Source organism: Enterobacter sp. PL_is379, from assembly GCF_055817355.1.
Genome location: NZ_JBVPGT010000027.1, coordinates 169,266 through 226,936 on the forward strand (window position 1 = coordinate 169,266; position 57,671 = coordinate 226,936).

At 55.6% G+C, this 57,671-nt stretch carries 55 protein-coding genes, 1 pseudogene and 1 riboswitch (1 of these 57 only partly in view); of the genes and pseudogenes, 29 read left to right on the plus strand and 27 right to left on the minus strand.

Translation table 11 applies throughout. From position 1 onward, the window contains the following. Window positions 1–152: 152 nt before the first annotated feature. On the minus strand, window positions 153–1,094 hold the full coding sequence (locus AC0TOY_RS10260) for a VirK/YbjX family protein (RefSeq protein ID WP_061714879.1): 942 nt from the start codon (window positions 1,092–1,094) through the stop codon (window positions 153–155). Window positions 1,095–1,270: 176 nt separating this feature from the next. Between AC0TOY_RS10260 and pphA the strand changes: the two genes are divergently transcribed. Continuing rightward, window positions 1,271–1,915 carry a protein-serine/threonine phosphatase gene (gene pphA / locus AC0TOY_RS10265; RefSeq protein ID WP_208763017.1) on the plus strand — a complete coding sequence of 215 codons (645 nt, stop codon included), beginning with the start codon at window positions 1,271–1,273 and terminating at the stop codon, window positions 1,913–1,915. Window positions 1,916–1,949: 34 nt separating this feature from the next. Here pphA and AC0TOY_RS10270 read toward each other — a convergent pair whose 3' ends face one another. From AC0TOY_RS10270 to yebS, 4 genes are all read right to left on the minus strand, one after another. Then, complete coding sequence (locus tag AC0TOY_RS10270; protein ID WP_008500472.1) at window positions 1,950–2,189, minus strand: YebV family protein; 240 nt, start codon at window positions 2,187–2,189, stop codon at window positions 1,950–1,952. A gap of 106 nt (window positions 2,190–2,295) precedes the next feature. Continuing rightward, entirely contained in the window at window positions 2,296–3,738 is a 1,443-nt protein-coding gene (rsmF, locus tag AC0TOY_RS10275; protein ID WP_473721791.1) for a 16S rRNA (cytosine(1407)-C(5))-methyltransferase RsmF, read from the minus strand. Window positions 3,739–3,815: 77 nt separating this feature from the next. Beyond that, window positions 3,816–6,449, minus strand: coding sequence for a PqiB family protein (locus AC0TOY_RS10280; RefSeq protein WP_473721792.1), 2,634 nt, complete (start codon window positions 6,447–6,449; stop codon window positions 3,816–3,818). Next, complete coding sequence (yebS, locus tag AC0TOY_RS10285; protein WP_032647758.1) at window positions 6,418–7,701, minus strand: membrane integrity lipid transport subunit YebS; 1,284 nt, start codon at window positions 7,699–7,701, stop codon at window positions 6,418–6,420. Before yebS ends, AC0TOY_RS10280 begins: the two co-directional genes overlap by 32 nt. A 132-nt stretch (window positions 7,702–7,833) precedes the next feature. Here yebS and AC0TOY_RS10290 point away from each other — a divergent pair, with 132 nt between their 5' ends. The 4 genes from AC0TOY_RS10290 (at window position 7,834) to htpX (ending at window position 12,257) form a co-directional block, all read left to right on the plus strand. After that, entirely contained in the window at window positions 7,834–8,331 is a 498-nt protein-coding gene (locus AC0TOY_RS10290) for a GAF domain-containing protein (protein ID WP_032647756.1), read from the plus strand. 96 nt (window positions 8,332–8,427) lie between these two features. Further along, window positions 8,428–9,114: an RNA chaperone ProQ gene (gene proQ, locus AC0TOY_RS10295; protein WP_024909719.1), complete on the plus strand. Its 687-nt coding sequence runs from the start codon at window positions 8,428–8,430 to the stop codon at window positions 9,112–9,114. Between the two features lie 19 nt (window positions 9,115–9,133). After that, on the plus strand, window positions 9,134–11,182 hold the full coding sequence (gene prc, locus AC0TOY_RS10300; protein ID WP_473721793.1) for a carboxy terminal-processing peptidase: 2,049 nt from the start codon (window positions 9,134–9,136) through the stop codon (window positions 11,180–11,182). A 193-nt stretch (window positions 11,183–11,375) separates the two neighbouring features. After that, entirely contained in the window at window positions 11,376–12,257 is an 882-nt protein-coding gene (gene htpX / locus AC0TOY_RS10305) for a protease HtpX (RefSeq protein WP_014884290.1), read from the plus strand. A 50-nt stretch (window positions 12,258–12,307) separates the two neighbouring features. On the opposite strand, the gene AC0TOY_RS10310 is transcribed toward htpX, so the two are convergent. After that, entirely contained in the window at window positions 12,308–13,681 is a 1,374-nt protein-coding gene (locus tag AC0TOY_RS10310; protein WP_473721794.1) for an MFS transporter, read from the minus strand. A 179-nt stretch (window positions 13,682–13,860) separates the two neighbouring features. On the opposite strand from AC0TOY_RS10310, the gene kdgR reads away from it, so the two are divergent. Next, a complete protein-coding gene (gene kdgR, locus AC0TOY_RS10315) occupies window positions 13,861–14,652 on the plus strand; it encodes a DNA-binding transcriptional regulator KdgR (RefSeq protein ID WP_023312208.1) in 792 nt (263 codons plus the stop codon). A 66-nt stretch (window positions 14,653–14,718) separates the two neighbouring features. Here the strand turns inward: kdgR and AC0TOY_RS10320 are convergent, their stop codons facing one another. Beyond that, window positions 14,719–14,958 carry a YobH family protein gene (locus tag AC0TOY_RS10320; RefSeq protein ID WP_090419798.1) on the minus strand — a complete coding sequence of 80 codons (240 nt, stop codon included), beginning with the start codon at window positions 14,956–14,958 and terminating at the stop codon, window positions 14,719–14,721. A gap of 160 nt (window positions 14,959–15,118) precedes the next feature. Between AC0TOY_RS10320 and mgrB the strand changes: the two genes are divergently transcribed. The 7 genes and pseudogenes from mgrB to rlmA all read left to right on the plus strand — a co-directional run bounded on the left by mgrB (window position 15,119) and on the right by rlmA (window position 20,352). Further along, the gene (gene mgrB / locus AC0TOY_RS10325) at window positions 15,119–15,262 is read left to right on the plus strand and encodes a PhoP/PhoQ regulatory lipoprotein MgrB (RefSeq protein ID WP_006175995.1); all 144 of its coding nucleotides are present in this window, start codon (window positions 15,119–15,121) and stop codon (window positions 15,260–15,262) included. A 74-nt stretch (window positions 15,263–15,336) separates the two neighbouring features. After that, window positions 15,337–15,627, plus strand: a complete 291-nt coding sequence (locus AC0TOY_RS10330) for a YebO family protein (RefSeq protein ID WP_024909723.1) — start codon at window positions 15,337–15,339, stop codon at window positions 15,625–15,627. 23 nt (window positions 15,628–15,650) lie between these two features. Beyond that, window positions 15,651–16,640 carry an MBL fold metallo-hydrolase gene (locus AC0TOY_RS10335; RefSeq protein ID WP_248165029.1) on the plus strand — a complete coding sequence of 330 codons (990 nt, stop codon included), beginning with the start codon at window positions 15,651–15,653 and terminating at the stop codon, window positions 16,638–16,640. Between the two features lie 525 nt (window positions 16,641–17,165). After that, a pseudogene (locus AC0TOY_RS10340) lies at window positions 17,166–17,310 on the plus strand (DUF2627 domain-containing protein). A gap of 13 nt (window positions 17,311–17,323) precedes the next feature. Further along, window positions 17,324–17,533, plus strand: a complete 210-nt coding sequence (gene cspE, locus AC0TOY_RS10345) for a transcription antiterminator/RNA stability regulator CspE (protein ID WP_001062678.1) — start codon at window positions 17,324–17,326, stop codon at window positions 17,531–17,533. A 237-nt stretch (window positions 17,534–17,770) separates the two neighbouring features. Continuing rightward, window positions 17,771–19,471 carry a peptidoglycan glycosyltransferase FtsI gene (gene ftsI / locus AC0TOY_RS10350; RefSeq protein WP_090419808.1) on the plus strand — a complete coding sequence of 567 codons (1,701 nt, stop codon included), beginning with the start codon at window positions 17,771–17,773 and terminating at the stop codon, window positions 19,469–19,471. Window positions 19,472–19,536: 65 nt separating this feature from the next. Next, complete coding sequence (gene rlmA / locus AC0TOY_RS10355) at window positions 19,537–20,352, plus strand: 23S rRNA (guanine(745)-N(1))-methyltransferase (RefSeq protein ID WP_473721795.1); 816 nt, start codon at window positions 19,537–19,539, stop codon at window positions 20,350–20,352. Here the strand turns inward: rlmA and mntP are convergent. From mntP to manX, 5 genes are all read right to left on the minus strand, one after another. Beyond that, window positions 20,349–20,915, minus strand: coding sequence for a manganese efflux pump MntP (gene mntP, locus AC0TOY_RS10360; protein WP_045908281.1), 567 nt, complete (start codon window positions 20,913–20,915; stop codon window positions 20,349–20,351). The genes rlmA and mntP overlap by 4 nt on opposite strands. Before the next feature lie 9 nt (window positions 20,916–20,924). Then, window positions 20,925–21,115: riboswitch (yybP-ykoY riboswitch) on the minus strand. A 198-nt stretch (window positions 21,116–21,313) separates the two neighbouring features. Further along, window positions 21,314–21,772, minus strand: coding sequence for a DUF986 family protein (locus AC0TOY_RS10365; protein ID WP_048029444.1), 459 nt, complete (start codon window positions 21,770–21,772; stop codon window positions 21,314–21,316). Window positions 21,773–21,827: 55 nt separating this feature from the next. Then, window positions 21,828–22,679, minus strand: coding sequence for a PTS mannose transporter subunit IID (locus AC0TOY_RS10370; protein ID WP_006810994.1), 852 nt, complete (start codon window positions 22,677–22,679; stop codon window positions 21,828–21,830). A 12-nt stretch (window positions 22,680–22,691) separates the two neighbouring features. After that, complete coding sequence (gene manY / locus AC0TOY_RS10375) at window positions 22,692–23,492, minus strand: PTS mannose transporter subunit IIC (RefSeq protein WP_024909729.1); 801 nt, start codon at window positions 23,490–23,492, stop codon at window positions 22,692–22,694. Window positions 23,493–23,539: 47 nt separating this feature from the next. Beyond that, entirely contained in the window at window positions 23,540–24,505 is a 966-nt protein-coding gene (gene manX, locus AC0TOY_RS10380; protein ID WP_407820718.1) for a PTS mannose transporter subunit IIAB, read from the minus strand. Between the two features lie 462 nt (window positions 24,506–24,967). On the opposite strand from manX, the gene yoaE reads away from it, so the two are divergent. Continuing rightward, the gene (yoaE, locus tag AC0TOY_RS10385) at window positions 24,968–26,527 is read left to right on the plus strand and encodes a CNNM family cation transport protein YoaE (protein ID WP_008500492.1); all 1,560 of its coding nucleotides are present in this window, start codon (window positions 24,968–24,970) and stop codon (window positions 26,525–26,527) included. Between the two features lie 6 nt (window positions 26,528–26,533). Here the strand turns inward: yoaE and AC0TOY_RS10390 are convergent, their stop codons facing one another. The 4 genes from AC0TOY_RS10390 to pabB form a co-directional block, all read right to left on the minus strand. After that, entirely contained in the window at window positions 26,534–28,132 is a 1,599-nt protein-coding gene (locus tag AC0TOY_RS10390) for an EAL domain-containing protein (RefSeq protein WP_216357645.1), read from the minus strand. Window positions 28,133–28,262: 130 nt separating this feature from the next. Further along, complete coding sequence (sdaA, locus tag AC0TOY_RS10395) at window positions 28,263–29,627, minus strand: L-serine ammonia-lyase (protein WP_045908237.1); 1,365 nt, start codon at window positions 29,625–29,627, stop codon at window positions 28,263–28,265. Window positions 29,628–29,812: 185 nt separating this feature from the next. Beyond that, window positions 29,813–30,391, minus strand: coding sequence for a CoA pyrophosphatase (locus tag AC0TOY_RS10400; RefSeq protein WP_045908238.1), 579 nt, complete (start codon window positions 30,389–30,391; stop codon window positions 29,813–29,815). Window positions 30,392–30,397: 6 nt separating this feature from the next. Beyond that, window positions 30,398–31,723, minus strand: a complete 1,326-nt coding sequence (pabB, locus tag AC0TOY_RS10405; RefSeq protein ID WP_229226259.1) for an aminodeoxychorismate synthase component 1 — start codon at window positions 31,721–31,723, stop codon at window positions 30,398–30,400. Window positions 31,724–31,784: 61 nt separating this feature from the next. Between pabB and AC0TOY_RS10410 the strand changes: the two genes are divergently transcribed. Beyond that, window positions 31,785–31,967 (plus strand): YoaH family protein, encoded by a 183-nt coding sequence (locus tag AC0TOY_RS10410; RefSeq protein WP_008500497.1) that lies wholly within the window; start codon window positions 31,785–31,787, stop codon window positions 31,965–31,967. A gap of 6 nt (window positions 31,968–31,973) precedes the next feature. On the opposite strand, the gene AC0TOY_RS10415 is transcribed toward AC0TOY_RS10410, so the two are convergent. Next, a complete protein-coding gene (locus tag AC0TOY_RS10415) occupies window positions 31,974–32,318 on the minus strand; it encodes a RidA family protein (RefSeq protein ID WP_008500498.1) in 345 nt (114 codons plus the stop codon). A gap of 133 nt (window positions 32,319–32,451) precedes the next feature. On the opposite strand from AC0TOY_RS10415, the gene AC0TOY_RS10420 reads away from it, so the two are divergent. The 5 genes from AC0TOY_RS10420 (at window position 32,452) to rnd (ending at window position 38,831) form a co-directional block, all read left to right on the plus strand. Next, the gene (locus AC0TOY_RS10420; protein WP_473721796.1) at window positions 32,452–34,362 is read left to right on the plus strand and encodes an ATP-dependent DNA helicase; all 1,911 of its coding nucleotides are present in this window, start codon (window positions 32,452–32,454) and stop codon (window positions 34,360–34,362) included. 66 nt (window positions 34,363–34,428) lie between these two features. Beyond that, window positions 34,429–35,124: a tRNA (adenosine(37)-N6)-threonylcarbamoyltransferase complex dimerization subunit type 1 TsaB gene (gene tsaB, locus AC0TOY_RS10425; RefSeq protein ID WP_473721797.1), complete on the plus strand. Its 696-nt coding sequence runs from the start codon at window positions 34,429–34,431 to the stop codon at window positions 35,122–35,124. Between the two features lie 37 nt (window positions 35,125–35,161). Next, window positions 35,162–35,743 carry a Slp family lipoprotein gene (locus tag AC0TOY_RS10430; protein WP_028018678.1) on the plus strand — a complete coding sequence of 194 codons (582 nt, stop codon included), beginning with the start codon at window positions 35,162–35,164 and terminating at the stop codon, window positions 35,741–35,743. A 203-nt stretch (window positions 35,744–35,946) separates the two neighbouring features. Next, complete coding sequence (gene fadD / locus AC0TOY_RS10435) at window positions 35,947–37,632, plus strand: long-chain-fatty-acid--CoA ligase FadD (protein WP_074180385.1); 1,686 nt, start codon at window positions 35,947–35,949, stop codon at window positions 37,630–37,632. Window positions 37,633–37,703: 71 nt separating this feature from the next. Continuing rightward, entirely contained in the window at window positions 37,704–38,831 is a 1,128-nt protein-coding gene (gene rnd, locus AC0TOY_RS10440) for a ribonuclease D (protein ID WP_473721811.1), read from the plus strand. Window positions 38,832–38,904: 73 nt separating this feature from the next. Here the strand turns inward: rnd and minE are convergent, their stop codons facing one another. From minE to minC, 3 genes are read right to left on the minus strand one after another with little or no spacing between them, the layout of a single operon-like run. Continuing rightward, a complete protein-coding gene (gene minE / locus AC0TOY_RS10445) occupies window positions 38,905–39,174 on the minus strand; it encodes a cell division topological specificity factor MinE (protein WP_008500504.1) in 270 nt (89 codons plus the stop codon). A gap of 3 nt (window positions 39,175–39,177) precedes the next feature. Further along, on the minus strand, window positions 39,178–39,990 hold the full coding sequence (gene minD, locus AC0TOY_RS10450; protein ID WP_008500505.1) for a septum site-determining protein MinD: 813 nt from the start codon (window positions 39,988–39,990) through the stop codon (window positions 39,178–39,180). Window positions 39,991–40,013: 23 nt separating this feature from the next. Beyond that, window positions 40,014–40,721, minus strand: a complete 708-nt coding sequence (gene minC / locus AC0TOY_RS10455; protein WP_343666382.1) for a septum site-determining protein MinC — start codon at window positions 40,719–40,721, stop codon at window positions 40,014–40,016. 123 nt (window positions 40,722–40,844) lie between these two features. Between minC and AC0TOY_RS10460 the strand changes: the two genes are divergently transcribed. The 3 genes from AC0TOY_RS10460 to AC0TOY_RS10470 all read left to right on the plus strand — a co-directional run bounded on the left by AC0TOY_RS10460 (window position 40,845) and on the right by AC0TOY_RS10470 (window position 42,361). Next, entirely contained in the window at window positions 40,845–41,120 is a 276-nt protein-coding gene (locus AC0TOY_RS10460; protein WP_008500507.1) for a YcgL domain-containing protein, read from the plus strand. A 47-nt stretch (window positions 41,121–41,167) separates the two neighbouring features. Next, the gene (locus tag AC0TOY_RS10465) at window positions 41,168–41,827 is read left to right on the plus strand and encodes a fumarylacetoacetate hydrolase family protein (RefSeq protein WP_024909871.1); all 660 of its coding nucleotides are present in this window, start codon (window positions 41,168–41,170) and stop codon (window positions 41,825–41,827) included. 93 nt (window positions 41,828–41,920) lie between these two features. Further along, entirely contained in the window at window positions 41,921–42,361 is a 441-nt protein-coding gene (locus tag AC0TOY_RS10470; RefSeq protein WP_024909872.1) for a YcgN family cysteine cluster protein, read from the plus strand. Window positions 42,362–42,486: 125 nt separating this feature from the next. Here AC0TOY_RS10470 and dsbB read toward each other — a convergent pair whose 3' ends face one another. Then, window positions 42,487–43,017 (minus strand): disulfide bond formation protein DsbB, encoded by a 531-nt coding sequence (gene dsbB, locus AC0TOY_RS10475; RefSeq protein WP_024909807.1) that lies wholly within the window; start codon window positions 43,015–43,017, stop codon window positions 42,487–42,489. A gap of 143 nt (window positions 43,018–43,160) precedes the next feature. Continuing rightward, entirely contained in the window at window positions 43,161–44,699 is a 1,539-nt protein-coding gene (nhaB, locus tag AC0TOY_RS10480; protein ID WP_048992176.1) for a Na(+)/H(+) antiporter NhaB, read from the minus strand. A 201-nt stretch (window positions 44,700–44,900) separates the two neighbouring features. Between nhaB and fadR the strand changes: the two genes are divergently transcribed. Continuing rightward, complete coding sequence (gene fadR, locus AC0TOY_RS10485; RefSeq protein ID WP_024909809.1) at window positions 44,901–45,620, plus strand: fatty acid metabolism transcriptional regulator FadR; 720 nt, start codon at window positions 44,901–44,903, stop codon at window positions 45,618–45,620. A 117-nt stretch (window positions 45,621–45,737) separates the two neighbouring features. Here fadR and AC0TOY_RS10490 read toward each other — a convergent pair whose 3' ends face one another. Further along, on the minus strand, window positions 45,738–47,270 hold the full coding sequence (locus AC0TOY_RS10490) for a SpoVR family protein (protein ID WP_024909810.1): 1,533 nt from the start codon (window positions 47,268–47,270) through the stop codon (window positions 45,738–45,740). A gap of 321 nt (window positions 47,271–47,591) precedes the next feature. Here AC0TOY_RS10490 and AC0TOY_RS10495 point away from each other — a divergent pair, with 321 nt between their 5' ends. Continuing rightward, window positions 47,592–48,890, plus strand: a complete 1,299-nt coding sequence (locus AC0TOY_RS10495) for a D-amino acid dehydrogenase (RefSeq protein ID WP_032647721.1) — start codon at window positions 47,592–47,594, stop codon at window positions 48,888–48,890. 9 nt (window positions 48,891–48,899) lie between these two features. Beyond that, window positions 48,900–49,970 (plus strand): catabolic alanine racemase DadX, encoded by a 1,071-nt coding sequence (dadX, locus tag AC0TOY_RS10500; RefSeq protein WP_420278409.1) that lies wholly within the window; start codon window positions 48,900–48,902, stop codon window positions 49,968–49,970. A gap of 46 nt (window positions 49,971–50,016) precedes the next feature. On the opposite strand, the gene AC0TOY_RS10505 is transcribed toward dadX, so the two are convergent. Both AC0TOY_RS10505 and ldcA read right to left on the minus strand, forming a co-directional pair. Next, the gene (locus tag AC0TOY_RS10505; protein WP_032647718.1) at window positions 50,017–51,750 is read right to left on the minus strand and encodes a potassium/proton antiporter; all 1,734 of its coding nucleotides are present in this window, start codon (window positions 51,748–51,750) and stop codon (window positions 50,017–50,019) included. Between the two features lie 97 nt (window positions 51,751–51,847). Next, window positions 51,848–52,762, minus strand: a complete 915-nt coding sequence (gene ldcA / locus AC0TOY_RS10510) for a muramoyltetrapeptide carboxypeptidase (protein WP_473721798.1) — start codon at window positions 52,760–52,762, stop codon at window positions 51,848–51,850. Window positions 52,763–52,869: 107 nt separating this feature from the next. Between ldcA and emtA the strand changes: the two genes are divergently transcribed. Beyond that, window positions 52,870–53,481: a membrane-bound lytic murein transglycosylase EmtA gene (emtA, locus tag AC0TOY_RS10515; protein WP_024909815.1), complete on the plus strand. Its 612-nt coding sequence runs from the start codon at window positions 52,870–52,872 to the stop codon at window positions 53,479–53,481. A 37-nt stretch (window positions 53,482–53,518) separates the two neighbouring features. Here emtA and ycgR read toward each other — a convergent pair whose 3' ends face one another. Next, complete coding sequence (gene ycgR, locus AC0TOY_RS10520) at window positions 53,519–54,250, minus strand: flagellar brake protein YcgR (RefSeq protein WP_024909816.1); 732 nt, start codon at window positions 54,248–54,250, stop codon at window positions 53,519–53,521. A gap of 208 nt (window positions 54,251–54,458) precedes the next feature. Here ycgR and AC0TOY_RS10525 point away from each other — a divergent pair, with 208 nt between their 5' ends. Continuing rightward, the gene (locus AC0TOY_RS10525) at window positions 54,459–54,713 is read left to right on the plus strand and encodes a GlsB/YeaQ/YmgE family stress response membrane protein (RefSeq protein WP_008502662.1); all 255 of its coding nucleotides are present in this window, start codon (window positions 54,459–54,461) and stop codon (window positions 54,711–54,713) included. Between the two features lie 112 nt (window positions 54,714–54,825). Beyond that, window positions 54,826–56,928, plus strand: coding sequence for a TonB-dependent siderophore receptor (locus tag AC0TOY_RS10530; RefSeq protein ID WP_473721799.1), 2,103 nt, complete (start codon window positions 54,826–54,828; stop codon window positions 56,926–56,928). A 64-nt stretch (window positions 56,929–56,992) separates the two neighbouring features. On the opposite strand, the gene AC0TOY_RS10535 is transcribed toward AC0TOY_RS10530, so the two are convergent. Continuing rightward, window positions 56,993–57,671: the end of an alpha,alpha-trehalase gene (locus AC0TOY_RS10535; protein WP_148770141.1), read on the minus strand. 1,007 nt of this gene lie beyond the right edge of the window; only the last 679 of its 1,686 coding nucleotides appear in the window; the start codon falls outside the window, past its right edge — the gene reads right to left on this strand; it ends in the stop codon at window positions 56,993–56,995.

The window sequence follows — 57,671 nt, forward strand, 5'->3', positions numbered from 1 at the left end:
GTAAACGAGTAATCCCAATAGTTCTTTCTCATACAGCGCGCTCGTCCTGTTCGACTGCTTAAAACATAACGCAACACAGCATGCGGAAGCCCAGCCCTTTTTGCCTGTTTTGTTAAATTTTCGTGTGCAATCAGTAAAAGCCAGAACCGTGTTTAAAAGCGGGATTTAACGGATGCCTCAATTTCATCAAGCAGTTCAAAGCGACGGCGGTATTCGGCACGCTTTTTACTGGCTATCTCCTCAAGGGATTTGCGCTCCATCTGCAATGGCAACTGCCAACTGAAGGTTGAACGTTTTTGACCGTCGATAGAGGCCCAAAACTCATCGTAGCTGGCGTGGAAATGGCGACCTTTACTCAGACGATAACGCAGTGCACGGAAGATATGACCTTCATCGCTGACCGCATAAATGGCTTTGATGCCGGAAAGTGTGGCCAATTGGAAAAGCACTTCCATCAACACGCGTTTCGGGAAGAGACCATGGCAGGCTCGGGTTGCCTGTTTGATCACATCACGGGATACGCTGCGTCGCGGGCCCTGAAGACCGCCAATCACCAGAACATATTCTCCGTTTTCGCGAGCAACGCAAAATGTCACACTGGCAAGCAGGGTATTTTCGTTATCACGCAGCCACAGCGTACATTCGCCCTCACGCTCTGCTTTACTGGCATTCATGGCGTTGACGTTATAGCTCACGCCATCTTTGGCATGAAACTCAACAATGGATTGCTCTTGTGGTCCGGTTAAGGCCTTGACCAGGCCGACGTCTTTCAGAGAGTCAATCCACTGATAATGGCTGACGATGGCATCAGCACGCGCATTGGCGTTCATGCCACGCATCAGATACTGGCGATGTGTTTTGCTCGGCAGGGTGATCTGCGAAGCCAGTAACTGATCAAAATCGTCGCGGCGAGCCAGCGCATCGAGCATGCGATGCGTAGAAGACCAGAACAGCAATGAACGTAACAGAAATTTAAGACGGTACTCGCGTTTTTGCCAGATAGGGCCTGGAACGAGTTTGCCTTTCACCAGTTCGGAAATGATATGGGTACGATGCGATTGTGGCGCATCGTTTTGCAGGCGCGTATTTGACACGGGAAAACCTCAAAGTTTATGCAATGCATATTTTAGGGGGCATGCAAAAGAGTATTAATACTGGTGAAACATTTATTTATCCTTAGTTTACTGTTTGTTTAGCTTCATGAAAAGCGCTCCTGTGCAGCGTCCCTACACATAAGTCAACTGTAACTATACTTCCTATGGGAGGGCTTATGTATCAGCGAATTGAAGGTGGGATGTGGCGTCACGTCTGGGTTGTCAGCGATATACACGGCTGTTATCAGTGGCTTATGGATGAGCTTAAACGCCGTCATTTTAACCCGTATGAGGATTTGCTTATTTCTGTCGGGGATATCATCGATCGTGGCCCTGATAGCGTGAAATGCCTGCAGTTAATACATGAAAAATGGTTTCGTGCCGTGCGGGGCAACCACGAGCAAATGGCGCTCGACAGTCTGGATAATAACGATTTTTCGCTCTGGACGATGAATGGCGGAATGTGGTTTGCGCATCTTGAACGCGACCAGCAACAGCTTGCGCTGTCGTTGCTTGAGGCCTGTCGCGATTTACCGCATATCATCGAGATAACCTGTGCGAATGGTCTGAATGTGATAGCCCATGCGGATTATCCGGCTGCGGAATACCAATGGCAAAAACCGGTCAGCGCCCAGCGCGTCTTATGGAACCGCGACAGGTTGATGGGATTTATGGTGGGCAAAGGGCAGGGCATCAGCGGCGCGGATCATTTCTGGTTCGGACATACGCCCCTCGACAGAAGGTATGATTTTAATAATCTCCACTACATTGATACGGGCGCCGTATTTGACGGTTACTTTACGCTGGCGCAGCTGCAGTAATAAATAACCCGCCTTCGGGCGGGTTCTCTTTAGGTCAGGCAAGACGCATGACCCAGGCATCGGTTTTACTATCGTAATGCTCACGGTAAAGGACAGAGTGTTCGCCATCAAGTATTGCCGGGACGCTGGTATCTGCATCCCATGCATCGAGCTGCATGCACAAATCCGGGTCGGATTTGCAGGGAATACTTAACGTTCGATCGCCTTGTGCTTCGCCGCGCAGCTCTGCGTCGTCGATCTCAAAAGCGCCAATACGCACGCTGGTTTTCGTCATAGTGCTCTCCGGTTCGGTTGTCAAAATCTGGTATGACCAGTGCAGTCACCCATTTTTGATCGTAGACAAGGAGAGCAAAATCGCCAGTAAAAAAATGCGCTTTTTTTCAGCCCGTGCGATCGTTACCGGTAAACAGCCGACCATCCCGAACCAACTCGCGCGGATAGCTGTTTTTCAGCCTTGAGCCGACCTTTTTTGCCAGCCCCAGCGGGTATCCCTGATACGTCACTATCACTTCATCGCCTGATGGCGCGCTGTCCGGATAGACATCGCGACCACGATACCACTCTTCGGCTTCCTGATGCGTCAGGGCAAAGGTATTCTCGCGTCCGGCAAGCGCGATAACGGCCTCATGCTGCCAGCGATACCCTTTGTTATGCACTTCCGCCAGGCGGATCCCGATTCGCGAAAAACGGACCTTTCCGATGAGCGGCTCGATCTCAGCCGGGAACAGCCATATCTCTTTATCACGCATCCAGAGATGCAGGCTCTCATCCCAGACCAGCCCAACCTTTTTGGCGGCGGCTTCAAGCTGTGCTGCATCGCGACCTTTAAGAGGGGCAAACGGGAAGTTGCCGACCTTGAATTTAGGTGCGGGCAGGGGAGCAACCGCCTGCGTTTTACGCAGACGCGCCACAAAGAACCCTTCACAGTCGTAAATCTGCGGGAACACGTGAAGGAAACCCTCGGGGGTGACCGCCTCTTGTGCCGAGGCAAACAGATCGTTAAGCGGCAGAAACTCGACTGCATCCTGATAGTTCGCTTTCAACCACAGACAGACGTCTTCGTTTTCATCGCGGTTAAGGGTGCACGTTGAATAGACCAGCGTGCCGCCAGGCCGCAAAGCGTGAAATGCGCTCTCGATCAGCTCTCGCTGCGTGGCGGCGATCTCCAGGTTGCTTTCCACGGACCAGTTCTTTAACGCATCGGGATCTTTGCGCACCACCCCTTCGCCGGAGCAGGGGGCGTCCAGCAGAATGGCATCGAAGGCTTCCGGTAGGGCGGCGCCAAACACGCGTCCGTCGAAGTGCGTCAGTGCAACATTATGAATACCGCAACGGCTGATGTTGGCATGCAGCACCTTCACGCGGCTGGCGGAAAACTCGTTAGCAAGGATCGCCCCCTGGTTACCCATCCGGGCGGCAATTTGCGTGGTTTTTGAGCCGGGCGCCGCGGCAACATCCATCACGCGCTCAGGCGAATTGCCATCGGTAAACAGGGCGGCAACAGGCAGCATCGAGCTGGCTTCCTGAATATAGAACAGGCCGCTCAGATGTTCAGCGGTGCTGCCCAGCGGGAGTGAGGCTTCGTCATCGCGCTCGATCCAGAACCCCTCAGCACACCACGGTACCGGCGTAAGCTGCCAGCCGTACGGCGAGACCAGTGCCAGAAAATCATCGACGCTGATTTTCAACGTGTTGACGCGAATACTTCGGCGTAACGGACGCTGGCAGGCGGCGATAAAATCGTCTAACGACAGGTGAGAAGGAAGCGCCTCGCGCATCTGCGCCAGGAATTGTTCAGGAAGAAATACGGAGTTTTGAGCCACGGGCACACCACAGGGAAAAGTTCAGGTGCGCAGTGTAACATAAAGGCTCCGGTGCGTTGACACCGGAGCCTTGCTGTTTAACGTGGCAGGGCGGTTCCCCATTCGCGCCACTCTTTCGGTTCGCTTTCGAGCAGCAGGAAGTGTTTACCTGGCTGCGCTTTCGGCGCCAGCGGCGTTCCCGGCGGCGTGGCAAACGCGATACCGCCGCGAATGAACTGGTTGAAGGTGCCGGTTTTCACCACGCCACCCGTCAGGCCGAAGTCCAGCGAGTAGCCGGATGCCAGCCAGAATACCGAGTTATTTCGAACCAGGTGCTGGTAGCGTTCGCTGATGCGTAACGCCACCATCACGCGATCGGAGAGTGTACCGAGCGTCAGGCCCGTGACCGTACCCACCTCAATGCCGCGGAACAGTACCGGCGTGCCGATGTTCAGCGAGCCTGCTTCCGGCACTTCCACCACGATGCTCAGGCCGCCAAGGTAGCGTGAGTCGGTGATCGTGGCTTCCTGCAGCTCGAAATCGCGACGGGCATTGCCCTGGCCGGGCTCAACGTTGATGTACGGCTGCAAAATGGTGTCGAGATGCTCAACGCCCGCGGCCGAGATCTGCGGCGTGACCACCGAGAAGCGCGAGCCCGTGCGGGCGAAGGTCTGCACATATTCCGGGTAAAGCACGGCGGTGGCCTGCACCTCGTTACGTGAGGTAATCAGCGTCAGCTTCTGGATCTGCCCGATATCAATACCCAGATAGCGAATTGGCATGCCTTCCGCCAGCTTACCGGCATCAAACGCGTGCAGGGTAATCTGCCCGCCTACTGCACGTGCGGCGGTTTCGGACGGGAAGAGAATACGCTTATCACCTTTGCGCAGATTCGCACCTGCGCCGCTGAGATTATCGAAGCTAATCGCCCCGCGCAGCGCGCGTGAGAGCGGGGAGGCCTGCACGGTCAGCCCGTTACCGTTAAGCTGAACTTTCGCGCCGCCTTCGGCCCAGAAGACGCTGTTTGGCGTCAGCAGCTTGCGGTACTCCGGCTTGATGTGCAGTTCGATATCAAAGGCGTCCGCACGCGGGCGAACGGTGATCACTTCCCCGACTTCAAACTTGCGATACAGCACCACGGATCCCGCCTGTACGTCCGGCAGCGTTTCGGCGCTTAGCGTCAGCGTGGTGGTAGGAAGATCGCTCAGACTGTTTTCAATCGCTTTCTCGAGGTTGGCATACAGCGGATAGCTGTCGCGCACGGGGCCTTTATCGCCAGGCAAAATACGGATGCCGCCGTTAACCCATTCGCTGGCGCTGGCGCCGAGGAACTCCACGCCGTCCAGACCCACCTTCACATCGACGCGACTGTTCACCACGAATTTGCTGTCACCGTGCACCAGGTCGCTGTATTGCGGATCGATGGCGACCGAGAACGTCACGCCATCCGCGGAGAGCTTACGCTCCAGCACCTGACCGACCTGCACGCCGTGTAAAATTAGCGGCTGCCCGGCTTCGATACCGTAACTTTCTGGCGCATTCAGCGTGACGGTTACCACACCCGGTTTTTGCAGCAGGGCTTTATCCGCCGGGGCAATCACGAAGCTATTGCTGGGTTCACCTTCACCGGGGATGAGCTCAAACGTATTGCCGGTCAACAGCGTGCTGAGGCTGGCATCGTTCAGAGAGAGCTTTGGACTGCGCATTTCGATGCGCGTTTTCTCGCGCAGGAGATCGACCACGCTCGGGTCGACCGTCATTTCGCCGGTGACTGAGCCGCCCGGGTTGAGCGTCATTTTGGTGAGCTGACCAACCTGCAATCCCTGATACATCAGCGGCGTTGAGCCCGCTTTTAACCCCTTAGCATCGGGCAGGGCAAGTTTGACGATCACGCCGCGCTGGCTGTGCGCCAGGTCGGCGTACAATCCAAATGAGTCATCAGCGGTGGCAGGGCTTGAGTTTTCCGGGGAGTCAAAGGCAATAGCGCCATTCACCAGCGCGGCCAGACTCTCCAGCTTCACTTTCGCACCGCTCAGGCTGAGGTCCGCATCCACGCCGGAGACGTTCCAGAAGCGGCTGCCTTTTTTCACCAGATTGGTGAAGCGACGCTCGATAAGCACGTCGATGGTGACGCCCTGTTTATTCGAGTTAATCGCGTAGTCGTACACGCGGCCAACCGGGATTTTGCGGAAATAGACCAGTGAGCCACTGTTCAGAGAACCGAGATCCGGCGCCTGCAGATGGATCATCAAATCGCCGTTATTGAGGCGGTACTTGGGCTGCGTATCCAGAGCAACAAAGTGATCCTGCGGCTCGCCTTTACCTGGCATCATGCCAATATAGTTACCGCCCACGAGCGCATCCAGCCCGGACACGCCGGCCAGAGAGGCTTTAGGCGTCACCAGCCAGAACTGCGTTTCGCTGCGCAGGGCATCCTGCATGTCAGATTTAATACTGACCCGCACCTGAATCTTGTTCAGCCCTTTTCCAAGGGAGATGTCCTGAACCGTACCCACTTCAACCCCCTGGAAGCGAACGGGCGTTCGCCCGGCGACGATGCCGTCGGCGGTCTGGAAATCAATGGTGACCGTACTCCCGCGATCTTCATAGCTCGTCCAGATAAGCCAGCCTGCAATCATCAGGGCGATGACGGGCAGCAACCAGAATGGCGAAATGCGGCGTTTTGTTTTAATTCTCGCTTCAGTCGGCGAAGCGGGGGTTTCCTGACTCATGTGCATCCCAAAGTAAGCGGCTATCCAGCCATTCCACAGCAAGAATAGTCAATATCACCGCAGAGCCGAAATAAAAAGCCGCGGGTCCCATTGTAAAAGCAAGTAGCTGGTCGCGATTGATGAGCGACATCATCAGCGAAATCACGAACAGATCTAACATTGACCAGCGGCCAATCCAGGTAACGAACCGCAGAAGCAGAATGCGTGTTCGTAAGCCTTGTTCACATTTAAAGTGAATGCTGATGAGCAGGGTAAACATCACCACCACTTTGGTAAAGGGAACCAGGATACTGGCAATAAAGACGATCGCCGCCACCCCGACGTTACTGTGTGCAAGGGAGATAATCCCGGAGAGGATAGTATCCTCCTGACGCCCGCCATTCACGTAAATGATAGAAATCGGCAGCATATTGGCTGGGATCAGAAACACCAGGGAGGCGATCAGCGCGGCCCAGCATTTTTGCAGGCTATTGTTGCGGCGCAGTCTCAGCGGAATGTGGCACCGCGGGCAGCGTCCACGCGCGTCGGGTAAGCCGGTATAGTGGCATCCCAGACAGACGCGCAGATTTTCATCGGGGCGTGTAGCGGGGCGCTGAGGGTAAAACCGTTCCCAGAGCTGCTCAACGTTCAGGTGGATCAGCGTCAGGATGCTTAGCAATACCAGGCAGATGAAAGCAAAGAGCCCGATACCGGGCTGCAAAAAGGCGTAGTCCTGTACCTTTATTGACGCAACGCCCACGCCCACCAGATAAATATCCAGCATCACCCACTCTTTGAGCTTATCCAGCATCAGCAGCACCGGGCGAAGGTTCATGCCGAGGATATTGCCAAACCAAAGATAGGCAATGGCGGCAACCAGCACCAGCGGCGCGCCAACGGTGCAGAACAGCACCATGGCGGCGGTGATGGGATCGCCCTGACGGGTCATCTGCCAGATACCCTGCAGCACGTTGGCGTCAATGCGCACGCCAAGCAGGTAGAGTTTCAGCAGCGGTTCGCTCCAGGCGAAGGGCATCAGCAGCAGCATGGTGACGGCCATGGCGGCGAGACGGGTTAACGACCAGTCTCGGCCGTCGCGAATTTTGGCGTCGCAGCGGGGACAGAAGGCACTTTGGTGCGATTTCATCTTCGGCAACATAAAAAGCGTATCGCACTGGGGGCAACGCTGATAATGTGCACGTGGCAAAGCTTCGCTTACCGTATGGACAGTTATCTTTCTTGTCGGCGTAATTTTGGTTGTTTTTAAGGCCATCAGCTGCGCACAAATAAGTATTGTTGAAAGTTATAATAACTCATGAACGGATTCATCTTGAGCATGAGCGCATTTAATGCTTATTTTAATAGGCTATGCGGTAAATTTGTAAGACAACTAAGTGATTGAATAATGAACAAAACAGAATTCTACGCGGATCTGAACCGCGATTTTAAGGCATTGATGGCGGGTGAGACCAGCTTCTTAGCCACTCTGGCAAATACTAGCGCATTGCTGTTTGAACGTCTCTCTGAGGTGAACTGGGCCGGCTTTTACCTTCTGGAAGGTGAAACGCTGGTGCTCGGTCCGTTCCAGGGCAAACTGGCCTGCGTGCGTATTCCGGTAGGGCGCGGCGTATGCGGCACGGCGGTGGCCGAGAATCAGGTCCAGCGTGTGGAAGATGTTCATGCATTTGACGGGCACATTGCCTGCGATGCCGCCAGTAATTCTGAAATCGTTCTGCCTCTGGTGGTCAAAAATCAGATTATTGGCGTTCTGGATATCGACAGTACGGTCTTCAGTCGCTTTACAACCGAGGACGAACAGGGGCTGCGCGAGCTGGTGGCTAATCTGGAAAACGTACTCGCGGCAACCGATTATCAAAAATTCTTTGCGAGCGTCGCAGGATAATCAACGGATAACGTAGCATTTACTGATAGCGTCATTATAATGACGCCTGTTCATGCCTGCGCTTGTTGGCAACGTCCGTTGTAATCAGGAAATTTCATGGAAAATCAACCTAAGTTGAATAGCAGTAAAGAAGTTATCGCATTTCTGGCCGAGCGTTTCCCGCAGTGCTTCAGCGCGGAAGGTGAAGCGCGTCCCCTGAAAGTCGGTATTTTTCAGGATCTGGTGGCACGTGTTGAAGGGGAAATGAACCTCAGCAAAACTCAGCTGCGTTCCGCCTTACGTCTTTATACTTCGAGCTGGCGTTACCTGTACGGTATCAAAGCTGGCGCGACCCGTGTGGATCTCGACGGCAACCCGTGTGGTGAGCTGGACGAGCAGCACGTTGAGCACGCGCGCAAGCAGCTTGAAGAAGCCAAAGCACGCGTTCAGGCACAACGTGCAGAACAGCAGGCGAAAAAACGCGAAGCCGCCGCGGCAAACGGCCAGGAAGATGCGCCTCGTCGTGAGCGTAAACCACGCCCTGCGCCGCGCCGTCACGATAATAACGATCGCAAACCGCGTGCAGACAAACCAGCAGCAAAAGCCCCGCGTGCCCCTCGTGAAGAGCCGCGCCATACGCCGGTTTCTGACATTAACGCCCTGAGCGTAGGTCAGGCGCTGAAGGTAAAAGCGGGTAACAATGCTATGGACGCCACCGTACTGGAAATCACCAAAGATGGCGTTCGTGTACAGCTGACTTCTGGTATGTCAATGATTGTACGCGCAGAACACTTGTTGTTCTGAAACGGAGGCCAAGCCTGGCATGAACACTTTTTTTAAGCTCACCGCGCTGGCGGGCCTGTTTGCCATAACAGGTCACGCTTTTGCAGTGGACGATATCACGCGTGTTGATCAAATTCCGGTTCTCAAGGAAGAGACGCAGCACGCGACGGTGAGCGAGCGCGTGACCTCACGTTTTACCCGCTCGCACTATCGTCAGTTCGATCTCGATCAGGCCTTTTCGGCCAAAATCTTTGACCGCTATCTGAACTTGCTGGATTACAGCCATAACGTTTTGCTCGCCAGCGATGTCGAGCAGTTCGCTAAGCGCAAATCCGAGGTGGGTGACGAGTTGCGCTCAGGCAAGCTGGATCTGTTCTACGATCTCTACAACCTGTCGCAAAAGCGCCGCTTCGAACGCTATCAGTACGCGCTGAAAGTGCTGGAACGTCCGATGGACTTCACCGGCAACGACACCTTTAATCTGGATCGCAGTAAAGCACCCTGGCCGAAAGATGAAGCCGAGTTGAATGCGCTGTGGGACGGTAAAGTTAAATACGATGAACTGAGCCTCAAGCTTACCGGCAAAGACGAAAAAGAGATCCGTGACACGCTGACGCGTCGTTACAAATTCGCCATTCGTCGTCTGGCGCAGACCAACAGTGAGGATGTCTTCTCGCTGGCCATGACGGCCTTTGCTCACGAAATCGATCCGCACACCAACTATCTCTCTCCACGCAACACCGAACAGTTCAATACCGAGATGAGCCTGTCTCTTGAAGGTATCGGCGCGGTGCTGCAGATGGACGATGATTACACGGTGATCAATTCGATGGTTGCGGGTGGCCCGGCATCCAAAAGCAAAGCGATTAGCGTAGGCGATCGTATTGTGGGTGTAGGACAAACCGGACAGAACATGGTCGACGTGATCGGCTGGCGTCTTGATGACGTGGTTGCGCTGATCAAAGGTCCGAAAGGCAGCAAGGTTCGTCTGGAAGTCCTGCCAGCCGGAAAAGGCACCAAAACCCGTATCGTTACCCTGACCCGCGAGCGTATCCGTCTGGAAGACCGCGCGGTGAAAATGTCGGTGAAAACCGTGGGTAAAGAGAAGGTGGGTGTCCTGGATATTCCTGGCTTCTACGTAGGGCTGACTGACGATGTGAAAGTTCAGCTGCAGAAGCTTGAAAAGCAGAACGTCAGCAGCATTATCATCGACCTGCGCAGTAACGGCGGCGGAGCGCTGACGGAAGCGGTTTCACTCTCTGGTCTGTTCATTCCATCGGGTCCCGTGGTGCAGGTGCGCGATAACAACGGTAAAGTGCGCGAAGATGCGGACAATGACGGTGTGGTCTACTACAAAGGCCCGCTGGTTGTTCTCGTTGACCGCTTCAGCGCTTCCGCGTCTGAGATCTTTGCCGCAGCCATGCAGGATTATGGCCGTGCGCTGATCGTCGGTGAGCCAACCTTCGGGAAAGGCACTGTTCAGCAGTACCGCTCTCTGAATCGTATTTACGATCAGATGCTGCGTCCGGAATGGCCTGCGCTGGGCTCGGTTCAGTACACCATTCAGAAATTCTACCGCGTAAACGGCGGCAGTACGCAGCGTAAGGGCGTCACGCCGGACATCATCATGCCGACTGGCACCCAGGAGACGGAAACCGGCGAGAAGTTTGAAGATAACGCGTTGCCGTGGGACAGCATCAATGCCGCGACCTACGTGAAAGCGGGTGATATGACGCAATTTGGTCCTGAACTGCTGAAAGCGCATAACGACCGCATCGCGAAAGATCCGGAATTCCAGTACATCATGAAGGACATCGCACGCTTCAATGCCCTGAAAGATAAGCGGAATATTGTTTCTCTGAACTACGCACAGCGTGAGAAAGAGAACAACGAAGACGATGCAACCCGCCTGGCGCGTATCAACGATCGCTTCAAGCGTGAAGGCAAGCCTCTGCTCAAAAAACTGGACGATCTGCCAAAAGATTACCAGGAGCCGGATCCGTATCTGGACGAGACGGTGCATATCGCTCTCGACCTGGCGAATCAGGAAAAAGAGAAACCTGCCGTACAGCCCGCACCGGCAAAATAATCTCCCAACAGGCACAAGAAATTGTGCCTGTTTCTTTTTGTTCTTCATCCTTCCGTCAGCCAGATTTTCAATTGTGTAAAGTTGTGTCTTTCTGGTGACTTACGCCCGCCGGATGCTTGAAAATAGCCGTAATACCCATACGATGTGGGTAATCGCATAGTGCGTTTTGTTAAACTGAGGTAAAAAGAAAATTATGATGCGAATCGCGCTCTTCCTGCTCACCAACCTGGCGGTCATGGTGGTTTTCGGGCTCGTGCTAAGCCTGACAGGAATTCAGTCGAGCAGCGTTCAGGGTCTGTTGATTATGGCGCTGCTGTTTGGTTTTGGTGGCTCGTTCATCTCCCTGCTGATGTCGAAGTGGATGGCACTGAAATCGGTGGGTGGTGAGGTTATTGAACAGCCGCGTAACGATATGGAACAGTGGCTGATGAATACGGTGGCTCAGCAATCCCGTCAGGCCGGCATCGCCATGCCGCAGGTGGCGATTTACCATGCCCCGGACATCAACGCGTTTGCCACGGGCGCCCGTCGCGATGCGTCACTGGTTGCCGTCAGCACCGGTCTGCTGCAGAACATGAGCCGTGACGAAGCTGAAGCGGTTATCGCCCACGAAATCAGCCATATCGCAAACGGTGACATGGTGACCATGACCCTGATTCAGGGTGTGGTGAACACCTTCGTGATCTTCATCTCCCGTATCCTGGCGCAGATTGCGGCTGGCTTTATGGGCGGGAACCGCGACGAAGGTGAAGAGAGCAACGGCAACCCGCTGATCTACTTCGCCGTGTCGATGGTTCTGGAACTGGTATTCGGTATTCTCGCCAGCATTATCACCATGTGGTTCTCTCGTCACCGTGAATTCCACGCGGATGCCGGCTCTGCGAAGCTGGTTGGTCGTGAGAAGATGATTGCCGCGCTGCAGCGTCTGAAAACCTCCTACGAGCCGCAGGAAGCGAACAGCATGATGGCCTTCTGCATTAACGGTAAATCCAAGTCGCTGAGCGAGCTGTTTATGTCTCACCCGCCGCTGGATAAGCGTATTGAAGCGCTGCGCAGTGGGGAATACCTGAAGTAACGCAACAAAATACAAAAAGCCGGGCGGGAGAACACTCCGCCCGGCTTTTTTTATGCCTGAACCCTGGGCTGGGTCACCCGCAGGCCGCTGACGACCGCCGCGAGGGTGGCAAGGGCGCCTGCGGTGAGGAGCGCAAGATGGTTACCGTTTTGTCCGGCAAGGTTAAACATCAGGGCGACCAGTGCCGCACCGCTGCTTTGGCCCAGCAGACGCGCGGTTCCCAGCATACCGCTTGCCCCACCGCTGCGATGCCGTGGCGCTGAGGTGATAATGGTGTGATTATTGGGGGACTGGAACAGGCCAAACCCTGCACCGCAGAGGATCATGCGCCAGATGATGTCCAGATCCGAAGGCGACGAGGGCAACAATGCTAACGCGAAAAGGCCTGTCGCCATCACCGCCAGTCCCAAAGCGCCCAATAAACCGGCATGAACACGTTCAATTAAATAACCTGCCAGCGGTGCCATCACCATGGTCGCCAGCGGCCAGGGGGTGAGCAGCAGACCGGTCTCCACCTCTGAACGTCCGACCACGCTCTGCAGAAAGAAGGGTAGGGAGACCAGAGCCAGCATCTGGGCGCAGAACGAGCAGACAGACGTGCAAATGGAGAGGGAAAAGAGGGGAATACGCAGCAGATCAACAGGCAGTAGAGGCACAGGGAGAGTGAGCTGGCGGCGAACAAAGAAGAAGCCGATCGCCAGCAGGGCGATAAGCTCCGCGCCGGTAAGCATCAGAGACTGTCCCTGCGCAAAGCCGCTCAGCGCCGTAATCAACAGGCCAAAGGTCAGGGCATTCATCACCGCACTCGCCACGTCGAAACGCGGCATGGTGCTTTTGGGACCGTTAGCGGGAAGAAAGCGCAGGGCAAAGAAGATGGCGACAATACCCAGCGGCACGTTGATGGCGAACAGCCACTGCCATGACGCAACGGAAAGGATCGCCGCCGCAATCGTTGGCCCGGCGGCAGAAGAGACGGCGACAATAAACGAGTTTATCCCCATTCCTCGCCCCAGATGACGCTGCGGATAAATTAAGCGGATCAGCGCCGTGTTTACGCTCATGAGCGCCGCGCCGCCAAAACCCTGCGCAATGCGGGCAAGCGTCAGGGTATGCAGTGAATCTGAAAGAGCACAGAACAAAGACGTAAAGGTGAAAACCACCAGACCGCACTGATACACCCGACGGTAACCGAACATATCGCCCAGGAAAGAGAACGAGAGCAGGGAAACCACAATCGCAATCTGATAGGCGTTAACAATCCATATCGAACTGGCAGGAGAGGCGTGCAGGTCGCTGGCGATGGTTGGCAGGGCAACGTTTGCGATTGCGCCGTCAAGGACCGCCATTGATATACCGATAATGATGGTCACTATCGCGCCATACCGCTGGGGTAAAGGCAGGCCATCGGAAAGGGACTTTTCCATTAGGTTTAAAAAAGCTCAGCGTGAAATTATTCTCAGGGTAACTATTTTAGCATTGTTACAGCCGCGATATGTCGCAGATTTGTAACGAAGTAAACGGGGATTGATTGCAGGTGACATGACGGGAACTTATAATAAAAACCGGTTCTGATTTTTATAAAACACTCGCTATGAGGTGGTAAATGGCTATTGCGGATTTGGATAAACAGCCAGATTCTGTTTCTTCCGTGCTGAAGGTGTTTGGCATCTTACAGGCGCTGGGAGAGGAGCGTGAAATAGGTATTACAGAGTTGTCACAGCGCGTGATGATGTCAAAAAGCACCGTATATCGCTTTTTGCAAACCATGAAGTCTCTGGGTTACGTTGCCCAGGAAGGCGAATCTGAAAAATACTCCCTGACGCTGAAACTGTTTGAGCTGGGTGCCCGCGCGCTACAAAATGTTGACCTGATCCGCAGCGCCGATATTCAGATGCGTGAAATCTCTCGCCTCACTAAAGAGACCATCCATCTCGGCGCGCTGGATGAAGACAGCATTGTTTACATCCATAAAATCGACTCCATGTACAATCTGCGCATGTATTCGCGCATTGGTCGTCGCAACCCGCTCTACAGTACCGCCATTGGTAAAGTTCTGCTGGCGTGGCGCGATCGTGAGGAAGTGAAGCAGATCCTCGAAGGCGTGGAATACAAGCAAAGTACCTCACGAACCATTACCAGCACGGACGCGCTGCTAACGGTGCTCGATCGCGTACGCGAGCAGGGGTATGGCGAAGATAACGAGGAGCAGGAAGAGGGACTGCGCTGCATCGGCGTTCCGGTATTTGACCGTTTTGGCGTGGTGATCGCGGGCTTAAGTATCTCCTTCCCAACCTTACGTTTCTCCGAAGAGCGTCTGCATGAGTATGTGGCTATTCTCCACACTGCCGCACGTAAGATTTCTGAACAGATGGGGTATCACGACTACCCGTTCTAATCTCTGTTCACATAAAAAAACGCCGCATCTGTTGCGGCGTTTTTTGTCGGTCATTTATCCGGCTGACTAGCCATTATCAATCACGACGGAAGTCTTACGCAGGACCGGACAGTGGGTTAAGCCAACAATCCCGCTGTCAGTATGCAGATATTGCGCAGTGCTCATTCCTTGTGCTGTTAAGTATTTACACTGAATGCCTAACCCTGCAGCATTTTCGGTGCTTCCCACAAGTACGCCATAACCCGTTAGCAGAAGGCCAATCCAGACAATGGCCAGTGCAATAATTGTTCGAATGATTAAGCGCATCATTACCTCTTTTATCGTTGTTATCATAATGCTAGCGTAAACGGTTTACGAAACGAAACAAGTGCAGGATTCTGAAAAAAGCGCGATGGCGGCATAGTTAGCCCTTGTTTAAGATAAGCGTGATAACCTCGTTACATCAGGTCATTAGACGGAGTGTGGAGTGAAAAAAATACGCTGGGTAATTCTGATTATCGTGCTGATAGCGTGCGTGGTGTTATGGACGCAGACGATCAATGTGATGTGCGATCAGGATGTACAGTTTTTTAGCGGCGTTTGCGCAATCAATAAATTTATTCCGTGGTAACACGCATTTTTTCTCAAGGTGATTTCCTTCCTTCGCGCCAGTGGTAAAATAGACGTTTTTATTGAGGTGGTGAAATGGGTGAGTTACTGAATTCAGGGCTGCTGAATATAGCATCCCTGATGATTTCTTTGGTTGTTCTGCTTGTCGGGCTGGTCATTTGGTTTTTTGTGAATCGCGCCAGTTCCCGTACTAACGAGCAGATTGAACTGCTGGAAGCGCTGCTCGATCAGCAAAAACGTCAGAATGCGCTGCTACGCCGTCTGTGTGAGGCTAACGAACCGGAAGAGAAAGACGCGCCGAAAGACGCAGTCGCTGAAGATAACAAAGACGAAGACGACTTTATCCGCCTGGTGGCTGAGCGTTAATCTTTTTGTCCTGGGAGGTGGCTGTGGTCTGGAAAAACCCCTGGTATGACCCCTCCCTGAAACATCACACCCCGAACGGTTTTCGTAATACCGATCCTGTTGGACATCAACCCGGCGACCTTGACCGCTGGCGTAAAGCGCGTAAAGAGGCCGGTTTACCGAAGCCGCCCGCGCTGGGTTATAAAGACTTTATCCAGCAGTGGTGGCAACCGGTTGAGCTTACGCAGACTCATGAAGATGGGGTGTGGTGGCTCGGACACGCGAGCGTGTTGCTGCGGCTGGACGGCAATATCATCCTTACCGACCCGGTGTTTTCACGGCGCGCTTCTCCGCTCCCTTTCCTGGGACCACAGCGCAAAACGCCTCCCGCGCTGTCAGTCGATCAGCTTCATCAGCTTGATGCGGTCGTCATTTCCCATAATCATTACGATCATCTTGATGACGCAACCCTTCGCCGAATCCTCAAACGCTTTCCCGACGTCAGTATTTTTGTTCCGTTGGGCCTCGCCGACTGGTTTCGTCGCCGGGGAGCAAAACGCGTGGTCGAACTCGACTGGTGGCAGAGTTTCACCTGGCAGGGGATGACGCTGACCGCCGTACCGGCACAGCACTGGAGCATGCGCACGCCATGGAACCGCAATCGTTCCTTATGGTGCGGCTGGGTGATGGAAGGACGGCATCACCGTTTCTGGTTTAGCGGTGATACCGGTTATTCACCTGAGCTGCTGTTAATTCCTGAACGCCTGGGCCAGATAGATGCCGCCGCGTTACCGATTGGTGCCTATGCCCCACGATGGTTCATGGCTGTCCATCATATGGATCCGCAATCTGCGGTGGCATTGTGGCAGCAGCTGGGCTCACCTCTGGCGTTCCCTATTCACTGGGGCGTGTTTGAACTGGCAGATGAATCCTTAGATGAACCTGTGCAGGAGTTAACTCACGCACTCGATAATTTAGCACCAGTTAACCATTCTTTCAGGATACTGAAGATTGGTGAATATTTATCCTTATAAACGAAGCGATAAATTGTTGCATATATTGTTGATGTAAAGGCGCGCAGGAATGTTTTATTTTTATCGAAACGTTTTGCTTGCCTTCTTTTGATGCAGAGTCATAAAAATTTCATTATTTTGGTGCATAACGCTGTTTATTCGCTGGTGCATTTTAATACAGCTGGGCGCGGGTTATTAACACTGTTTTTTCTCTGAAACAATTTGGTCGCGTTACAATGATTTAAGCATAAGTTTTCACAAATTGTTCTAACTCAATCAAGACGTAAGATTTCTTTTCCTGTTTGCTGGACGGTTCGTAATGATTGAGCTATGTTAAAAAAGTCTTAGATTACAGCGGTTGTGAAAGCAACGCTGGGTCTTTGTTACGCAGCAGGGCTGTCTGGACGTGATGCGCATAATTGTGCAAAACCTGACAGGCACTGTTCGAATTTGTGCGGCGGATCGAGACATGTTTAAAAATGGCTTGCCATATTAAACATAGTGTGTGATAACACGTTTTGGGTCAAACGAGGTACAGTTCTGTTTATGTGTGGCATTTTCAGTAAAGAAGTCCTGAGTAAACACGTTGTCGTTGAATACCGCTTCTCTGCCGAACCTTATATTAGTGCCTCATGCAGTAATGTCTCAGTTTTATCTCAGTTAATGCCTGCGGGCTAAGAAAACACTCTAAGGAATTTTGCAAAATGGCAAAGATTAAAGGTCAAGTTAAGTGGTTCAACGAGTCTAAAGGTTTTGGTTTCATTACTCCTGCTGACGGCAGCAAAGACGTGTTCGTACACTTCTCTGCAATCCAGGGTAACGGCTTCAAAACTCTGGCTGAAGGCCAGAACGTTGAGTTCGAAATTCAGGACGGCCAGAAAGGCCCAGCTGCAGTTAACGTAACTGCTATCTGATCGAACCGCTGCTGACTGAAGCGCTTAGCACTTCACTCTCAGACATAAAGCCTCGCATAACGCGGGGCTTTTTTATGTCCTTAATCTTTCAAAATATTACCATTCACGGTCTTGTTAGTAACTTGTTGCAAAGCTGCGAGGTTAGTAGCACTGTTTCGCCTCCCTAAGCGCATCTTTTCCCGTTAAATCAGGGCGTTGTTTAACAGTCCTGGGGTTCAGGTGAAGAAGAAATTGATAATGACCGCTGGCAATTTCACGCCAGCGCGTTTTGCGCTGCTCTGTTTAGCTATTTTCTGTAGTCTGGCCTTTTTACTTGGCCGCGTAGCCTGGCTGCAAATCATCAAGCCTGACAATCTGGTGAAGCAGGAAGATATGCGCTCCCTCCGCCAGCTGGCGATTGATGCGCCGCGCGGCATGATAATGGATCGCGAAGGTCGTCCCCTGGCGGTGAGCGTGCCTGTACGGGCCGTTTGGGCCGATCCTAAAACGGTGCTGGCAAAAGGAGGCGTTGGCGTCGACGAACGCTGGCAGGCGTTGGCAAACGCGCTACATCTCTCCCTGGGCGCACTCTCGGCGCGAATCAACGCCAACCCGCAGGGCCGTTTTATTTATCTTGCCCGTCAGGTCGATCCGGCACAGGCAAAGTGGATAGATAAACTCAATCTGCCCGGCATCAATTTACGCGATGAATCCCGCCGTTTTTATCCTGCCGGCCATGTGGCAGCGAACCTGATTGGCTTCACCAATATTGACGGGCAGGGCATTGAGGGCGTGGAAAAAAGCTTCAACGCGCAGCTGACCGGCAAGGCGGGTGTGCGCCAGGTAAGGGAAGATCGCTATGGACGCGTGGTTGAAAACCTGACGGAAGTTGCGCCCGCGCCGGCGCATAACATCCAGTTAAGTATCGACGAGCGTCTGCAAACCATCACCGAGGATGCGCTCGATAATGCCGTGGCCTGGAACAAGGCCGAGTCTGGGGCCTCGGTGCTCATTAATATCCCCACAGGGGAAATACTCGCCATGGCGAGCTATCCGGATTTCAACCCCAATAACCGGGAAGGCGCAACGATAAACGATTTTCGCAACCGTGCGATCAGCGATACGTTCGAACCGGGTTCCACGGTCAAGCCGCTGGTGCTGATGACGGCCCTGCAGCAGGGGCTGGTGCAGCCGGACAGCGTCATTGACACGCATCCGTATACCCTCGACGGGCATCGTATCCGCGATGTGGGCTATTATCCTGAACTGACAATGACCGGGATCCTGCAAAAATCGAGCGACACCGGCGTGTCCCGACTGTCCCTGGCAATGCCTGTCCAGCATCTTATTGATACCTACCGAAATTTTGGATTCGGCACGAATACGGGGCTTGGCTTAACGGGTGAGAGCGCGGGGCTGTTGCCCCAGCGTAAATACTGGAGCCAGCTCGACCGCGCGACATTTGCCTTCGGCTACGGGCTGATGGTGACGCCGCTCCAGCTGGCGCACGTCTACGCCACGATTGGCGGCTTCGGGCTTGAGCGACCTCTCTCGATTACGCGTATCGATCCCCCCGTTATCGGGCAACGCGTCATGCCAGAAGAGATTGCGCACGAGGTGGAGCACATGATGGAGAGCGTTGCGCTGCCGGGCGGCGGAGGGGTTAAGGCCGCCGTTCGTGATTACCGGGTGGCGGTGAAAACCGGTACGGCGAAGAAAATTGACGATAGCGGGAAGTATGTGGATAAATACGTCGCCTACACCGCAGGGGTTGCACCTGCCAGCAATCCGCGTTTTGCCCTGGTGGTGGTGATTAACGATCCGCAAAATGGTGCCTACTACGGCGGGGCCGTCTCCGCCCCTGTCTTCAGTGAGATTATGGGTAACGTGCTGCGTCTGGAAAATGTGAAACCTGACGGGTTACCGGCAGGGTCCGATCACCTTATCGTTATGCGTTAACCGGGCGTTTATAACCAGGGCGAATAGCGGTACACTTCGCCCTTTGATTATGCTCCGGAGTCACCATGTCCTTCAGCTGTCCCCTTTGCCACGCCCCCCTGACGCACTCAGATAAAAGTTATACCTGTCCGCAGGGGCATCAGTTTGATAGGGCAAAAGAAGGCTACGTGAATCTTCTGCCGGTGCAGCATAAACGCTCCCGCGATCCAGGCGACAGTGCTGAGATGATGCAGGCGCGACGCGCATTTCTTGATGCCGGGCACTATCTGCCGCTGCGGGAGACCGTCGCGCAGATGCTGAGTGACATTCTGCCGGATTCAGCCACCGCCATGCTCGATATCGGCTGCGGGGAGGGGTACTACACCGCGCGGTTTGCCGAGATCGCCCGTGAGAAGGGCGCACAGACGTTCGGTCTGGACGTGTCGAAAGTGGCGATTCGCGCAGCGGCAAAGCGTTACGCGGACGTGACGTTCTGCGTGGCATCCAGCCACCGACTGCCGTTTGACGATGCCAGCATGGACGCGGTTATTCGCATTTACGCGCCCTGCAAGGCGGAAGAGCTGGCTCGCGTGGTAAAACCGGGCGGATGGGTGGTCACCGTGACCCCAGGCCCGCGTCATCTGATGGAGCTGAAAGGGCTGATCTACGACGAAGTGCGTCTGCATGCACCGCATTCTGAGCAGCTGGCCGGTTTTACCCTGAAGCAGGCGGAATCAGTGGCGTACGAAATGACGCTGAAAGGGGAAGAGGCCGTCGCGTTATTGCAGATGACGCCCTTCGCGTGGCGGGCAAAACCGGAGGTGTGGGAAACGCTGGCGGCACATTCAACATTTCGCTGCCAGACGGACTTCAGCATCCACATCTGGCAGCGCGAAGATTAACCGGCGAAGTGTGCCCAGAGGATCTGGGCACCAATGCCAATCAGCACAATCCCCCCGAGGATCTCGGCGCGTTTACCCAGCAGCGGGCCGATAAACCGTCCGACCATCATGCCCAGCGTGGACATAATCAGGGTTGCACAGCCAATAGCCAGCGCGGTGGCGATAATATTGACCTGCAGAAATGCCAGACCCACACCAACGGCCATCGCATCAAGGCTGGTGGCAATTGCGGTGGTGACCAGCAGCCAGAAGCCGTGGCGATGCTGCGGCTCCTCGTGTTCATCATCACCGCCGCGAAAACCTTCAATGACCATTCGGCCTCCGAGGAACACCAGCAGGACGAAGGCAATCCAGTGGTTCCACTCCAGCACGAACTGGCTGGCGAGCATGCCAAGTCCCCAGCCGATAAGCGGGGTCAGCGTTTCGATAGCACCAAAAATCAGGCCGGTACGCAGGGCTTCTGAGAATTTAGGTTTGTGTAGCGTGGCGCCTTTTCCGATGGAAGCAGCGAATGCGTCCATGGACATGCCAAAAGCGAGAAGGATCGTAGCGGAGATATTCATAACAGCGTCCAGACCGGGGATATCCATATGACACATCACTGCCCCCAGTAAACAGCAGTTGATGTATCTATGGTCTCGCCTGATCGCAATGCACATAAGATGTGCGGTAAGCGATCCGTACGTGCCACGTTTTTCAACGAGTATGTTGACACGTACATTTCCTGTGAACAGGAAATCGGCTACTCCCCAACGACGGGCGCAACCTTAACATATTTTGAGAATATAAAACAACAATGAAAAGGCATTATTTAAAACGTTTGTTGATAACGATTTTCATTTGTCTTTAATCGTGAAAATATCGTTAACAAATAGCGTTCAAATTAGCGGTGGGGATATAGCTTCGGCTATATTTCTTGCGCAAAATAAACACAGGTTATAGCCGTTGCTATATATCTAACTCATTGAGTTTTAACGAGTAACTTGTATATCTTTTCCAGGTCATCAATATTCTTCACCCGAATAAGCAGGCGGCGTTGTTCTAATTGCATCACCAGCACGCCGTCTTCGGATAAATTCATCTCTTTAATACGGTTATATTCTATCCATACATTGGCGAAGAAGAATCCGTGGGATTTAAAAATGATTTTTGGCGTGCGGATCCAGAACAGATAAATCGCCATTAATGCCAGCGCACATAATAACCATGTGGTTAATAATGCACCATGGCTGGTGACGTTATTGTAAATAAGAATGGCGATGAGACCCACGAAGATAAAGGCATCCACGCGGCCGCGTCGTAGCAGGGGAAGGGAGAGCAGCGTCTCGCCGTGACGGCGGGGCATAATGAACTCGTCATAGATCGCGTAAGCCAAAAGGGCAACAACAAATAAAACCAGTACGATGTCCGTGACAGTCATTCATCCTCCAGATAAAAAAAACCGGGGGCAAGCCCCCGGCCTATAGCATTGATACTTACAGACCCAGCAGGCCGACGGCGTAGCCCGCAATACCGATGACGAAGAAGCCAACGATGATCCACAGCGGGTTCACTTTCTTACGCAGCAGCCACATACAGGCGAAGGTCAACAGCAGCGGGACCAGGCCCGGCATCAGCTGATCCAGAATCGTCTGCACGGTGGTGACGCGGGTCTGACCATCCTGTCCGGTGATGGTCGATACCACCAGCGGGATGTTCACGTGCGTCCACTTGTTTACCAGCGCGCCCATGACAAACAGGCCGAGGATTGACGCCCCCTCAGTCAGTTTCTGCAGGAAGCCGCCACCCATGTCCTTAACGATGTCCACCCCTTTACGGTAGCCGTAGGCCACGCCGTAGTAACGGGTCAGCAGACGCACGGCGTTGAACAGGATGAAGAACAGCAGCGGGCCAAGCAGACTGCCGCTCATCGCGATACCGGCACCCAGTGCCGCGAAGACCGGACGCACGGTACCCCAGAAGATAGGGTCACCGACACCGGCCAGCGGACCCATCAGACCGACTTTGATACCGTTGATGGCACCATCGTCAATCTCTGCGCCGTTTGCACGCTGCTCTTCCATCGCCAGCGTTACGCCCAGTACCGGGGCCGCAACGTAAGGATGGGTGTTAAAGAATTCCAGGTGACGCTTGATGGCCTGACGGCGTGCTTCGTTGTTTTCCGGGTACAGGCGTTTGATCGCCGGTACCATGGAGAAGCAGAAACCCAGCGCCTGCATACGTTCGAAGTTCCATGAACCCTGAAACAGGTTAGAACGGATGAACACGCCACGAATATCACCCGGAGTGAGTTTTTTCTCGGTGGTAGTTTTTGTCATATCAACCATTTCGCTCACCTGTTAGTCCAGTTCGTTATCGAGATCGTTGTTACCAGCAGCCTGCGCTGGGGCACCCGCGACGCGGTTATATTTCGGGCTGAGCTGGATGTAGAGAATCGCCATCACCGCACCGATCACACCCAGTGCAACCAGGTTGAAGTTGGTGAAGGCCGCGGTCACGAAGCCGAGGTAGAAGAACGGCATCAGGTAGCCTGCGCGCATCATGTTGATGACCATCGCATAACCAACGACCACGATCATACCGCCTGCGATGTTCAGGCCGCCGGTGACCACTTCAGGAATGGCGTTCAGCATGCTCTGGACTTCACTGGTACCCACAGAGATCGCGACGATAACCGCCGGGATTGCGATACGCATCGCCTGCAGGAACAGGGATGAAACGTGGATCCATGACAGGGCCGTGAGGTTGCCGTTGTCGGCCGCCTTATCCGCCGCGTGCTGGAAGGCAACGGTGATAGTACGAACGATGATGGTCAGAACCTGGCCTGCGGCTGCCAGTGGGATTGCCAGGGCGATACCTGCACCAATACTCTGGTGACCGGCAATAACCAGAACGGTAGAAATGATAGAGGCCAGCGCGGCATCGGGCGCAACCGCCGCACCGATGTTCATCCAGCCCAGGGCGATCATTTCCAGGGTACCACCGATGATGATACCGGTTTTCATGTCACCCAGAACGGCCCCAATCAGCGTACAGGCCACCAGAGGACGGTGGAACTGAAATTCATCAAGTACGGATTCCATACCCGCAATACATGCGACCACGAACACCAGCACAATCTGAAGAGTGGTAATCTCCATTGTACTTCTCCTATTACATAAGCATTATGTGAAAAACCGGCGCGGGCTTATTTCCCAACTTTGCCGATCAAATCCATCATTTTCAGTTTCTGGTCCGTGGAAACCTTACGGGCTTCCAGCTCAATACCGCGTGCATTCAGCTTGTTAAATGCTTCGATATCTTTCGCATCGACTGAAATGGCGTTGTTGACCTGCGTTTTGCCCTGACGGAATGCCATACCACCAATGTTAACGGAGGTGATTTTCACGCCGCCTTCAACAATGCGCTCAACGTCTGTCGGGTTAGTGAACAGGAGCATCACGCGTTCGCCCGCATATTTCGGGTTGTTGTAAACGCGAATCATCTTGGCGACATCCACAACGTGCGCGGTAACGCCAGGAGGAGCAACCTGAGTCAGAAGGGTTTTACGTACGGTATCAGCGGCCACTTCGTCGCTGACCACGATAATGCGTCGAACGTTGGTCTCTTTGGTCCAGCGCGTGGCTACCTGACCGTGGATTAAGCGGTCATCAATACGCGCAAGGCCGATCACCATGTAATCATTCGGGCCCATCGGTTTTGCCGGTGCCGCCGCTTTCGGTGCCGCTGCAGGCGCAGGGGCAGGTTTTTCAACCGGCTGTGCCTTCAGGGCCTTAACCCCTTCGCGGCCGGTTTCAACAGCCAGTGCAACCAGCTCATCGAAGGCCGGATTGTCGTCGCGTGCCATGAGGGTTTCCACCAGCATGGGAATATTGACCCCGGCGACAACTTCATAGTGCTCTTTATCGACGACAATGCGGCTGGCAGCATTGAACGGGCTGCCGCCCCATGTATCAACGAGAAACAGCACGCCTTTGCTGGTATCCAGCTTCTCGAGCTGAGCGTTGTACTTCTCTATCAGCGTCTCGGCGTTTTCACCGGGAACGAAATCGATCCAGCCGACGTTTTCCTGCTCGCCCAACAGCATCTCTGCCGTTTTGAGTAGCTGCTCAGCAGCCCAACCATGTGTGCCTATGACAATAGCAATGGTCACTTGCTACCTCCTTTTATTATCATTAATACGCCTGCCAGGCAGTCGTACTGAGAATCGTATTGGCGAACCGAATCGATTCAGATAAGGGTTAGAGTTCAAAAAACTAAGACTTCCGCGAATTATTTTAGATAGTGAAAAAATAATTTATGTGATGAAGATCCGTAATTTAGCCACGCGTTACAGAATTATCTGTAGCGTATAGCCGCTGTGTTACAGAACTTTGCAAAGGAACGTAAATCTTTGCTAAAAACACAGTCTCTCTGATATGTTTAGCCTCCGTTTAATTGTTCAGGAGTATAGGGCTCCAGCCCACTATATGGACCGTCACCGACGTCAGTCATCTTCCAGGCCATTTCGCGCCTTTTTCACCGGCGATCCTCGCCACGTATCGACTCTGTCTGCCTCTGTTTTGCCCACATTGAGTGGGGCACCGTTTCGTCATTCCTTTAGCAGGAGCTTGTCATGGAATTCTTAATGGACCCGTCAATCTGGGTGGGATTGCTCACGCTGGTCGTGCTGGAGATCGTTCTCGGCATTGATAACCTGGTGTTTATCGCCATCCTTGCGGATAAGCTGCCGCCAAAACAGCGTGATAAAGCGCGTCTGATTGGACTCTCGCTGGCGCTGGTCATGCGACTGGGGCTGCTCTCCGTCATCTCGTGGATGGTCACGCTGACCAAACCGCTATTCTCCGTCATGGATTACACCTTCTCCGGCCGTGATTTGATCATGCTGATCGGGGGGATATTCCTGCTCTTCAAAGCGACGACAGAACTTCACGAGCGGCTGGAAAACCGTCAGCACGATGATGGGCACGGTAAAGGCTATGCCAGTTTCTGGGTGGTGGTGCTGCAGATCGTGGTGCTGGATGCGGTCTTCTCGCTGGATGCGGTGATCACGGCGGTCGGCATGGTGAACCATCTGCCGGTCATGATGGCTGCGGTGGTTATTGCGATGGCGGTCATGCTGCTGGCGTCGAAGCCGCTGACGCGTTTCGTGAACCAGCATCCAACGGTGGTGGTACTGTGTCTGAGCTTCCTGCTGATGATTGGTCTGAGCCTGGTGGCGGAAGGCTTTGGCTTCCATATTCCGAAAGGCTACCTGTACGCCGCGATTGGCTTCTCGATCCTGATCGAGCTGTTCAACCAGATTGCGCGCCGTAACTTTATCAAGCAGCAGTCAAATCAGCCGCTGCGCGCCCGTACCGCAGATGCCATTCTGCGCCTGATGGGCGGTCGTCGTCAGGTGAATGTGCAGTCTGATTCCGAAAACCACAACCCGGTTCCGGTCCCGGAAGGGGCGTTTGTGGAACAGGAACGCTACATGATTAACGGCGTGCTCTCTCTGGCCTCCCGTTCGCTGCGCGGCATCATGACGCCGCGCGGGGAGATCAGCTGGGTCGATGCTAACCTGAGCGTTGATGAAATTCGCCAGCAACTGCTCTCTTCACCGCACAGCCTGTTCCCGGTATGTCGTGGTGAACTGGATGAGATCATCGGCGTGGTGCGGGCGAAAGAGATGCTGGTCGCCCTGGAAGAGGGCGTTAACGTCGAAGCCGTTGCTGCTGCATCGCCTGCGATTGTGGTGCCGGAAACGCTGGATCCGATCAACCTGCTCGGGGTGCTGCGCCGCGCTCGCGGTAGCTTTGTTATTGTCACCAACGAGTTTGGCGTGGTGCAGGGGCTGGTGACGCCGCTGGACGTGCTGGAAGCGATCGCCGGTGAATTCCCGGATGAAGACGAAACACCGGAAATTGTTGCCGATGGCGAAGGCTGGCTGGTTAAAGGTACCACCGACCTGCACGCGCTCTCGCACACGCTGGGGCTGGAAAACGTGGTCAACGATGAAGAAGACATCGCGACCGTTGCCGGTCTGGTTATCGCCGTAAACGGCCAGATCCCGCGTGTTGGCGATGTGATCGAGCTGCCGCCGCTGCACATTACCATTGTCGAAGCCAACGACTATCGCGTTGATATGGTCCGTATTGTTAAAGAACAATCTGCCCACGACGAAGATGAGTAAGTCTGCTTAACGCAGCGGCATTAAGGGTACGATGTGCCCGTTATGACGCGCTGGCGGGGGAGCACTTCCCGCCAGCCAGTCTGGAAAGTCCCGTAGCGGCATCGGCCGCGCATAGAAAAAGCCCTGCAGGACTGGAACGCCGTGACGGCGTAAATAGCGCGCCTGCTCTTCCGTTTCGACCCCTTCCGCAACCAGCTCGATATTCAGCCGCTGGCCCAGCGCAATGATCATGTCCGTCACCGTTGAATTCACGGCATCCGTACCAATGGCGGTGGTAAAGGACTGGTCAATTTTCAGGACGTCCGGATGCAGCTTTTCAAGCCAGGAGAGGGAGCTGTTCCCGGTGCCAAAATCGTCGATAGCGAGCTTCACCCCTTTGCGATGCAGTTCGCGCACGATGCGATAATCCGCGTCCAGCAGCGCATCCCGTTCCGTGAGTTCAATCACCAGCTGCTGTCGCGGATTGGCGCTGAACCAGAGACGATTCAGGTCCTGTACCAGTACAGCGTGGCGAAAATGGCTGGCTGCAACGTTAATGCCGATGTGGAAACCGGCGCTGGACGGGAAGTAGCCTATCTGGCGCACCGTTTCGGCGATGACATAGCGGGTCAGGGGGACAATCTGGTTATGTTCTTCTGCCAGAGGGATAAACACCTCCGGGGTGATCCAACCCTGACGGGGGTTATTCCAGCGCAGCAGGATCTCAACGCCCGTGCACGCCTGGGTGCGGGCATTCACCAGCGGCTGGCAGAAAAGCTCAAATTCCCGCGCCGCAATGCCCATATCGATCTCCCACGTAAAGCTCATCCGGTTTGCCGTCGCCAGCCAGGCGAGATAGCCCAGCAGCAGGCTGAGCATTAGCCCCAGCGGCAGCTGGGCGGGCAGGCTTTTTAAGGCTAACTCACCGGGGCCAGGTCCGCTGACCGTAATGGTGAAAGGATTTCGGGTTGATGATTGCTGGAAAAGGGCGCTGTCTTCATCAAACGTCAGGCTGTCGGTGACGCGTTGACCGTAGCGTAAAAAACGATCGCCGACTGTCAGCACCACGTCATTGATGAGCGGACGCTGGGGCTCGAGGATCATTCTGGCGATCAGGTCGATATTAATAATCTCGACGACGCCTTCTTCACCGTCCTGGGAGACGGGATACCACTGGATCAAAATAGGGCTGCCCTTAAGCAGCCACTGGTCGGTCGATAAAATCAGCTTCGCCGTGCTGGCGGGGAGTTCCTGAAGGAAGTCACGAACAGGCTCGCTGCGGCTGCCGAAAATACTCGAACAATACAGGATACCGTCTTTAATCAGGGCGATAGAACGTACTGTCTGCAAAATGGCTGCCTGCTGTCGCAGCGCCAGCTGCACCTGCGGGCAGGGCTGTCCCACCAGCGGCTGCAGCACGTTGCGGTGGTTTTCCAGCGAAAGCAGAACGTTATCAAGGGCGCGAACGGTATGGCTGGTAAAATCGAGGATCCGCTGTTGGTTAACGTTGCGCTGGGAAATAAAGCGAATGCCCAGCGTCAGGATGAGCGTGAGGAGCGCAACCGTCACACAGACGATAACGCGTTTTCGGCGATAGTTTTTAATGATCGTTTGTGCAGTTTGCATGAACGGTCGCCTGATAAGCCACCAGCCACAAAAGCCGGACGCAACAGTGAAAGTGTAGTGGGGAAAGCAGAAGGAGACGAGGAAGAGGAGGGAAATTCGCCCATCCGTTGCAGATGGGCGAAAGGCAGTATTAGTCGCACTGCACCTTAATGGCCAGGCCACCACGGGACGTCTCGCGGTATTTCGCGTTCATGTCTTTGCCCGTTTCGTACATGGTTTCAATAACCTTATCCAGCGATACGCGAGGTTCGCTGGTACGGCGCATCGCCATACGTGAGGCGTTGATGGCTTTCACCGAGGCAATCGCGTTACGCTCAATGCACGGAACCTGCACCTGGCCCGCGACCGGATCGCAGGTCAGACCGAGGTTATGTTCCATACCGATTTCAGCCGCCACGCAGACCTGCTCAGGGCTTGCACCCAACAGCTCTGCCAGACCTGCCGCCGCCATGGAGCAGGCCACGCCGACTTCACCCTGACAGCCCACTTCCGCACCGGAGATGGAGGCATTCATCTTGTACAGCGCGCCGATGGCACCTGCTGCCAGGAAATAACGGATATAGATGTCCGGCGTCACGGGCTCAATAAAGTGGTCGTAATACGCCAGCACCGCAGGAACAATGCCGCACGCGCCGTTGGTTGGCGCCGTCACGACGCGGCCACCGGCGGCGTTCTCTTCGTTAACCGCAAGTGCAAACATATTCACCCAGTCGACCACGTTCATCGGGTCGTTGGAGAATTTGTCCGTGGTCACCAGCATACGGCGCAGAGCAGAGGCACGACGCGGCACGCGCAGCGGACCCGGCAGAACCCCTTCGGTGTTCATCCCGCGATCGATACAGGCGCGCATGGTTTGCCAGACGTTGGCAAAATAGTCTTCAATCTCTTGTTTACTGTGCAGGGCCAGTTCGTTCTGCATCACCATGCCGGACAGGGAAAGACCGGTCTGTTTGCAGTAACCCAACATCTCGGTCGCCGATTTGAACGGGTACGGTACGCTGACGTCGCCGACGCTGTCTTTGCCAAAATGCTCTTCATCCACGATGAAACCACCGCCGATGGAGTAGTACGTTTTGCTGTAGATCTCTTTTTCACCGCTAAAAGCGTGAATGGTCATGCCGTTTTCATGCAGCGGCAGGTTGTCGCTGCGAAAACGCATGCCGTCATCCTGCGGGAAATCGACTTCCTGCTGGCCGTTTGCCAGCAGCAGGCGGCCGCGTGTTTCCACGTCGCGGATGAATGCCGGGATGGCATCAATATCAACGGTATCCGGCATATTGCCTGCCAGACCCATAATAATGGCGATATCGGTGTGGTGGCCTTTACCCGTTAATGACAGCGAGCCGTAAACATCCACGGCGACACGGGTAACGCTTTCCAGTAATCCTTTTTCGACCAGATCATCGACGAACTGTTTACCGGCCTTCATCGGGCCAACAGTATGGGAAGACGAAGGGCCAATTCCCACTTTGAACATGTCGAATATACTAATCACTTTCACACTCCTGACAGGGTTACCGGGGTTCCAGTAACGATGTTATAACTGCGCATAGTGTAAGAGGGAACACCGACCTCGGCTTAACTATTCACATGAATTAAACTAATGGTTAACGATGGGTTTTGCTAATAGCGCGACGCAGATCGCAAACCTGGCAGAAGAGGGCGGAATGTAAAGTATAGTCAAGGCTTCAGGCCGATTTGCAACGCCAGCTCACGAATAATGCCCGCCGTCATGCCCCAGACAAAATAATGCTGATACCAGGACAACCAGACCCGATGGTCATGCCCACGACGCTGAATATCCAGCGGGTGATAACGACTCAGTCGGAGGGCTTCATCCAGCGGCATTTCAAACACCGCGGAGACTTCATCGACGCTGGCGTGATACTGCAGGCCCGGTGGGATAATGCCGACCACCGGCGTGACCTGAAAACCGGTGACGCTGTCGACGGGCGGCAGCACGCCGATGACCTCAACGGCCTCCGGCGGAATGGCAACCTCTTCCTGCGCTTCGCGCAGCGCGGCGGCAATCAGCGAGGCGTCGGAGCTGTCTACCGCGCCCCCCGGAAAAGCGACCTGACCCGCGTGCTTGCGTAAATGGGCGGAACGTTGGGTGAGCAGCAGGCCCGGTTGCGCGCGACGCACGACCGGGATCAGTACGGCCGCCTGACGTTGATTCAGCGCTTCGCGGTTGACCTGCGGCCTTAGTAGCTGAAAGCGAGATAAAAAGTCATCCAGCGTCAGATTCTCTTTTTCCACCCGTGTTTACTCCAGTTGTTTCAGAATACGGTTAACTTTATCAAAGGTTTCCTGATATTCCGCATCGACCTGGCTGTCGGCAACAATGCCGCCCCCGGCCGAACAGTAAAGGTTTCCGTTGCAGGCGGTCAGCGTACGAATGGTAATGCTGGTATCCAGCGTGCCGCACAGGCTGATATAGCCGATGCTACCGCACCAGGCATTGCGGCGGTGGGGCTCCAGCTCATCAATGATCTCCATTGCCCGCACCTTCGGCGCGCCGGTGATGGAGCCGCCCGGGAACGCGGCGCGCAGAAGATCGCAGGCCGTGCGCGAGTCAGGCAGCCGCGCGGTAATGGTGCTGACCAGATGATGCACCGCCGGGAAAGGCTCAACGACAAACAGTTCCGGCACGCGGACGCTGCCCGGCACGGCCACCCGGCCAATGTCGTTACGCATCAGATCGACAATCATCAGGTTTTCGGCGCGGTCTTTTGGCGAGGCGGCCAGTTTTTCCGCCTGCTGACGGTCGGCGTCGGGATCGGCAAGGCGTGGAAGCGTGCCCTTAATCGGGCGGGTTTGAATCGTGCCCTCGGCCAGATGAATAAAACGCTCGGGCGACAGGCTGAGGATCGCCCCCTGTTCCAGACGCACAAAGGCGCTGAACGGCGCCTTATTGCTGGCATTAAGACGGGTAAACGCCTGCCACTCATCTCCCCGATAGGTCGCCTCGAAGCGCTGGGCGAGGTTAACCTGATAGCAGTCGCCGCTTTGCAGATACGCCTGAACGCGCGCGAATTTTTCGCCATACTCCGCGGCGCTCATGTTGGATCGCCAGCCGGAGGTCAGCGTGAACGTCTCTGCGGGTGCAGCCTGTTGCGCCTCAAGCCAGGCCAGACGCGCCTGCACGTCACGATGGCTCAGCAGGGAAACCGTTTTTTTCTGGTGATCGACAATTAACGCCCAGTCATACAGCCCCACGGCCATGTCGGGCAGGGGGATATCAGCCTGCGCATGCTCGGGCAGCGTTTCGAAACGGCGACCCAAATCGTAGCCAAACAGGCCCAGCGCGCCCCCCTGAAAAGGAAGATCCGGGTTGGGTGTGGCAGATAAGCCCAGCGCGTTAATGTCGTGCTGAAGCTGCGCCAGCGGATCGTCCGTTAACGACAGAACATCGGTTGTCAGCGTCTTCAGCGGATCGGCGACCAGAATATCAAAGCGGCTATAGGGATGGTCCGCATGGCCGGAGTGCAGCAGCATCGCAAACGGAAGATGGCTCAGGCGGGCAAACCAGTATTCAGCGGCGTCTGTCCGCCAGGGCAGGGTAATAACAGTGGGGAAGCGCATGTTCATGTGTGGCATACTACCGGGCAGCGTGAAATAATTAGCGCGAATAATTTAGCAGGAGTTGACGATGTTTGCAGGTTTACCTTCTCTGAGCCATGAACAGCAGCAGAAAGCGGTTGAGCGAATTCAGGAACTGATGTCCCAGGGGATGAGCAGCGGACAGGCGATTTCCCAGGTGGCGGAAGAACTGCGCGCCACGCATACCGGCGAGCGGATCGTGGCGCGTTTCGAGGATGAAGATGAAGAGTGATCGGGCTTAAACCGCCGCGATAATCTTAATCTCTACCTTGTATTCCGGCTTCATCAGCGTGGCCTGTACGGTGCAACGTACAGGCGCGTGACCCGCCACCACCCACGCGTCCCAGGCTTTGTTCATTGCCGCGAAGTCATCTTTGTTTGCCAGGAAAATCGTCGCATCCAGAATGCGGGATTTGTCGCTGCCCTGTTTTTCCAGCACCGCGTCAATCTGCGCCAGGGTATTGGCCGTCTGCTCGAACGCATCCGCGTCCAGGTTAGCCGGGACGCCGGTGTAGTAGAGCGTCTGGTTATGGATCACCACATCAGACCAGCGGGCTTCGGCATCAATGCGCACAATTGTCATAAACGTTTCCTCGTTATTTTTCGTCGTCAGGCGGCAAGACTGCCATATTGTTCATCCGTCGTCACTATTTGGGGTGGCACATGAGTGGATGGGCTGACATAATCCCTGTGCAAAAATACAGTGAGAGAGCACCGTGGCAGACGATTTTTCCCCTGAAGGTCAATTAGCGCAGGCTATCCCCGGCTTCAAACCCCGTGAGCCTCAGCGACAGATGGCGCACGCCGTTGCACGCGCCATCGATAAGGCTCAGCCGCTGGTGGTCGAAGCCGGTACCGGCACGGGTAAAACCTATGCTTACCTGGCGCCGGCGCTGCGGGCGAAAAAGAAGGTGATTATTTCCACCGGTTCGAAGGCGCTGCAGGATCAGCTCTACAGCCGCGATTTGCCCACCGTGGCAAAAGCGCTGAAATATAAAGGCCGTCTGGCCCTGCTGAAGGGGCGCTCCAACTATCTCTGTCTGGAACGCCTTGAGCAGCAGGCGCTGGCGGGCGGCGACCTGCCGGTGCAAACCCTGAGCGACGTCATTATCCTTCGCGCCTGGGCGAACCAGACCGAAGAGGGCGATATCAGCACCTGCGCGAGCGTGCCGGAAGACTCTCCTGCCTGGCCGCTGGTGACCAGCACCAACGACAACTGCCTCGGCAGCGACTGCCCGCTGTATAAAGACTGCTTCGTGGTGAAAGCGCGCAAAACGGCGATGGATGCGGATGTGGTGGTGGTGAACCACCATCTGTTCCTTGCGGATATGGTGGTTAAGGACAGCGGCTTTGGTGAGCTGATCCCGGAAGCGGACGTGATGATCTTTGATGAAGCGCACCAGCTTCCGGATATCGCCAGCCAGTACTTCGGTCAGTCGCTCTCCAGCCGTCAGCTGCAGGATCTGGCGAAAGATTTCACCATTGCTTACCGGACCGAACTCAAAGATACCCAGCAGCTGCAGAAGTGCGCCGACCGTCTGGCACAGAGCGCGCAGGATTTCCGTTTACAGCTCGGCGAGCCGGGCTATCGCGGCAACCTGCGCGAGCTGCTGGCGGACAAAAATATCCAGCGCGCGCTGCTGCTGCTCGATGACGCCCTGGAGCTCTGCTACGACGTGGCGAAACTGTCCCTCGGCCGCTCCGCGCTGCTGGATGCGGCCTTCGAGCGCGCTACGCTCTATCGCGGGCGCCTCAAACGGCTGAAAGAGATCAACCAGCCGGGGTACAGCTACTGGTACGAGTGCACCTCGCGGCATTTCACGCTGGCGCTCACGCCGCTGACGGTGGCCGATAAATTCAAAGAGGTGATGGCGCAAAAGCCGGGAAGCTGGATCTTTACCTCGGCAACCCTGTCGGTGAATGACGATCTGCACCACTTCACCGAGCGCCTCGGCATTGAGCAGGCGGAATCGCTGCTCCTGCCCAGCCCGTTCGACTACGAAAAACAGGCGCTGCTCTGCGTGCCGCGCAATTTGCCGCTTCCCAACCAGCCGGGTGCGGCCCGGCTGCTGGCGGCGATGCTGAAGCCAATGATCGAGGCCAATAACGGCCGCTGCTTTATGCTCTGCACCTCCCACGCCATGATGCGCGACCTCGCCGAGCAGTTCCGCGCTACGATGACGCTACCGGTGCTGCTGCAGGGCGAAACCAGCAAAGCCCAGTTGCTGCAGCAGTTCGTCAGCGCCGGTAATGCCCTGCTGGTCGCAACCAGCAGCTTCTGGGAAGGGGTGGACGTGCGCGGCGACACGCTTTCGCTGGTGATCATTGATAAGCTACCGTTTACCTCCCCGGACGATCCGCTGCTGAAGGCGCGGATGGAAGACTGTCGCCTGCGCGGCGGCGATCCGTTTGACGAGGTTCAGCTGCCGGATGCGGTCATTACGCTTAAGCAAGGGGTAGGGCGCTTAATCCGTGACGTCACCGACCGCGGCGTGCTGGTCATCTGCGATAACCGGCTGGTGATGCGTCCTTACGGGGCAACCTTCCTTGCAAGCCTGCCGCCCGCGCCGCGGACGCGGGACATAAAACGCGCGGTGCGTTTCCTGGCAAACCCAACGGCGGAGTAATTTACCCCGGAGTGTGCTAAGATGCGCGCCATTTTGTGACTGACCCTTGCGAGAGCGCGACGACCGATGCGAATTCTGGCTATTGATACCGCGACAGAGGCTTGCTCTGTTGCTCTGTTGAACGACGGTGCTGTTTCTGCCCATTTCGAAGAGTGCCCCCGGGAACACACCCAACGCATTCTGCCCCTGGTAAAAGCCATTTTAACCCAGGGAAACACCTCCTTAACCGACCTCGACGCGCTGGCCTTTGGCCGCGGCCCCGGCAGCTTTACGGGCGTACGTATCGGGATTGGCATTGCGCAGGGGCTGGCGCTGGGCGCCGAACTGCCGATGATCGGCGTCTCTACCCTCGCCACCATGGCGCAGGGCGCATGGCGCATGACCGGGGCAACGCGCGTCCTGGCAGCAATTGATGCCCGCATGGGCGAAGTCTACTGGGCCAAATACACCCGTGACGAGCAGGGCGTGTGGCACGGTGAAGAGACGGAAGCCGTGCTTAAGCCAGATGCGGTGACAGAACGACTGAAGCAGCTGTCCGGCGAGTGGGCGACCGTCGGTACGGGCTGGCCAGCGTGGCCTGAGATGGCGAACGACACCGGGTTGACGCTGGTGGACGGCAACATGCTTTTGCCGGCTGCGGAAGATATGCTTCCGATTGCCAGCCAGCTGCTCGCAGCAGGCAAAACCGTGGCCGTTGAACAGGCGGAACCGGTTTATTTGCGAAACACCGTCGCGTGGAAGAAACTTCCGGGCCGCGAGTGAATCTCAGTAACAGGAACTGAGAAAAAGGAGTCGCATCATGGCGGTTCAGACTAAAGTAGTACGCCTTATTATGGCAGGCGCGGTTGCCATAGCACTGAGCGGATGCGTTTCCGTTCCTGATGCGATTAAGGGCAGCAGCCCGACGCCACAGCAGGATCTGGTTCGGGTGATGAATGCGCCTGAGCTGTACGTGGGCCAGGAAGCGCGCTTTGGCGGTAAGGTGATTGACGTACAAAACCAGCAGGGGAAAACCCGCCTGGAGATCGCCACCGTTCCGCTGGACAGCGGCGCGCGGCCTGTACTGGGCGAGGCCTCCCGGGGACGTATCTATGCGGACGTCAGCGGGTTCCTCGATCCGGTCGATTTTCGCGGACAGCTGGTGACCGTCGTCGGGCCGATTACCGGCGCCGTACAGGGCAAAATCGGCAACACGCCGTATAAATTTATGACCATGCAGGTCAACGGATACAAGCGCTGGCGGCTGGCCCAGCAGGTGATCATGCCGCCGCAGCCGATCGATCCGTGGATGTGGGGTCCGCATCCTTATCGCTATGGCTACCCGGGCTGGGGCTGGTATAACCCGGGACCTGCACAGGTACAGACGATCGTTACTGAGTAACTTACTGTTATTGTTAGAAAAGAGACAGCGGCTCAGCCGCTGTCTCTGTTTTTTTACGGATAAAACGAAAAAAAAGAGTGACGCGCTTCGCAACCTTAAATCTGAACAATTAATAAACTGGTACGCTGAGTTAATATAATGTTAACAAACTGTTTATTATCGGGGTTGTGATGACGACGAACACTCATTTCAGAGGTGATGCATTGAAGAAGGTTTGGCTTAACCGTTATCCCGCAGATGTTCCTGCTGAGATCAATCCTGACCGTTATCAATCCCTGGTGGAATTATTTGAACACTCGGTAAGGCGCTACGCGGATCAGCCCGCATTTGTGAATATGGGCGAGGTGATGACGTTCCGTAAGCTGGAGGAGCGCAGCCGGGCGTTTGCGGCGTATCTGCAGGAAGGGCTGGGGCTGCAAAAAGGGGATCGCGTCGCGCTGATGATGCCGAACCTGCTGCAATATCCGGTGGCGCTGTTCGGTATCCTGCGTGCCGGGATGATCGTCGTCAACGTCAACCCGCTGTATACCCCGCGCGAGCTCGAGCATCAGCTGAACGACAGCGGCGCGGTTGCAATTGTCATTGTGTCCAACTTTGCCCATACGCTGGAAAAAGTGGTCGACAAAACCCAGGTGAAACACGTCATCCTGACGCGCATGGGGGACCAGCTCTCTACCGCCAAAGGCACGCTGGTTAACTTTGTCGTCAAATACGTCAAACGTCTGGTGCCAAAATACCATCTGCCGGACGCTATCTCCTTCCGCCGCGCGCTGCATGCGGGCTATCGGATGCAGTACGTCAAGCCGGAAGTGGTCTCAGAAGATCTCGCCTTCCTGCAGTATACCGGTGGCACCACCGGCGTGGCGAAAGGCGCAATGCTGACTCACCGCAACATGCTGGCGAACCTTGAGCAGGTCAACGCAACCTACGGGCCGCTGCTGCATCCCGGCAAAGAGCTGGTCATCACGGCGCTGCCGCTGTACCACATTTTCGCACTGACCATGAACTGCCTGCTGTTTATTGAGCTCGGCGGTCAAAACGTGCTGATTACCAACCCGCGTGATATCCCGGGGCTGGTGAAAGAGCTGGCAAAATATCCATTCACCGCCATGACCGGGGTAAATACCCTTTTCAACGCGCTGCTTAATAACAAAGAGTTCCAGCAGCTGGACTTCTCCACGCTGCACCTCTCTGCGGGCGGCGGTATGCCGGTTCAGCAGGCGGTGGCCGAGCGCTGGGTGAAGCTCACCGGTCAGTATCTGCTGGAGGGCTATGGCCTGACGGAATGCGCGCCACTGGTCAGCGTTAACCCGCATGACATCGACTACCACAGCGGAAGCATTGGTCTGCCCGTTCCTTCCACTGAAGCGAAACTGGTCGATGATAACGATAATGAAGTTGCGCCGGGTGAGCCGGGTGAGCTGTGCGTCAAAGGTCCACAGGTGATGCTGGGCTACTGGCAGCGTCCCGACGCGACTGACGAAATCATCAAAGACGGCTGGCTGCATACCGGTGACATCGCGGTGATGGATGACGAGGGCTTCCTGCGCATTGTCGATCGCAAGAAAGATATGATCCTGGTCTCCGGCTTCAACGTCTATCCGAATGAGATCGAAGACGTGGTCATGCAGCACAGCGGCGTACTCGAAGTGGCAGCGGTCGGTGTGCCTTCCGGCAGCAGCGGTGAAGCGGTGAAGATATTTGTGGTCAAGAAAGATCCTTCTCTCACGGAGGAAGCGCTGGTAACGTTTTGTCGTCGTCAGCTGACGGGCTATAAAGTGCCGAAGCTGGTGGAATTCCGCGATGAGCTGCCGAAATCCAACGTCGGGAAGATATTACGACGAGAATTACGTGACGAAGCCCGTGCCAAAGTAGACAATAAGGCCTGAGCTACACGTTAATCGCCCAGACGCCGGTTAAGCCGGCGTTTTTTATGGGCGCAAACAAAAGAGAATCCGATTTGAATTACCAGATGATCACGACCAACGACGAGCTGGCTTCGCTGTGCGAAGTGACGCGCGACTTTCCTGCCATTGCCCTGGATACCGAGTTTGTCCGTACCCGGACGTACTATCCGCAGCTGGGGTTGATTCAGATGTACGACGGTAAAAACGTGTCGCTGATTGACCCTCTCGGCATTACCGACTGGACGCCGATGCGCGACCTGCTGCTCGATACCACCGTCACGAAATACCTGCATGCAGGCAGTGAAGATCTGGAAGTCTTTCTGAATACCTTTGGCATCATGCCTCAGCCGCTGATTGATACGCAGATCCTCGCGGCGTTCAGCGGTCGCCCGCTCTCATGGGGCTTTGCCGCCATGGTGGAGGAGTATACGGGCCTGACGCTGGATAAAAGCGAATCCCGTACCGACTGGCTAGCGCGTCCGCTTACCGCCCGCCAGCTGGAGTATGCGGCGGCTGACGTGTTTTACCTGCTGCCGATCGCCGGACAGCTGATGAAAGAGGCGGAAGCCTCCGGATGGCTCCCGGCAGCGCTGGATGAGTGCCGTATGACCCAGCAGCGTCGTCAGGAAGTGGTGGATCCGAAAGAGGCCTGGCGCGACATCAGCAACGCCTGGCAGCTGCGCACGCGTCAGCTGGCATGCCTGCAGCTGCTGGCAGACTGGCGCTTGCGTAAAGCGCGCGAGCGCGATCTGGCCGTTAACTTTGTCGTCCGCGAAGAACATCTCTGGGCGGTGGCGCGCTATATGCCGGGCAGCCTTGGCGAGCTGGACAGCATTGGGCTTTCGGGCAGTGAGATCCGTTTCCACGGCAAAACCCTGCTGGCGCTGGTCGCAAAAGCGCAAGAATTACCCGACGACGCGCTGCCGGAACCGCTGCTGAACCTGATGGATATGCCGGGCTATCGCAAAGCGTTTAAAGATATCAAAGCGCTGGTGCAGACGGTGGCCACGGAAAACAAGCTGAGCGCGGAGCTGCTCGCCTCACGCCGTCAGATTAATCAGCTGCTGAACTGGCACTGGAAGCTGAAGCCGCAGAATGGCGTACCGGAAATGATGGCGGGATGGCGCGGGGAATTGATGGCCGATCGCCTGAATACGTTGCTGGAAGGTTATCCGCGATAAAAAATATGCCGGGCGTTAACCCGGCATATTCCCCCGGTGGCGCTGCGCTTACCGGGGCTACGAAATCACAAACCTACGGACGCGACTCTTCCGCTTCCGGGAGCGTCACGTTCAGCTCCAGAATCGAAATATCCCCGTCTTTTTGTTCCAGCTGCACCGTCACCATCTCCGGGTCAATCTGCACGTACTTACAGATCACTTCCAGGATGTCCTTACGCAGCTGCGGCAGGTAGTGAGGCTCGGCGTCGCTACGACGACGCTCCGCAACGATAATTTGCAGACGTTCTTTTGCGATGTTGGCGGTGTTCTTTTTCCGCGAGAGAAAAAAGTCCAGTAATGCCATAACTTATCCTCCGAACAGGCGTTTGAGGAAACCTTTCTTCTCTTCTTCAATGAAGCGGAAAGGACGTTCTTCTCCCAGCAGACGGTCAACGGTATCGGCGTAAGCTTTACCTGCATCTGCCATTGTATCAAGGATCACTGGCTCGCCCTGGTTAGAGGCGCGTAACACGGACTGATCTTCCGGGATAACGCCCACCAGCTTAATGCGCAGGATCTCCAGCACGTCTTCCATGCTCAGCATGTCACCTTTGTTCACGCGGCCCGGGTTGTAGCGGGTGAGCAGCAGGTGTTCTTTAATCGGGTCTTCGCCATTTTCCGCACGACGGGATTTAGAGGCGAGGATCCCGAGAATACGGTCTGAGTCACGCACGGATGAAACTTCAGGGTTGGTGGTGATGATCGCTTCATCAGCGAAGTAGAGCGCCATCAGAGCACCGGTTTCGATGCCGGCAGGGGAGTCACAGACGATGAAGTCGAACTCCATTTTTTTCAGCTCGTCGAGCACCTTTTCTACCCCTTCACGGGTCAGGGCGTCTTTGTCACGCGTCTGAGAGGCCGGGAGAATGTAGAGGTTCTCGGTGCGCTTGTCTTTAATCAGCGCCTGGTTCAGCGTGGCATCGCCCTGAATGACGTTCACGAAGTCATACACGACGCGACGCTCACATCCCATGATGAGGTCGAGGTTACGCAGGCCGATATCGAAGTCGATAACGACGGTTTTCTTTCCCTTCTGGGCCAAACCAGTAGCGATGGCCGCGCTGGAGGTGGTCTTGCCAACGCCTCCTTTACCCGAAGTAACAACAATAATGCGTGCCATAGAAATTCCTTGTTAAAAAGGGATCAATTCAACGGTTGAACGGTCAACGCGTCGTCTGCCAGAAGCAGGCGAGCCGCTTTGCCATAAAATTCGGCTGGGATCTTGTCGCTCAGCCAATATTCACCTGCGATGGACACCAGTTCCGCCGTCAGGTGAGTACAAAATATTTGCGCGTCCCGATCGCCACTTGCACCCGCGAGCGCACGTCCACGCATCATACCGTATACGTGAATATTGCCATCTGCAATCAGCTCAGCGCCAGCGCTGACGTGGCTTGTAACAATCAGATCACAGTTTGGTGCATAAATGCGCTGACCGGAACGAACCGGCACATCAATCATTCGCGTTTTTGTGATGGTTGTAACGTTTTGCGCCGCAGGAGGGGGCGTTTCGACGGCAACGGGTGCCGCACGGGGGGCTTTTTCTTTGCCTTCATTCAGAAGCGGCAGCCCCGCACGGTCGATTTCCGCTTTCAGTTCAGTATTTTTGCAGCCGCTGATGCCGACAATACGCAGTCCGGTGGAGGAGACGGCCTGCTGAAGAAGTTTCCAGTTAACCGGCGCCTCAAGACCGCTGACGTTGATCACAACAGGGGCGTGCTTCAGAAAGGCGGGAGCCTGGGCGATTTTGTCTTCTAACGCCTGACGAATAACCTCGGGTTTTGCATCATGCAAATGTACCACTGATAAGGTGAAGCTACTGCCTTTAAGCTCGATGGGCGTGTTTGACATCCTGGCCTTACTCAATTTGCTATTAACCGCAACCACTCGCTGCGATATTCCGAAGAGTATCAGGCATGTTATAGTCAGGAGTATATTGAGGCAAGCAACCACCCATTATTTCAGAGTAAAAACATGTTTTGTGTGATCTACAGAAGTACAACCCGTGACCAGACCTATCTTTATGTCGAAAAGAAAGACGATTTTTCACGCGTGCCAGAAGAATTAATGAAGAGCTTTGGCCGACCGCAGATGGCGATGCTGCTGCCGCTTGATGGTCGCAAGAAACTGGTGAATGCCGATCTGGAGAAAGTGAAAACGGCATTAGCCGAGCAGGGCTATTATTTACAGCTTCCGCCGCCACCGGAGAATTTATTAAAACAGCATCTTGAGGCGAACGGAAAAAAATAGTCTCAACTGTTTTTGAGCACAACACATCAACCGTTTAGGGGTCGACCATGTATCAACATCATAACTGGCAAGGTGCATTACTGGATTATCCCGTCAGCAAAGTGGTTTGCGTGGGCAGCAACTATGCAAAACATATTCAGGAGATGGGCAGTGCGACGCCAGAAGAGCCGGTTCTGTTTATTAAGCCTGAAACGGCGCTTTGCGATATCCGCCAGCCGCTGGCCCTGCCGCAGGGGCTCGGCTCGGTGCATCACGAGGTTGAACTCGCCGTACTGATCGGCGCGACGCTGCGTCAGGCTTCCGAAGAGCATGTTCAGAAAGCGATTGCCGGATACGGCGTGGCGCTGGATCTGACGCTACGCGACGTGCAGGGCAAAATGAAGAAAGCCGGACAGCCGTGGGAAAAAGCCAAAGGGTTTGATAATTCCTGCCCGATTTCGGCGTTTGTGCCGGTGAGCGAATTTACCGGCGATCCGCAGGATACCCCGCTCAGCCTGAAGGTTAACGGTGAAATCCGCCAGCAGGGCACCACGGCAGACATGATCCATAAGATTGTGCCGCTGATCGCCTACATGAGCCGCTTCTTTACCCTGAAACCGGGTGATGTGATCCTGACCGGCACGCCGGAAGGCGTTGGTCCGCTCGTGAGCGGTGATGAACTGGAGGTCGGTTTTAACGGCCTGTCGCTGAAAACCCGCGTGCTGTAACTTCCTCTTGCCGCCTGAAAAGGGCGGCAAAACTTGCAACGACGTGCCAGACTCGTTATAAGGTGCGCTTTCTTTTGACGTGTGGACATCCTGATGAACGACATCCCTTTCTGGCAAAGCAAAACTCTCGACGACATGACTGATGCGGAATGGGAATCCTTATGCGACGGCTGCGGTCAGTGCTGCCTGCACAAGCTGATGGATGAAGACACGGACGAAATCTACTTCACCAACGTGGCCTGTAAGCAGCTCAACATTAAGACCTGCCAGTGCCGCAACTATGAGCGCCGCTTTGAGTTTGAGCCGGACTGCATCAAGTTAACCCGGGATAATCTGCCCACCTTCGAATGGCTGCCGCATACCTGTGCGTATCGCCTGCTGGCGGAAGGGAAAGGTCTGCCTGACTGGCATCCGCTGTTAACCGGTTCAAAAGCGGCGATGCACGGTGAGCGCATTTCAGTGCGCCACATCGCGGTGAAAGAGTCCGAGGTGCGTGACTGGGAAGACCACATCATGAACCACCCGACCCGCTGAGATTAAAAAACCCGCCGAGGCGGGTTTTTTATTGTGTTTGTGCGGCCTGACGCCCTCACCCCAACCCTCTCCCACGGGAGAGGGCGCAAACACTAAAAACGGCAACCGAGGTTGCCGTTTTGCTTTTACCTTCCAAACAGATCGCGTTTTTTCGGTTTGAACGGCTGGGCGATCAGCACCAGCAGCGCCACGACGAAGTAGGCGGCAAAAATACCCACCAGCCACTGCGGCATCTCCAGCGTCAGGAATTCCCACTGACGAACGGAGCAGTCACCGGATGCGACAAACACCTGCGGCAGCCATTTGTCCAGCGGCAGCCAGCTCGGGAAGCGGGCGGCAAAATCACAGGTCATAAACGGTGACGGATGCAATTGCATCATGGTGTGCTGCCAGGAGAGTTCAATTCCTTTCCAGGCGCTGTATATCCAGATGGCAATACCGGCATAGCGAAGCGGCGATTTTGGGGCAATCGCGCCCACCAGGCCCGCACCCATAATGCCGAACAGCGCGCAGCGTTCATAAATACAAAGCACGCAAGGTTTGAGTCCCATTACATGCTGGAACCACAGCGCGACCATTTCCAGCGCAAAGGCGGTCAGGGCCATTAACAACCACGCTCCGCGACCGCGGGAGCACTGGTTTAAAAATCTCAACATAATCATTTCCCTGGAACATGCTTAGAAATCGCAGTGTAAACGAATTCGTTTTTCGCGCCACCTGTACCTGGCGAAATAAAACGTAATTGGATGTTTATCGTGCGAAAAGGCAAACGGGCAGCGAACTGCCCGAGATGCAGTGTTTACTGCGCCGCAAGTATACCCGCTTGTATCAACCATTGCGTACAGGGAATGAGGGTAATTTTGACGCAAAGCAATCCCACGATCGTGAGCACCAGCGTATAGGGCAGCGCCATCCACACCATCCTGCCATAAGAAAGTCGTATGAGCGGCGCGAGGGCGGAGGTCAGGAGGAACAGGAAGGCGGCCTGGCCGTTTGGCGTCGCCACCGACGGCAGGTTGGTGCCGGTATTGATCGCCACGGCCAGCAGCTCAAACTGTCCGGCGCTGATAACGCCTTGCTCCATAGCCGCTTTGGCCTCGTTGATATAGACCGTCCCGACGAAGACGTTATCTGAGATCGACGAGAGCAGGCCGTTGAACAGGTAAAACAGCGACAGCTGAGCATCCGGCGATGCCTTTAAGACAAACGCAATAATCGGCGCGAACAGATGCTGGTCGATTATCACCGCCACGACGGCAAAGAACACCGCCAGCAGGGCGGTAAATGGCAGGGCTTCGGTAAACGCCTTACCGATGGCATGCTCGTCCGTCACGCCGGTAAAGGTGGTGGCGAGAATAATGACCGACAGGCCAATCAGCCCCACTTCGGCAAGATGGAACGCCAGCGCGGCGATCAGCCAGACGCCGATGATCCCCTGGGCAATCAGACGCAGCGTCTCCTGGCGCGTCCGCTGGCGTCGGCTCTGCAGATCGAATTTATGCAGCTCCTGACGTACCGGCTCCGGGAGCTGGGCCCCATAGCCAAAGAGGCGAAACTTCTCCACCAGCAGACAGGTCGCCAGCCCGCAGAAAAGCACCGGTACGCTCACCGGCGCCATTCTCAGGAAGAACTCACCGAAGTGCCAGCCCGCCGCTTTGGCAATGATCAGGTTTTGCGGTTCGCCCACCATGGTCATCACGCCGCCCAGCGCGGTACCGACACCGGCATGCATCATCAGGCTGCGCAGGAAGGCGCGAAACTGTTCCAGTACCTCACGATTATGCGCATCGACGTGGCTGTCATCCTGCAAATCCTCGCCCGGACGAGAGGAGGCCACGCGGTGATAAATACCGTAAAACCCCACCGCTACGCTTATCACCACCGCGACGACCGTCAGCGCATCCAGGAAGGCCGACAGGAAGGCGGCCGCAAGGCAAAACGCCAGCGAGAGCAACATTTTCGACGGAATGCTGAGCAGCAGGCGCGTGAAGATAAACAGCAGCAGCTGTTTCATAAAGTAGATGCCCGCCACCATAAACATCAGCAGCAGAAGCACTTCGAGATTGGCTGCCAGCTCGGCTTTGACGTGCTCGGCGCGGGTCATGCCGATGACGACGGCCTCAAACGCCAGCAGTCCGCCCGGCAAAAGCGGATAACATTTCAGCGCCATGGCCAGGGTGAAGATAAACTCCGCCACCAGCAGCCACCCGGCAATGAACGGGTTTACGCTAAAGAGGAGGGGGTTAACGACCAGGAACACCAGAAGTATAAGTTTGTACCAGTCCGGAGACTGGCCTAAAAAGTTGCGCCACAGTGCGCGCCCAAAAGAAATTTCCACGACAGACGTCCATCCCCGTCAAGTAAGACAAAACATCAGTATACGCAAAAATCGCGGCCTGGAGGCGGATAAGGCTGCATTGTAAATTTCACAAAAATGAAACGGCGATCCCTCTTTTCTCTCTTTGCCGTGCTACCTGCCACTGGCTGCCTCTGGTATGATGAGTCCAATTTGCTAAAGCTGTGTAATGGAAATCTCACTATGGTCATTAAGGCGCAGAGCCCGGCGGGTTTCGCGGAAGAGTACATCATTGAAAGCATCTGGAATAATCGTTTCCCTGCGGGGTCCATTCTTCCGGCTGAACGCGAACTCTCTGAACTGATTGGCGTCACTCGCACCACGCTGCGTGAAGTGCTCCAGCGGCTGGCGCGCGATGGCTGGTTGACTATCCAGCACGGCAAGCCGACGAAAGTAAACAACTTCTGGGAAACGTCCGGGCTGAACATTCTTGAAACGCTGGCGCGTCTCGACCATGAAAGCGTGCCGCAGCTCATTGATAATCTGCTCTCCGTTCGCACCAACATCGCGACGATCTTTATTCGTACCGCTTTCCGTCAGCATCCGGAAGACGCCCTTGCGGTGCTGGCCACAGCGAACGAGGTGGAAGATCACGCCGATGCTTTTGCCACCCTCGATTACAACGTGTTTCGCGGCCTGGCGTTTGCCTCCGGCAACCCGGTGTATGGCCTGATCCTCAACGGTATGAAAGGGCTTTATACCCGCATCGGCCGCCACTACTTTGCCAATCCGGAAGCGCGTAGCCTGGCGCTGGGCTTCTACCATAAGCTGAGCAAGCTCTGTACCGAAGGCCTGCACGATCAGGTTTATGAGACGGTGCGCCGCTACGGTCATGATTCCGGTGAAATCTGGCACCGCATGCAGAAAACGTTGCCGGGCGATTTGGCGATTCAGAGCCGCTGAAATAAAAAACCTCTCGTATGAGAGGTTTTTTTTTCGTCGGGTGGCGGCTACGCCTTACCCGACCTGCGGGTCTTGTAGGCCCGGTAAGCGTAGCGCCACCGGGCAAAAAAGGCTGCACTACAGCGTATTCAACCGCGCCGGGCAGCGTTCCAGCAGCTCGACGCTCCCGTCTTCATTCTGTTGCTCCAGCTGCACGTCAAAGCCCCACAGGCGATGCACATGCTTCAGCACCTCTTTGCGCCCTTTATCCAGCGGCGCGCGATTGTGCGGGATATAGCGCAGCGTCAGGGAGCGGTCACCGCGCAAATCGACGTTCCACACCTGAATATTCGGCTCAAGGTTGCTCAGGTTGTACTGGGAAGAGAGGCGAGAGCGGATCTCACGGTAACCCTCCTCGTTGTGGATTGCGGAGATCTCCAGATAGTTGTTGCGGTCGTCGTCCAGCACGGTGAAGAAGCGGAAGTCACGCATGATCTTCGGCGACATAAACTGGCTGATGAAGCTCTCATCCTTGAAGTCGCGCATCGCAAAGTGCAGCGTTTCCAGCCAGTCAGAGCCGGCGATATCCGGGAACCAGTACTTGTCTTCTTCCGTTGGCGACTGGCAGATACGCTTAATGTCCTGGAACATGGCAAAGCCAAGCGCATACGGGTTAATGCCGCTGTACCACGGGCTGTTGTAGGGCGGCTGGAACACCACGTTGGTATGGCTGTGGAGGAATTCCATCATGAACCGCTCGGTAACTTTACCCTCGTCATACAGGTGGTTGAGGATGGTGTAGTGCCAGAAGGTCGCCCAGCCTTCGTTCATCACCTGCGTCTGCTTTTGCGGATAGAAATACTGGCTCACCTTGCGCACGATGCGCAGGATCTCACGCTGCCACGGCTCCAGCAGCGGGGCGTTCTTCTCCATAAAATAGAGCAGGTTTTCCTGCGGCTCGGACGGATAACGACGCGCTTCGGCGACCGCTTTTTCTTCCTCACGCTTCGGCAGGGTGCGCCACAGCATGTTCACCTGGCTCTGCAGATACTCTTCGCGGCTTTTCTGCCGCGCTTTCTCCTCCTGCAGGGAGATTTTCTGCGGACGTTTGTAGCGGTCCACGCCGTAGTTCATCAGCGCGTGGCAGGAATCGAGCAGTTTTTCCACCTCGTCCACGCCGTAGCGCTCTTCGCAGTCGGTAATATATTTACGGGCGAAGATCAGGTAATCGACGATGGAGCTGGCATCCGTCCAGCTGCGGAACAGGTAGTTATTCTTGAAAAAGGAGTTGTGCCCGTAGCAGGCGTGCGCCATCACCAGCGCCTGCATGGTAATGGTGTTCTCTTCCATTAAATAGGCGATACACGGATTGGAGTTAATGACAATCTCATACGCCAGCCCCTGCTGGCCGTGCTTATACAGCCGCTCCGTTTCAATAAATTTTTTACCAAACGACCAGTGCGGATAGTTAATCGGCATCCCGACGCTGGAGTAGGCGTCCATCATCTGTTCGGACGTAATGACTTCAATCTGATGGGGATAGGTATCCAGACGATACAGTTTTGCGACCCGGTCGATTTCGGCGAGGTAAACATCCAGCAGCTCGAAGGTCCAGTCGGGTCCATCGCTCAGACGTGTGTTGTCCTTGTTCAGGGAATCAATAGTAGCCATTAGCGCGCCCTCGTTGTGGGTGCTCTCTCTGTCTGGAGAGCCTCCTTTCAAGCATAGATCAACGTGTTAAAAAGCGTGCTGGGGCAGAAATTTTTTCTTTGCGATTTCGCGTTTTTGATACGGCAAAAAAACGGTATGTCCCAGCATATTATGCTGGTTAAAAATAACGCGCAGCAGGAGATCCCAAATTAGCGCTATCCCCTGATGCTGGGGGATGTGTGAGGTAAGTCACCATAAAAAAGTCATATGTTGAATAATATTTTCAACTAAGTTATCAATCTGTAATTAGAAGATTGTTCTTTTGCACATAATGGAGTGGCTATGCGTGTTGTCATACTGGGAAGTGGTGTCGTTGGGGTAACCAGCGCCTGGTATTTAAGTCAGGCGGGACATGACGTAACCGTTATCGATCGTGAATCCGGTCCGGCGCTCGAAACCAGCGCGGCGAACGCCGGGCAAATCTCTCCCGGCTATGCCGCTCCGTGGGCTGCGCCGGGCGTTCCGCTGAAAGCGATTAAATGGATGTTCCAGCGCCATGCGCCGCTGGCCATCAGCCTTGACGGCACGCAGTTCCAGCTGAAGTGGATGTGGCAGATGCTGCGCAACTGCGACACCCGCCACTACATGGAGAACAAAGGGCGCATGGTGCGCCTGGCGGAATACAGCCGCGACTGCCTGAAAGCGCTGCGCGCGTCGACGGGGATTGAGTACGAAGGCCGTCAGGGCGGAACGCTGCAGCTGTTCCGCACCGAGCAACAGTACGAAAATGCCACCCGCGATATCGCCGTGCTGGAAGATGCCGGCGTACCGTACCAGCTGCTGGAAGCCAGCCAGCTTGGCCAGGTTGAACCGGCGCTGGCGGAAGTGGCGCATAAGCTGACGGGCGGCCTGCGCCTGCCGAATGACGAAACCGGCGACTGCCAGCTCTTTACGCAACGTCTGGCGCAAATGTGCGAGCAGGCAGGGGTGAAGTTCCGCTTTAACACCTCTGTCGACAAGCTGCTGTCGGAAGGGGAAAAAATTTACGGCGTGAAGTGCGGCGACGAGGTGATCAAAGCCGATGCCTACGTGATGGCGTTTGGTTCGTACTCCACCGCCATGCTGAAAGGTATTCTCGACATTCCGGTCTACCCACTCAAGGGCTACTCGCTGACCATTCCGGTGAAAGAAGAGAGCGGCGCTCCGGTATCGACCATTCTGGATGAAACCTACAAAATAGCCATTACCCGCTTCGATAACCGCATTCGCGTAGGCGGCATGGCGGAGATTGTCGGCTTCAACACCGAACTGCTACAGCCGCGTCGTGAAACGCTGGAGATGGTGGTGGGCGATCTCTTCCCGCGCGGTGGCTTTGTGGAGCAGGCGACGTTCTGGACCGGCCTGCGTCCGATGACCCCGGACGGCACGCCGATCGTGGGCCGCACGCCGTTTAAAAACCTGTGGACCAATACCGGCCATGGCACGCTTGGCTGGACGATGGCCTGCGGATCGGGCCAACTGCTGAGCGACCTGATTTCCGGGCGCACGCCGGCAATTCCGTTTGACGATTTAAGCGCCGCACGCTATCAATCGGGGTTTACGCCTTCGCGTCCACAGCATCTGCACGGCGCGCATAACTAAGGAGTTGTCATGTCCCGTCCTGTTCTGGCCCAGCTGAACCTGCAGGCCCTGAAGGATAATCTGCAAATTGTTCGTCGGGCGGCACCTGGTTCGCGCGTCTGGTCGGTGGTGAAAGCGAATGCCTACGGCCACGGTATCGATCGTATCTGGAGCGCCCTGAGCGCCACCGATGGTTTTGCGTTACTTAATCTGGAAGAGGCCATTCTGCTGCGCGAGCGCGGCTGGAAAGGGCCGATACTGCTGCTGGAGGGCTTCTTCCACGCCGACGATCTGCCGCTGCTGGATAAGTATCGGCTGACCACCAGCGTGCACAGCAACTGGCAGATCAAAGCGATTCAGGATGCGAAGCTCCATGCTCCGCTGGATATCTATCTTAAGGTGAACAGCGGCATGAACCGCCTGGGCTTCCAGCCTGAGCGGGTGCATACGGTCTGGCAGCAGCTGCGCGCGCTGAAGAACGTGGGTGAAATGACGCTGATGGCGCATTTTGCCGACGCGGAACAACCTGACGGCATTGCCGATGCCATGGTCCGCATTGAGCAGGCGGCAGAAGGGCTGGACTGCCCGCGCTCGCTGTCGAACTCGGCGGCCACGCTGTGGCATCCCGAGGCGCACTATAACTGGGTGCGTCCGGGGATCGTTCTGTACGGTGCGTCTCCCTCAGGCCAGTGGCAGGATATCGCCAACAGTGGCCTGAAGCCGGTCATGACCCTGCGCAGTGAAATCATTGGCGTGCAGACGCTCAAGACCGGCGACACGGTGGGCTACGGCAGCCGCTACCGGGCAAAGGGCGAGCAGCGGATTGGCATCGTGGCGGGCGGCTATGCCGACGGCTACCCGCGCATCGCGCCGACCGGTACGCCGGTCTGGGTCGATGGGGTTCGCACGGGAACGGTGGGCACCGTCTCAATGGATATGCTGGCCGTTGACCTGACGCCCTGCCCGCAGGCGGGCATCGGTTCACCGGTCGAGCTGTGGGGTAACGAAATTAAGATTGATGACGTTGCTGCCGCGGCGGGCACGGTGGGGTACGAATTGATGTGCGCCCTGGCGCCGAGAGTGCCGGTTGTGACGGTGTAACCTTTGTTCGCCGGGTGGCGCTAACGCTTACCCGGCAAAAAAACCGCTACTCCGCTTCCTCTTCCATCGGCCTCAAACCGACTTTCCGCACCGCGTTATCTTCTTTTTCGGCAACGGTCCAGATCATCCCGGCAAACTCCACCTGGTCTCCCACGACCGGGGCAGCGCCAAGCCGCTGCTGGATGATTTCGCCCAGCGTTTGCTGGTTATCTCCGTCTTCAGCACCTTCATCCAGGCCGTAGATCAGCGCGACATCGGCAAACCTGGCGCTGGCTTCCAGAATAAAATCGCCAAAGAAACGCTGATCCAGCGCCACCGGAGGCGACTGGCTGAACAGTTTGCCCAGCGCGGGCAGGTCGCGCTCGCGGCCAATCACGCACAGAATATCCCCTTCGCGCAGGCGGGTGCTGCCGGTAGGGTGCAGCAGAACGTTGTCGCGGAACAGAGCGGCAATGCGCGTTTCGGCCGGCATGTGCAAATCGCGCAGTGAAGCCCCCACGCACCATTTGTCGGCGCTCAGCTGATAGACGAACTGTTCCCACGGGTTCTCCGGATGAATGTCGAGCCCCACGCGGGAGACCGGCCAGCCCACGGGAGGGACCACCACTTTGGCTTTTTTCGCTGCCCACCCGAGCGAGGTTCCCTGGAACAGCAGCGAAATCAGCACCACGAAGAACGCCACGTTAAAGAACAGCCGCGCGTTATCCAGACCGGCCATCATCGGGAACACCGCAAGGATAATCGGCACCGCGCCGCGCAGGCCCACCCAGCTGATGAAGATCCGCTCGCGCAGGTTGAAGCCACGAAACGGCAGCAGGCCTGCAAATACCGACAGCGGACGGGCAAAGAAGATCATCCATGCAGAGAGCAGCAGCGCCGGAACGGCGATCGGCAGCAGGTCCGATGGCGTAACCAGAAGACCCAGCACCAGAAACATGCCGATCTGCGCCAGCCAAGCCAGACCGTCGAAGTTCTGCAAAATGGCATGCCGGTTACGAATAGGGCGGTTGCCCATCAGGAACCCGCAGAGGTAGACGGCGAGAATGCCGCTGCCGTCCACTGCGGTAGTGACGGCAAAAATGAGAATGCCGCCGCTCAGCGCCAGCAGCGGGTAAAGCCCCAGAGGAAGCGATATACGGTTGATCGTCTGCTGGAGCAGATATCCCCCTGCCAGGCCGATGACAATCCCCAGGCCAAACTGCTGCAGAATATGTAACGCAAACGTCCAGCTCAGCCCGCTTTCGTGCTGCTGAATCATCTCGATAAGCGTAATGGTGAGAAACACCGCCATCGGATCGTTACTGCCAGATTCAATCTCAAGCGTTGAACCAACGCGTTCGTTAAGCCCTTTTCCGCCAAGCAGGGAAAACACCGCTGCCGCATCGGTTGAGCCAACAATCGCGCCAATCAGCAAACCTTCCATGATATTGAGATGGAAGAGCCACGCGGCCATCATTCCGGTGAGGCCAGAGGTAATCAGCACGCCAACCGTCGCGAGCGACAGCGCGGGCCCTAAGGCCACGCGGAAGGAGCTCGCCTGGGTGCGCATCCCGCCGTCCAGCAGGATCACCGCCAGCGCGAGGTTACTCACCATGTAGGCGAAAGGGTAGTTATCGAAAGGGATACCGCCAATGCCATCAATGCCGGCCAGCATGCCGATGGCGAGGAAAATGACAAGAATAGGTATGCCGAGACGCGATGAAAATGAACTTAATAAAATACTGCTGGTTACAAGGACGGAACCCAAAATGAAAAGGCTGATTATCGCTGCGGCATCCAATGTTCTCTTACTCCCACCTCAATGTTAACGCTGTTACTAAAACCCTAACATATTAACGACGGCAACAGCGTTTTATTAAGGGGGTATAACGGCTTTTTTATGCCTTTATGACAGGATGGCCGCTGATGGTCAGCCGACTGCCGGAATCATTGTGGATCAGCGAGGCGTGTGCCCCTAGTGCCAGGGTCACGGTGCGCTGCTCATGGCCGAAATCCAGACCGGTGATGACCGGAATATCCAGCCGCGAGCGAATGAACTCAACCATGGTCTCCAGGGAGTAACCCGCGTCATAGTCATTCGGCGCAGAACCGCTGAAGCTGCCCAGCACAATCGCGGACTGGCGTTCAAGAATACCGGCATGATAGAGCTGCAACAGCATGCGCTCGACGCGGAACGGATGTTCGTTGATATCTTCCAGCACCAGAATGCCGTCCTCGATGTGCGGCATCCACGGCGTGCCGATAAGCGAAACCAGCATCGTCAGGTTGCCGCCCCAGAGCTGACCTTCGCATTCCCAGTGCGGCCCATTGCCTTGCCACTCCACGCTGTAGGTGGGGTTGCGCAGCGCGCGCCAGAAGTGTTCCATGGTAAACGCATTCAGCTCCGGGGCGCCGAAGTTACCGGCCAGCATCGGGCCGCTGAAGGTGGTAACGTTATGTAGCGCCAGCAGCCCAAGCTGGATGACGGTGAAATCGCTGTGGCCGCATATAAGTAGCGGATCCTGCTGCTGGCGCTGCGCCAGACCCTGCCAGTCAATGCTCTCCAGCAGCCGGCTCGCGCCATATCCGCCGCGCACCGCCAGCACAATCCGGTTTTCACCCTTCAGGTTCACCAGGCTGTTGATATCATTCAGCCGCTGCGCTTCTGTACCGGCAAAACGCTGCTGGCGGCGGGGGATAATCGTCTGATTTTCTACCTGATGACCCGATTCCAGCAAACGCTGAACGCCCCGCTGCGCCGCGTCCTGGTTAATGCAGTAGCCCGACGGCGCGATGAGATGAAACTGAGACATGGCAATTCCTTGCTGAATGAGAAACTAATTGTCTATATCATGCCGCGTATACGACGCCTGCTTCAAGAGGCGGCGCACCGCGATGACCGGCTATAAGGATAGATGACGTGAAATTGAGATGGTTTGCTTTTTTGATTGTGTTGCTCGCTGGCTGTAGTTCAAAACATGATTATCAAAACCCACCCTGGAACCCGGAGGTGCCGGTTAAACGGGCCATGCAGTGGATGCCGATCAGTGAACAAGCCGGGAAAGCCTGGGGCGTCAGTCCGCGTCTCATCACGGCGATCATTGCCGTGGAGTCCGGCGGTAACCCCACGCTTGTCAGCAAATCCAACGCGGTGGGGCTGATGCAGCTTAAAGCGTCAACGGCGGGGAAAGAAGTTTACCGCTATATGGGCTGGAGCGGTCAGCCGTCAACCAGCGAGCTGAAGAACCCGGAACGTAACATTTCAATGGGCACGGCCTATCTGAGCATCATGGAGCACGGCGTGCTGAAGGGTATTAAGGATCCGGAGGTGATGCAGTACGCGCTGGTGGTCTCTTACGTTAACGGTGCCGGCGCGTTGCTCAGAACCTTCTCCTCTGACCGCAAAGAGGCGATAGAAGAGATTAACGGCATGGACAAAGACGAATTCTTTGAGCATGTGGCGAAAAATCACCCGGCACCACAGGCGCCTCGTTATATCTGGAAAGTACAGAAAGCGATGGATGCCATGTAATGCCGCAGACGGGCGGCGGTCACGCTGCCCGATTTTCTTACAGAACTTTATTTGCGCGTTCCCGCGCCTCCCGCTCCAGCGAATAGATGATGCGCTGAAGCTCACGCTCTGCACCGGGCCCCACGTTCAGGAAGCGGAAGCTCAGACGCGGCGTGGTGATGGTTTCATTTTTGCTGTCCACGACGGTACGGTCGCTGATGGCAATCAGCTGTGCATCGAAATAAAAGCGACCCCAGCCCCCCATATCCAGTTCAATTTGCGTAAACCGCATGCCTTCTACCAGTCCGTCGGGTTTCGGCGTATCCATCAGCGCACCCATGCCGCCCAGTGACAGATCGAAGAGGCGGAAGCGGATCTCTTTTTTATCCGGCATTTTGGCCTTACAAAAATAGGCGGGGTGAAGCGGAGCGCTAATGCGGAAATATTCACGACGCTGAACAAACCAGAGATTGGTGGGAAGTGGGGTAGCAAAAGCAGGGAGTCCCTGGTACTCGCTCAGTTCCAGTCGCGACAGGACAAACTCCACTTTGGCGCCCTGCGTTTCGGCCATCACCGCGATATTCTCCGCCTTCAGCGCCGCGCGGTTTTCATACTCCTGACTGCCTAAATCAATCACCAGCCGCTCCTGCGAGGCGTCAAGGATCTTGCTGATGAACTGATTATTCGACCAGCTGATGCGCAGCGGCACTTCACCTTTTTGCAGGTCGCGTAATACCCCTAATACAGCCAGCGGATTTTGCTTGAGGAACTGCTCACTGTAATGACTCACGCCGGATGGCTCCTTGATAGATGACAGACTGTCTTAGCGTTATCGGCAATCTGTGATGAAACTTAATACAAACCGGTGAGTTTTTTTTGCCTCTTTAGACAAAGATAAGTCGGTGAGAAGAAAATGATTTTCCGGCGATGACCTATACTTACGTTAGCTGTGCAGAAGGTTTTCTGCGCATGCGTTAAACCTGCAAGAGGGCATCGCTATGGGTATCATCGCCTGGATTATCTTTGGTCTTATTGCTGGCGCTATCGCGAAATTGATCATGCCGGGAAACGATGGCGGCGGCTTTATTTTGACCTGTGTACTCGGGGTCGTTGGTGCGGTTGTGGGCGGCTGGCTGGCGACGATGTTTGGCTTCGGAGGCAACATAAGTGGTTTTGACCTGCACAGTTTTCTGGTCGCTGTCGTGGGCGCCATTGTGGTGCTGGGCATATTCAGGTTACTGCGACGAGCATAACATGACGTAAACGGCTCTCTGCGGAGGGCCGTTTTTTTGCCTGTGTATTGATTTGTTAATCTAAATGATAATAATTGTCGTTCCGTATCGCATCTAACAACAAGACGACATTATGACTCCCTCACGTTTTACGCTATGCGCCCTGGCAGGCGCCGTCTCGCTCGCACTGCACGTTCCGGCATTCGCCGAAGAATCCACTATCGTCGTCACCGGCGCAGAGCAGGGCAGCGAGCTGCCGGCCTGGACGAACAGCGCCACGAAATCGGCCGTTGCTGAAAGTAAAACGCCGCAGGTCATCACGACCCTCTCTGCGCCGGAAATTGACAAGCGCCATGCGGATTCCGTGAATGAAATCCTGCGCTATGCTCCGGGCGTCTCAACCGAGGTGCGGGGGAATACCTCCTACATGAGCGAATATAAAATTCGTGGCTTTACCGTCGACCAGGAGTTCTACAACGGGCTGCAGCTGCCCTATAACGTCACCGGCAATACCAAAGCGCGGATCGATCCGCTGTTGATTGACAGCGTTGATATCCTGAAAGGTCCCTCATCGGTTCTTTACGGCGGTGGTTCGCCGGGCGGGCTGGTGAATATCCAGAGTAAAAAGCCGCAGCGTGAAGCGCGAACCGAATTCGGTTTTAACACCGGCAATCGCAACCTGAAAGAGGGCTATCTCGATTCAACCGGGCAGATTGCCGACAGCGACTGGAACTACCGCCTGCTGGGTAAAGCGACGGAAAACGACGATCAGCCGCACACCACCCGGTATGAAAACTACCTGGTTGCTCCGTCCGTCACCTGGCAGCCCGACAGCAAAACCCGCCTTACCCTGGACGCGCTGGCGCAAAACACCCCAAGCCTGACGCCGTCAAACCCGCTGCCGCTCGCCTACCTGCGCTCGAAATACGCGGGCAAGCGCGATTACGCCGGTGATGAGTGGAATGGGTTTAAGCAGCGTCAGTGGATGCTGGGCTACAGCTTTGAACATGCGTTCGACAGCGGCTGGGGCTTTAACCAGAAGGCGCGCTATTTCGACGTCGACACGCATCAGCGCAGCGTCTATGCAACGGGCACCGGGAGTGAGGTCTATCAGCTCAACCGCTTTGCCTACACCACCGATGAAGATCTGCAGAGCTTCAACATCGATAACCAGGTGACTAAAACCGTGGCGCTGGGCGACTGGAAACACCATCTGCTGGCCGGGTTTGACTACCAGAAGCTGAACTCCCATTTCCACTACCGTTACGCGTCGACCACGCCGGGCATGGATATGCGTCATCCTGACTATTCACAAATCAGTGAAAGCGCATTAGGGCTGTATACCGCCCAGAAAAACCGGCTGAGCTATCAGCAGAACGGCTACTACCTGCAGGATCAGGTGGAGTGGGGTGGCTTAAATCTGCTGGGTAGCCTGCGCTACGACGATTATCGCTCCGTCACCACCAATTATCTGCAAAACGGTGATAAGGACTGGGTATCGCAGGATCGCGTCACCAAACGCCTGGGCGCGCTTTACGCCTTTGATAATGGTCTGTCACCGTTTATCAGCTATTCCGAAGGCTTTGCGCCGGTGTCGCCGAAGGGAACGCTCGCGGCGAAAGACGTCAAGCCGACCACCAGCAAGCAGGTGGAAGGTGGAGTGAAATATCTGCTGGCCGACTACGCCACCACCTTTACCGCTTCGGTGTTCAACATCCGTCAGAAAAATGTTGTCACCTCCGATCCGGGCTTCCTGAACTATCGTCAGACCGGGGAGGTGGAATCCAAAGGGGCAGAGCTGTCTGCCATCAGCCGCCCGGCGGACAACCTTACGCTGATTGCTAACTATGCCTACACCCACGCGATCAATACGGAAGATGACAAGTACAAAGGGAAACGTCCAACGCAGGTGCCGGAGAATGCCTTCAATCTCTGGGGGGATTACACCTTTGAGAACACGCCGTTGAAAGGGCTGATGCTGGGAGCGGGCGCACGCTATACCGGCCCGATGGAAATCTCTCCGGCAAACGATGCGGGTAAGCTGGGCGGCACTACCCAGTACGATCTGGCGGCCTCGTACCGGATGGGCGAGATCCTGCCCTCGCTGGCAGGGCTAACGCTTAAGGCCAGCGCGCAGAACATCACCAACAAAGAGACGCTGACCTGCTACGACGCGACCAACTGCTGGATTGGGCGCGACAGAACGTATCAGCTAGGGGCGAGTTACAGCTTCTAAGCAAAGCCCTGTTATTTCCAAAAGTAGGCCGGGTAAGGCGTAGCCGCCACCCGGCAATACTCACTTACTGCGCCGTCGCTTTTACCGGCGCCACCTCATCATTCGCCGCAGGCCGATTCTCCGGCACGCTGTCGCACGGTTTCTCTTTCGGGCAGACCCGATCCAGCATCTTCAGCGTCACGCCGTTGCTCCAGCCGAAGCCGTCCTGCAGCGGATACTCGCCGCCGCCGCCGCCCGTACCGGTTGTCGACACGTCGTATTTCTCGACCAGTTTCTTTTCCCGGTCGTAAGTATGCTGAACGTTTTTCAGGAAGCGCCAGGTCACATCCATCGAGACCTTCTCTTGCCCGTAATTCTGCAGCCCTTCCGCGGCCACCCATTGCAGCGGGGCCCAACCGTTTGGTGCATCCCACTGCTGGCCACTGTTGACGGTGGTGGTCGCAATACCGCCTGGTTTCAACAGGCGCGATGAGGTTGCCGCGGCGACTTTATCGGCCCGATCCTGCGCCGCTGCCTTCACGTAAAGCGGGAACAGGGCTGCCGCCGTGAGCTGATTGCGTACCTTCTTGCTCTTCAGATCGTAATCCGCGTACCAGCCCTCTTTATCATTCCACAGGTGGCTCTCGATGGCTTTCTGACGCGCGGTGGCCAGCGCCTCGTATTTGCTTGCGCTGGCGGCGTCGCCACTCTCCTGGCCTGCCCGCGCCAGCAGTTTTTCCATCTTGAACATCAGGGCATTCAGG

Coding starts and splice junctions, on each gene's coding strand:
- pphA (WP_208763017.1), top strand. CDS start 1,271: ATGTATCAGCGAATTGAAGGTGGGATGTGGCGTCACGTCTGGGTTGTC.
- AC0TOY_RS10270 (WP_008500472.1), bottom strand. CDS start 2,189: ATGACGAAAACCAGCGTGCGTATTGGCGCTTTTGAGATCGACGACGCA.
- AC0TOY_RS10280 (WP_473721792.1), bottom strand. CDS start 6,449: ATGAGTCAGGAAACCCCCGCTTCGCCGACTGAAGCGAGAATTAAAACA.
- yebS (WP_032647758.1), bottom strand. CDS start 7,701: ATGGCCTTAAAAACAACCAAAATTACGCCGACAAGAAAGATAACTGTC.
- AC0TOY_RS10290 (WP_032647756.1), top strand. CDS start 7,834: ATGAACAAAACAGAATTCTACGCGGATCTGAACCGCGATTTTAAGGCA.
- proQ (WP_024909719.1), top strand. CDS start 8,428: ATGGAAAATCAACCTAAGTTGAATAGCAGTAAAGAAGTTATCGCATTT.
- prc (WP_473721793.1), top strand. CDS start 9,134: ATGAACACTTTTTTTAAGCTCACCGCGCTGGCGGGCCTGTTTGCCATA.
- htpX (WP_014884290.1), top strand. CDS start 11,376: ATGATGCGAATCGCGCTCTTCCTGCTCACCAACCTGGCGGTCATGGTG.
- AC0TOY_RS10310 (WP_473721794.1), bottom strand. CDS start 13,681: ATGGAAAAGTCCCTTTCCGATGGCCTGCCTTTACCCCAGCGGTATGGC.
- kdgR (WP_023312208.1), top strand. CDS start 13,861: ATGGCTATTGCGGATTTGGATAAACAGCCAGATTCTGTTTCTTCCGTG.
- AC0TOY_RS10320 (WP_090419798.1), bottom strand. CDS start 14,958: ATGCGCTTAATCATTCGAACAATTATTGCACTGGCCATTGTCTGGATT.
- AC0TOY_RS10330 (WP_024909723.1), top strand. CDS start 15,337: ATGGGTGAGTTACTGAATTCAGGGCTGCTGAATATAGCATCCCTGATG.
- cspE (WP_001062678.1), top strand. CDS start 17,324: ATGGCAAAGATTAAAGGTCAAGTTAAGTGGTTCAACGAGTCTAAAGGT.
- ftsI (WP_090419808.1), top strand. CDS start 17,771: ATGACCGCTGGCAATTTCACGCCAGCGCGTTTTGCGCTGCTCTGTTTA.
- rlmA (WP_473721795.1), top strand. CDS start 19,537: ATGTCCTTCAGCTGTCCCCTTTGCCACGCCCCCCTGACGCACTCAGAT.
- mntP (WP_045908281.1), bottom strand. CDS start 20,915: ATGAATATCTCCGCTACGATCCTTCTCGCTTTTGGCATGTCCATGGAC.
- AC0TOY_RS10365 (WP_048029444.1), bottom strand. CDS start 21,772: ATGACTGTCACGGACATCGTACTGGTTTTATTTGTTGTTGCCCTTTTG.
- AC0TOY_RS10370 (WP_006810994.1), bottom strand. CDS start 22,679: ATGGTTGATATGACAAAAACTACCACCGAGAAAAAACTCACTCCGGGT.
- manY (WP_024909729.1), bottom strand. CDS start 23,492: ATGGAGATTACCACTCTTCAGATTGTGCTGGTGTTCGTGGTCGCATGT.
- yoaE (WP_008500492.1), top strand. CDS start 24,968: ATGGAATTCTTAATGGACCCGTCAATCTGGGTGGGATTGCTCACGCTG.
- AC0TOY_RS10390 (WP_216357645.1), bottom strand. CDS start 28,132: ATGCAAACTGCACAAACGATCATTAAAAACTATCGCCGAAAACGCGTT.
- pabB (WP_229226259.1), bottom strand. CDS start 31,723: ATGAACATGCGCTTCCCCACTGTTATTACCCTGCCCTGGCGGACAGAC.
- AC0TOY_RS10410 (WP_008500497.1), top strand. CDS start 31,785: ATGTTTGCAGGTTTACCTTCTCTGAGCCATGAACAGCAGCAGAAAGCG.
- AC0TOY_RS10415 (WP_008500498.1), bottom strand. CDS start 32,318: ATGACAATTGTGCGCATTGATGCCGAAGCCCGCTGGTCTGATGTGGTG.
- tsaB (WP_473721797.1), top strand. CDS start 34,429: ATGCGAATTCTGGCTATTGATACCGCGACAGAGGCTTGCTCTGTTGCT.
- AC0TOY_RS10430 (WP_028018678.1), top strand. CDS start 35,162: ATGGCGGTTCAGACTAAAGTAGTACGCCTTATTATGGCAGGCGCGGTT.
- minE (WP_008500504.1), bottom strand. CDS start 39,174: ATGGCATTACTGGACTTTTTTCTCTCGCGGAAAAAGAACACCGCCAAC.
- minD (WP_008500505.1), bottom strand. CDS start 39,990: ATGGCACGCATTATTGTTGTTACTTCGGGTAAAGGAGGCGTTGGCAAG.
- minC (WP_343666382.1), bottom strand. CDS start 40,721: ATGTCAAACACGCCCATCGAGCTTAAAGGCAGTAGCTTCACCTTATCA.
- AC0TOY_RS10460 (WP_008500507.1), top strand. CDS start 40,845: ATGTTTTGTGTGATCTACAGAAGTACAACCCGTGACCAGACCTATCTT.
- AC0TOY_RS10465 (WP_024909871.1), top strand. CDS start 41,168: ATGTATCAACATCATAACTGGCAAGGTGCATTACTGGATTATCCCGTC.
- AC0TOY_RS10470 (WP_024909872.1), top strand. CDS start 41,921: ATGAACGACATCCCTTTCTGGCAAAGCAAAACTCTCGACGACATGACT.
- dsbB (WP_024909807.1), bottom strand. CDS start 43,017: ATGTTGAGATTTTTAAACCAGTGCTCCCGCGGTCGCGGAGCGTGGTTG.
- fadR (WP_024909809.1), top strand. CDS start 44,901: ATGGTCATTAAGGCGCAGAGCCCGGCGGGTTTCGCGGAAGAGTACATC.
- AC0TOY_RS10490 (WP_024909810.1), bottom strand. CDS start 47,270: ATGGCTACTATTGATTCCCTGAACAAGGACAACACACGTCTGAGCGAT.
- AC0TOY_RS10495 (WP_032647721.1), top strand. CDS start 47,592: ATGCGTGTTGTCATACTGGGAAGTGGTGTCGTTGGGGTAACCAGCGCC.
- dadX (WP_420278409.1), top strand. CDS start 48,900: ATGTCCCGTCCTGTTCTGGCCCAGCTGAACCTGCAGGCCCTGAAGGAT.
- ldcA (WP_473721798.1), bottom strand. CDS start 52,762: ATGTCTCAGTTTCATCTCATCGCGCCGTCGGGCTACTGCATTAACCAG.
- AC0TOY_RS10525 (WP_008502662.1), top strand. CDS start 54,459: ATGGGTATCATCGCCTGGATTATCTTTGGTCTTATTGCTGGCGCTATC.
- AC0TOY_RS10530 (WP_473721799.1), top strand. CDS start 54,826: ATGACTCCCTCACGTTTTACGCTATGCGCCCTGGCAGGCGCCGTCTCG.